Source organism: Streptomyces sp. NPDC004609 (genome assembly GCF_042873655.1).
In the GTDB taxonomy this organism is placed as follows: domain Bacteria; phylum Actinomycetota; class Actinomycetes; order Streptomycetales; family Streptomycetaceae; genus Streptomyces.
Window position 1 is genome coordinate 1 of record NZ_JBIALS010000021.1, and the last position, 57,113, is coordinate 57,113.

Here is a 57,113-nt window from a genome sequence, read left to right on the forward strand (position 1 = left end):
GCGCCCCCGGGCGGGCGTCGACGCCGCGCGCCCGCGGCCCGGGGCGGCCCACCGGGGGGGCGCGGCGGGCGGGGGGGGGGGGGCGGGGGGGGGGGGGCGGGCCGGGCCCGCGGCGTGCCGCACGTGGACGGCGGGCGTATCCGGACGTCAGCGGCGGGGTGCCGAACGCATCCGGGCACATGGGCCCGGTGGAGTCACCGCCCGGCCGGGCCGGATCCCGGCGGGCGGCGGGCACGACGGCGGTCTCGGGGCCCCGCCCGGCACGCCCCGGAGAGGGGGCGCGCCGGTTCCCGCGCTCAGAGCACGACCTCGGGCCCGGACGTACGGGTCCCCCACCCCGTCCGGGCACATGTGGCCGTGGCGTACCAGCGGGCCGGGCGCAGGACGATCCAGGACCAGGCGAGCGCCAGCGGCGTCAGCGCCCAGGTCGCGAACTGCGAGGCGAGACACTGGTCGGAGCGGCGGACCGTCAGATAGCGCAGGGTCTGGCTCGCGGCCAGCAACAGCGGTACGGCCAGCAGCAGCGGCGACGGCGGCCGGTTCTCCTGGACATGGGCCGCGGCGAGCCACGCGAGTACCACGGTGTACGCGGCCTGCTGGAGCCACCGGGCGAGCTGGGCCGCGTAGGCGGGGTGCGTGAGCGGAAGATAGCGCGCCCGCCACAGCGAACGGATCGTCGAGCCGCGCATCCAGCGCAGATACTGGCGCAGATGGTGTCCGACCCGTTCGGGCATCGCGGAGAAGACGACGGCCGAGGTCTGCTGCACCACCCGTCCCCGCGTGAGCGCGTACAGGGTGAGCAGTGAGTCGTCGGAGAAGGTGACCGGCCTGCCGAGGAAGGTCTCCCCGAGGTACGCGTCGGAGTTCTCATGCAGCACGGGCGCACGGTACGCGGCCAGTGACCCGGACGACACCAGCACACTGCCGAGCACGGAGAGGGCGGAGCGGTCGACGAGCTGCATGGTGACGTACCAGAGGTCGGTGATACGGCTCAGCAGCCCGGCGCGGTTGTTGGTGGCCAGGGCCAGCCCGGCGACAGCCTGTACCCGCCGGTCGGCGAAGGGGACGAGGAGTTCGCCGAGCGCGTCGGGGGCGAGGGTGGCGTCGGAGTCGACGGTCACCAGGATGTCGGCCTCCGGGCAGTGCGCGGCGGCGGTGACCTGGGCGTGGCGCTTGCCCCGGTTGGGGGTGCGGGTCCAGGTGGTGGTGATGCGGTGCGCGCGGGCGGCGGCGAGCCACCAGCGGCGCAGTTCCGTGTAGTCGACGCCCGACCCGTCGTCGACGACATGCACCTCGTCGGGCCGCCGGGTCTGGGCGAGCAAGCTGTCGAGTCCCGAGCGCAGATAGCCGGGGTCCTCGTCGTAGACGGGCACGAGGACGGCGGCCTTGAGCCGGTCCAGCCGCGCGCGCTGTCCGGGCGTTGCGCGGCGCGGACGGGAGCCGAGGTACAGCGCCGTCTGGCCGATCAGGAGGAACGCGATGGGCGCCCACAGCCAGGTCAGCGGTTGGGCGGCGGGCATGAGGTGCCCGGAGACCCGCAGGGCGTACACGGCCGCGATGAACGCGCAGACGAGCAGCGCGACGGACGCGGCGATGACGGCGATGCCGGGCCGGTGCCCCGCCCGGATCATGTGTCGCCCACCTCACGCCCTCTCCGGAAGGCGACCCGTGTGATCAGGGCGCCCAGCAGGACCACGGCGACGGTCAGGGCGAGCAGGTGCCAGCCGCCGAGGGCGAGCCCTCCGATGGTGATGATGCCCACTCCCGTGTGGGCGAGTTGATTTCCGTACATGCCTGCGTCCGCCTTTCACTGCGTGTGGAACCCATCCGGCTCCCCCTTTACATGCGGCATCCGTCGGACGGGGTGGGGGACGCTTCCGCGCGCCGTCGGCCGTGCCACCCGGACGGACGCGGCGGATTGACCTCCTTGGGCGCAGGCGGTAGGGGGCTGGTCCGGCGACCCCGGAGCGGCACATACGCCCGGGAGCACGCGGGCCGGGAGACCGTACCGCTCCGGACGCAGGGGCTCCGGCATCGCGGCCGACCGTCCCGGGGCTCCTCGTCCCGGCCCGCCCGTTCCGTGTCCCGCGGGGCAGAGCACGCCGGGCCTGCGGGAGTCCGGGAGCGGTGCCCCGGCCGGAGGCCGGTACGGGACGCGGGGGACGGGCCCGGTTCAAGGGGTCGCGCGGGATGCCGCTGGTCACCGGGGAACTGGTCCGGCGCGGTCTGTCCGAGGCGGATATCGTCAAGATCGTCGGCGGCCATGTGCCCCGTCTGTTCCGGGCGGAGCTGGGACGCCCGCGCTGAGGTCCCGCGCCCCGGGTGACGGGTGAGCAGTGAACTCCGGCGTGGACGGTGCGGACGGGCCCGGGCAAGTCCCGGGTCCGTCCGCCCGATCGGCGGGCCGCCTCAGCCGGTCAGGGACTTCCACAGGGTGATCGAACGGTCCTCGACCACCACCCGGTCCTGGTGCGCGTGGCCGTCCGCGATGGAGATGATGCGGTATTTCTGCTGGTGAAACACCCAGAACAGGCTCAGTCCGTTGATGCGCTGCATGTCCGGCACGGCGAGGAACTCGTCCACACGGGAGATGCCGGCCAGCGACTGCCACAGACTCGGCGAGCGGTCTCCGCGCTCGATCACGTCGTGGTGCGCGGAGCCGTCGGCGATCGAGATCAGCCGGTAGACCTGCTGCCCCTGGGAGGAGTGGAAGAGCCAGTAGTGGCTCTTCCCGTTCTGGCGCTGCATGTCCGGCACCGGCAGGAAGGCGTCCACCTGCTCGATCCCGGTGAAGGAGGCCCAGGCCGAGATCGGCCGGTCGGGCCGTTCGAGGGCGGTGGCGGCCTCGGGGGCGAGTCCGGACTCCGCTCCGTCCATGACCGAGATCACCCGGTAGACCTGGCGGCCCTCGACGGTGTGGAACAGCCAGTACAGGCTGCGGCCGTTGACGCGCTGCTCGTCGGGCACCGGCAGGATCGCGTCCACCTTCGACACGCCCTCGTAGCACGGCCAGGTGGTCAGCGGCCGGTCGGGCCGTTCGACGACGTCCCTGTGCTCGTTGCCGTCGGCGATCGAGATCGTACGGCAGACCGGTCCGCCGCTGCCGGTCCCGTACGCCCAGATCCAGCTCTTGCCCTTGTCCCGCTGGCGATCGGGCAGGGGAAGGAACGCGTCGGTGGGGCGGACGACGCTCGGGAGCCTGTCGGTGAGGCGGCCGTCGCCCAGCAGCCGCAGTGTGGTGAGCGACGGGACGAAGCCGTAGACCGATCCCTCCGTGGTGACGAACTGGTTGAAGCTCAGCTCCGTCGTCTTGTTGGGGCTCTCGAAGGCGACCGTGCCGGTCGGCCCGACCATCGGATCGGGGCCGGGGTCCGCGGGGCGGTTCGGCGGGAAGCCGACGGCGTTGATCCAGCGCTTCTGGATGAACTCGAACTGCTCGACGAGGTCGGACTGGTAGCAGACGAAGAGCAGCCCACGCGGGTGGTCGGGGCCGCCCGGGCCGTCGGAGGCCGGGTCGAAGGGCGCGCCGTAGGGGGCGCCTCGGCGGATGATCCGGCGCCGGTCCATCACCGGTTTCTCGGGGAGCGGGTCGGCGCCCGGCTTCTCCTGGAGGCCGTCCCGGGGGTTGGTCTTGCGCAGGTGCGAGAAGAGCGGGGTGGTGAATCCCTCCGGGTCGTTGCGGTAGCCGAAGTCGTTGTCCTGGCTCGCGAGGGCGTTGTCGGGCATGTCCGCGTGGGGGCACTTGGCGACGGGAGTGCCCGAGCGCCAGCGGCCGACGAGCCGGGCGGCCAGCCATTCGGCGGTCGCTTCGTCCGGTACCACCTTGGCCTTTCTGAGCACCTTCAGCTGGACGGCGACCTGGGCCCACCAGCCCGGGACGTCCTGGGCGAGCCGGCGCACGACCTGGAAGCTGCCGTTGCCGGCCCATTCCGGCATGTCGTCGTACTCGATCCCGCCGACCCGGTCGTGCCCGATGACGAACTCGCCGGGCGGGATCAGCCGGGTGCCGGGGTGGTCCTTGACGTACTCGGGGTTCTGCGGGTCGGGCTCGTCGAAGCCGATCACCCCCGGCTCGCTGACCCCGTCCTTGAAGCCGAAGTGCTCCTTGCCGCGGCGGGTGCCCGGCAGTGTGGCGGCGTCCTGCTGGAAGACGATCACGATCTTGGCCTGGGCGGCCGCCTCGCGCTGGTCGGTCAACGCCTCCTGGAGCCCCTGGGCGGTGTCGGAGGCCACCGTGATCACGGCGTGCACGGTCTGGCCCTTGCCGTCGCCGAACAGCCAGTTCTCCGGTGAACTGTCGCCGGTGTCGCCCAGGGAGCGCTTGTCCGACCCCTGTGTGAACGCCTCCAGGGTGCCGCCCTTCCTCACCGAGGGCAGGGGGTCCTTGCCGCCGACGAGGACCTTCAGTCCCTCGTAGGTGAAGCTGACGTTGGTCCAGGTGGCCTTCAGATTCTTCGGGTCGTCGCCGCCGGTGGCCTGTCTGGCCTGGCGGAAGGCCGCGTTGAAGGTGGCCACCTGCCGGGTGGTGGAGATCTGGGACGCAAGACGCTTCACCCAGGTCCGGGCCCGCGCCGGATCCTCGAACTTGAGGAAGAGGAGCGTCATACGGTCCTTCTTGAAGCCGGCGATCACATCACCCTGGATGTCGTCGCTCTCGCGTAGTTTCAGCGCGTCTGCCATGCCTTCTCCTCAGCGATCACACCTGCCGTGGATACGGACAGTAGTGATGCCATTGCTCTATGTGAATCACCGAGGAGAGTGGTGCTGTCCGCGGACCACCCCGCGCGGCCATCGGCCGGGGCGAGGGCCCGCGCCCCGCCGGGGGCCTGACCCGCGCGACCGCCGGAGGCTCACCCGCCTGCCCGACATCACGCGACAGCGACCTCCCAACACTTACAGTAGTTATTCGTTTACAATGCGTGTTCGCCGCCGGGGCCGGTGACACGGCGCTGCCGCGATGCCGCCGCCGCACCCGCCGCTCGCCCTGTCCCCCATCCCGCAAGGAGTTCCATGTCCCCCAGGAATCTGCCCGGACCGTCGTCCCGGAGGATGCTGTCCGCGGCCATCTCGGCGTGCGCCGTCTCCGCGCTGACCCTCACCATGCTGTCCGCGGGGCCGGTCACCGCCCACGAGAACGGAGGTGAGACCCCCTCATCCGACCGGGCGCAGGCCGACCGGGACGAGGCGGCCGTCATCGGCACCGAGCACGCCGAGGAACACGCCATGACCAGAAGGGCCGTCCGGGCCGTCGGCGAGTACCCGCAGTCCACCCGCACGGAACGGCTCAAGGCCCTCGCGGCCTCCCAGGCCAAGGTCAACGCGGAATTCGACGCGATGGACTCAGGCCGCTTCCGGGACTACTTCCAGTCCCCCGACTTCGCCGCCCACATCGCCATGCTCCCCACCGGCAAGGTGCTGCTGTTCTCCTTCGAGCGGATCGAGAAGAACCCGCAGAAGGAGCCCGCCCCGACCGACACCATCGGCAAGGAGAACGCCGGCCGCGCCTATCTATGGGATCCGGCCAAGGGCACCGGTCCCGGTTCGTTCACCAAGGTGACCCCGCCGGTGATCAACATGCCGGACGGGCTGAACCAGCCCCGCCCCGCACCGTTCTTCTGCGCCGGTCACTCCTTCCTGCCCAACGGAATGCTCGGTGTCTTCGGCGGCAATCTCGGCGGCAACGGCGGTACCGGTGCCAAGCTCTCCCTCGTCTTCGACCCGTGGGAGGAGAAGTGGTACCAGAACCAGGACATGGCGGTCGGCCGGTGGTACCCGTCGGTGGTGACCGGCGCCGACGGACGGCAGCTGATCATGTCCGGCCAGTCGGAACTCGGCTGGGGCACCCCCACCTCGATCGTCGAGCGCTTCCCCGCCCTGAACAAGCCCGTGCCGACGGCCAAGACGGACAAGCCGGAGGGCTGGGCGGCGGAACGGTTCAAGGCGGACGCCCCGTTCAAGCGTGACTACCCGCACCTCTTCTCGCTGCGCGACGGAAAGATCTACGGACTGGGCCGGAACCCCGACCAGCAGTGGAAGTTCGACCTCACCGCCGAGACGCGGACGGACCTGGCACCCCGCCCGGACGACATGCCGCGCAACTACGGGTCCGCCGTACCGCTCCCCGCCGGCTTCAAGGGCCCGGACTCGGTGCTCGTACTCGGCGGGGACCGGAACGACCCGAACACCTATCAGCTGGTCGGCAACCAGTGGAGCAAAGAGAAGGCGAGAGCGTTCGGCCGCACCCAGGACAACACCCTGCTCATGCCGGACGCCACCCTGATGACCGTCAACGGGGCCTTCGACATCCGCGACTACGGCAACGGCCCGTACAACCCCAACGCCGATCTGAAGTACCGCCAGATCGAACTGCGCGATCAGAACGGCAACTGGAGGCTCGGCCCGGCGCAGCGGCTGCCGCGCGGCTATCACTCCAATGCCGTGGTGCTCCCGGACGGCCGGATCATGGTGACCGGCGACGAGCTCCAGCAGCTCGCGAACGACCCCGACATCATCGACGACATGAACGGCAGCATCGAGATCTACGAGCCGGCCTACCTCCAGCAGGGCGGCCGTCCGAACCTCGGCCAGGTCTTCAACCCGTCCGTCGGCTACAACGACAAGATCACGGTGAGCAGCAGCACCGCCTCCGAGGTCACCCGCGCCGTCCTGCTGGCGCCGACCACCGCGACCCACTCGGTCAACACCAGCCAGCGCCATCTCGACCTGCGGATCAAGAGCCGCGGTGGCACCTTCATCGAACTGCAGGCACCCCCGTCGGCCAATGCCGCCCCGCCCGGCTACTACATGCTGTTCCTCCTCAACGAGGAGGGCGTCCCCAGCACCGCCGGCTGGGTCCAGCTCAAGCCGGCCTCCGGAGGCCAGACCTGAGTGCGGACGCGCATGCTCGAAGGCAGCCGCCCGCGCCGCGGGGACCTCCGTACCACGGAGGTCCCCGCGGTGTGTCTCCCGCCACTCAGCCGGATTGCGCCGCGGCCCGGGAGGGCGCCGGGTCACCGGGGCCTCGGCACCCGCCCGGCACGCGCCGGCGGCACCGTCACCGTCGTGGGACACCGCCCGGTACCCGGCCCGGGTCGCTGTGGCGGGGGGGGCCGGCGCCCCCCCCGCCCCCCCCCCCCCCCGGGGGGGGGGGCGCGCGGGGGGGGGGGGGGGGGGGGGGGGGCGCCCCCCCCCCCCCCCCCCCACAACCGCACCGGGGTTCAGCGGCGGCAAGCGCGCCCGACTGGCCTACGGGCCGATAGCCGGACGGGCCGCAGGGGCACCACGGGTATGTGATGGGGTCCCACCGTGCTGTCCGGCTGCTGCCCGCACTGCTGATCGTCGTGGGCACGCTGTTCGCGCTGTCGACGCCCCGGCAGATCACGACAGCCCCGCTGTTCGCCGCCGCGCCACTGGTCGCCGCGCCCTTCTTCTCCTTCACCGGCACGCTGCTGACCGGGGTGACGGCCACGCTGACGGTGGCCGCGCTGCATGTGGAGGACCGCACTCTGGGCCAGGCACAGGCGTACACGGAGGAGGTCACCCTGCTCACCGTCTCGGCGCTGGCGCTGGTGATCAACACGATGATCCGCCGCGGGGGTGAGCAGCTGGCCTCCGCCCGGGAGGTCGCCGAAGCCGCGCAGCGGGCGGTACTGCCCGCTCCCCCGGCACAGCTCGATGGTCTGCTGGTCGCGGCACGCTACGAGGCGGCGGCACAGGACGCGCTGATCGGGGGCGACTTCTTCGCCGTGCAGGACACTCCGCACGGAGTACGGGTGGTGGTGGGTGACGTACGGGGCAAGGGCCTGGGGGCCGTGGGAACGGTGGCGGTCATCGTGGGCACCTTCCGGGAGGCCGCCGAGCGGGAGGTGCGGCTGGAAGCGGTGGCCGACTGGCTGGACGGTACGCTCGCCCGCGAGGCCGAGCGCCGCGGCGGTGAGGACGCCGGCGAGTTGTTCGCCACCGCCGTCCTCGCCGAGATCCCGCACCACGGCGGTGTGGTGCGGCTGGTCAACCGGGGCCATCCCGCTCCGCTGCTCCTCCTCCCCGGGCGGCCGCCCCGCGCCCTGCGCCCCGAGCACCACGCGCTGCCGCTGGGCATGACCGGGCTGAACGGTGATCCGGTCCGGCCGCAGGAGTACCCGCTGCCCCGGGCGGGGACCCTGCTGCTGTTCACGGACGGCCTCACCGAGGCGCGGGACGCCCACGGTGCGTTCTACGACCCGGTGGCCGCGCTCGGGGACGGTCCGCACACCGATCCCGCGGCCCTGCTGGACTTCGTGGTCACCGATGTACGGCGGCACACCCGCGCGGGCATCACCGACGACATGGCCCTCATCGCGCTCACCCCGCGGCCCGACCCGCGGTAGTCCCCGCCGGCACACACCGGGCCCGCCGTCCTCGAACACCCGGCCCGGCACGCGGCGTACCCGGGCGGCGCGGTTCACCGAGCGGCTGCCGGACGCACCCGGTGGGGCCGGTTTCCCGTCCCGGCACGGAAGCGCCCTTGCGACCCACCGGTCGTGACGACCCGCTGCCTGGCCTACCTCCTTCATGCCGGCCCTTCCCAGGCGCCCGCGCGCCACTGCCGCTGCCTCGGACTCGCGGTGCCGGAGGGCGTCGCCGCGCTCCTTCACACCGGTGCGGGCTCCTCGTCGGCGTGCTCGGGGACTCCGGCACGGGCCGGACAGGGACGGGTCTCCGGCAGCGCGGCGAAGCAGGCCGTGCTCAGCACCGCGACACCGGTCAGCCAGGCGGCGACCCCCCACGGAGGGCCGTCGCCGTCCGACAGGGCGGTTGCCACGACCGGGGTGAGCGCCCCGCCGAGCAGGCCGGCGAGGTTGTAGCCGACCGCGGCCCCCGTACACCGGACGCGGGGCTCGTACAGCTCCGGAAGATAGGCGGCCAGCACCGAGAACACCGTGACGAAGGCGAGCAGCGCCACGACGATTCCCAGGAACATCAGCACCGGTTCGCCGGTGCACAGCAGGGTGAGGAAGGGGAACATCCACCCGGCCGCGACCGCGCTGCCCACCAGGCACAGGGGACGGCGGCCGACGCGGTCGCCGAGGAGCGCGGCAAGCGGTGTCAGCGCGCCCTTCACCGCCACCGCCGCCATCACCAGGCCCAGCATCACCGTCCGGCTGACGCCCAGCCGTTCCGTGCCGTACGCCAGCGCCCATGTGGTCACCGAGTAGAAGACGGCGTAACCGGCCGACAGGGCACCGGCGGTCAGCAGCAGAAGCCGCCAGTGGTCGCGCAGCACCTCGGCCGCCGGCGCGGCCGCGCGCAGGCCGGTCTCGGCCAGGTCGCGGAACTGCGGGGTCTCGGCCAGCGAGGTGCGCAGCAGCAGGCCGCCCGCCGCCAGCACGCCCGCGATCCAGAACGGCACCCGCCAGCCCCAGTCGAGGAACTGCGCGTCGGTGAGCGTGGCGGTCAGGGCGAGCATCATGCCGTTGGCCAGCAGAAAGCCCAGCGGCGGCCCCATCTGGGGGAAGCTGCCCCACAGGGCGCGCCGTGCGGCCGGGGCGTGTTCGGCGGTGAGCAGTACGGCTCCGCTCCACTCGCCGCCGAGTCCGATGCCCTGGAGGAAGCGGAGCGCCAGGAGCAGCACGGGGGCGGTGGCACCGATGGACGCGTACGAGGGTAAGCAGCCCACCGCGACGGTGGCGAGCCCGGTCGTCAGCAGGGATCCGAGCAGGACGGGGCGCCGCCCGTACCGGTCCCCGATGTGGCCGAAGAGGAACGAGCCGAGCGGGCGGGCGACGAACCCGGCGGCGAAGGTGCCGAAAGCGGCGAGGGTTCCGGCGAGCGGGGAGAACGAGGGGAAGAACAGCGGTCCCAGGACGAGCGCCGCGGCGGTGCCGTAGACGAAGAAGTCGTAGAACTCGATGGCGGTGCCGGCGAGGGAGGCGGACGCGAGCCGCAGCATGGACGGATCCCCGCTCCCGCCGGTTCCGGGCAGCGGAGGGCGATGTTTACGCATACCGGGCCAACTGCCGGGGCGTACGGGCGGTTACGGGCCCGTCGGCGGCGCCGTGCGGAACGTACCGCGCGACCGGTCACGGCGGTGGCCGGATCCCCTCCCCGGTCCGGGGTACGCGCGGGGGCGCGCCGGGACCCGGCGGGCGCGGGTCGCCGTCCTCCCGGTGCGACCCGGCGCCGCGTCTCGGCGGGCGGCCGAAGGGCCCGTCCGGACCACGCCGGACAGACAGGACACGACCGGGCGCCGGTACAGGGACGGTTACCGGTACGGGTGCGGCCTGGTCCTGGAGACATCCGCGGCCGGGGCGCTGCCGGGCGGACCGGAGGTCACCTGGTTCCAGGCGGGCGCGTTCACGCCGTCTTGTGCTGCTTCATGCCGTTTCGTGCCGTGTGGATCGGCGGCAGCGGGGGTGCCCGGCCCCGGGCTCCGCCGGGAAAACTCCCGGCGGAGCCCGGAGGGCGCGGACGAGACGGGGGTCAACTCACCCGGCGCCGGATCCGCCACACGGCGAACGCGGTGAGGATCCCGCTGAGCGCCAGGTAGATCGCGGTCTCCAGCCCTTGAAACGCCCAGTAGCGGCTGCTGGGGTGGTAGAGGACGTCGACGTGGAGGTCGTGCTCGGCAAGACACACGGCGGTGTCGCCGAACGTGCCGCCCGCGCCGGTCTTGGGCGGGCTGTCGAGGCAGGCGTTGAACTCGGCCCCGTCGAGGGTCTTGCCGTCCGCGGTGCGCAGCGGGCTCGTCTCGGCGATCCACGCGTCGGGCGCGCCCGGAATCCTCACCCCGCCGATGAGGGAGCCACCGCCGATGCTGCCCAGGTTCTGCGCCCCGTTGACCGCTTCGACCGTCATCGGCAGCGTGGCCTTCTCCGGCGGCATGAGGCTGGGCCGTATCACGTTCGGGAAGAAGAACTGGAAGGCGAGGAAGACGACGAGCGTCACCGCCATCGCGGGCAGGGTCCGGCGCAGCAGGAGCCCGACGACGGTGCCGAAGGTGAAGGCCAGCGCGGCGTAGCCGATCGGGGCGATGTTGCGCGCGCCGAACACGAAGGTGCTGAATTCCTCCTTGACCACCTCGTCGAAGGGGCGGGCCGCCCAGGTGAGCAGGGCCGCGGCCGCGCCGGTCACGATCACGGCGGCCAGGCCGACGAGCAGGACCTTGCCGAGGAGCCAGCGCGGGCGGGTGACGCTCTGGTTCCACACCAGCCGGTGGGTGCCGTTCTCCAGTTCCCGGGCGATCAGGGGAGCGCCCCAGAAGGTGCCGATGACCGCGGGGATCAGCGCGAGGCCGGCCGCCAGGAACAGCAGGGTGTTCTGGTAGGCGCCGCGGAACTGGCTCGTCGCCCGGGCGCAGTCGGCCAGGTCCCGGCACTGGGCCTGGTGGACGTCGTAGGCGTCGCGGATGTCCCCGCCGAGGTACACCGCATACGCGGCGATGATCACCAGTGCGCCGGCGGCGACCAGCGCCTGGACGCGGAACTGGCGCCAGGTCAGCCACATCATCGCGACGCCCCCCAGGCCCCGGCCTCGGTCCGGGCGGCGGGTACGGCGGTGGCCCGGGTCATGTAGCCGAGGACGAGCTGTTCGAGCGTGACGGGCTCGGCGCGGTACGGCAGTGACGCGGGCGGGACCTCGGTGCGGACGAGCGCGTTGCCGTACTGGCCGCCGTGCTCCATCTGGATCACCTCGACTCCGGCGGGCAGCCGGTCGAACTCGCCGTAGGGCGCGATCAGCCGGACGTGTCCGGCCAGCAGGTCCCGGGTGTCACCGGCGATCTGCACCCGCGAGTCGCACAGCACGATCAGGTGGTCGCAGACCTGCTCGATGTCGCCGAGCAGGTGGGAGGACAGGATGGCTCCGGCGTCGAGCTCGCGCACGAATTCCATCAGGTTCTGCAGGAATCCCCTGCGGGCCAGTGGGTCCAGCGCCGCGGCAGGCTCGTCGAAGACCAGCAGTTCGGGCCGCTTGGCCGCGGCGATGGTCAGCGCCAGCTGCGCTCGCTGGCCGCCCGAGAGGTGCCCCGCCTTCTGTACGGGGTTCAGCCCCACCTGGCCGATGCGCCGCTCGGCCAGGGCCTGGTCCCACCCCGGGTTCATGCGCGAGCCGAGCCTCAGGTGCTCGGCCACGGTGAACGAGCCGTACACGGGCGTGTTCTGGGCGACGAAACCCACGCGGGCCAGGTGCGACGCGTTCGCGGCCGGGCGTGACCCCAGGACGGTCAGGGAGCCGGACGTCGGCTCGATCAGCCCGCAGACCAGGTGCAGCAGGGTCGATTTGCCGGCCCCGTTCGGGCCGACCAGGCCGATGACACGGCCGGAGGGGACGGTGAGGTTCACATCGTCCAGGGCCCTCCTGCCGCGGCGGCCGTACTTTTTCGTCAAGCCCTCGGCATGGAGTACCGGAGGGGCGTCTGCGTGTGCCATGCGCTCATCCTGGGGATTCCACGTCCTTCCCGGCATCGGCCCAAAGCACGGTTGCCGGAGCCCGCGACCGTACTTTTGACCGGTTCGGCGCCGAGGTCCCACCGCCGGGCGAACCGCCCCCGGTTCAGCCCGGCGTGGAGCCCGCCGACCGATGCGCGCCCGGCCGTGGGCCTCGCGCTCCCGGGTCCGCCGGGGGCGACGGCGGGAATCCGGCGGGACGGTGGACAACCGGTGCGCGGTGACCGGTGCGGCACGTCGGGCCGGACGGCCGAGCGTCCGCCGGTCCGGACTCGGAGTCCGGGTGCGCGGTCGCCTCGTCCCGGACGACGACCGGTGGCGGGGTGAGCGGCGGGCCGCGGAGGCGGGCGGGCCGCCGTTTCTCGCGGCCGGACATCGGGCGGCCACGGTCGCCGACACGACCGGGTGGGTTCCATCGGCAGTGGGGAGACGGCCCGGCCGGATCCGCGCCGCCGGGCACGCCGCGACGAGGCGCCGGTCACGGTCCGGCTCGTCGCCGGTCGGCGGCGAGCAGGACCGTGCCTATCCGGGTTCCCCGGTGGGGACGGGCAGGGTCGCCCGCACGGACCAGCCGGCGCCCGGCCGGGGGCCGGCGCACAGCGAACCGCCGAGCGTCTCGACACGTTCGCGCATACCGATCAAGCCGTATCCGCCGCGGCGACGGGTGCGGGCGGAGCTCGGCGGGGCGTCGTCGGCGACCTCGACGGTGACGCCCTCCGGGGCCCGGCCGACGGTGACCTCGACCGTACGGGCGTGCCGGGCGTGCCGCAGGACGTTCGTCAGCGCCTCCTGGACGATGCGGTACAGGGTGCTGCTCACCTCCGCCGGCCACTCCGCGTCGTCGGGCATGCTCAGGATCACGGTCGGACCCTGCCGGCTGAAGCGCTCGACCAGCGCGCCCAGCCGTTCCGGCCCGGGTGAGGCGGGCGCCGCGTCGTCGGTGTCGCGCAGCAGGCCGACGACGCGGCGCATCGCGGTCATGGCCTCGGAGCCGGCGGCCTCGATCTCGGTCAGCGACTCCGACACCTGCTGCGGATTCCGTCGCGCGACGATCTGGGCGGCCTGGGCCTGGATCAGCATCCCCGTGATGTGGTGGGCGACGATGTCGTGCAGTTCCCGGGCGAGCTCCAGCCGTTCGGCCCGGCGTACCCGTTCGGCGGCGGCCCGTGCCCGGCCGTCCTGTCTCCGGAGCGACAGCCCGACCGCGACGGCGGCCAGCAAGCCCGCGGCGGCGATGCCCGTCACCGCCGTCGCCGGACGGGCGGCGGACTGACCCGCGATCACCAGCAGCCCGGCGCCCGCGACGGCACCGGCCCGTGCCGCCGGCAGTGCCCTCACCGCGGATCCGATGAGCACCGCCAGACCCAGGGTCGTGGCGGGTCCGGGTTCGGCGGGAAGGCGGATGGGGGCCAGCAGGCCGACCAGGACCGCCAGGGCCGCGACGCCGAGGCCCGCGACCGCCGTCCAGGTCCGCTCCCGGTGCCGCGTCAGCGCGAGCGCGCACACCACCACGGCGGCGACGGAGCCCGGGATCCAGTAGGCGGCCCCCCAGGTCTGCACGATGGCGAGTGCCTGGACGGCGATCGCCACGAGGAACACGGCGCCGAGCCCGGCGGCGGAGACGGCATTGCCCCATCGGACCGGAACGCTCACATCGATCAGGCTACCGAACCCCCGCCTGCGGGCCGATCCGTTCGGCGGGGCACCGGACGGGGCCGGGGTCGAGCCGGCGGGCCGGGCGGCGCGCGCCGCGTCCACGGCGTCTCTGCTCACCTACGGCTGCGGCGGGGTGCCCCATGACCTTGCGGGCCCGGGGCGTCGGCGTGCCGCCTGCGGTCGAGGCCGCGGAGCGCCGACCCCGTCACGAGGGCGGCGATCATCCCCGTCGTGGCCAGGAAGGTCACGCTCGCTCTGCCGTCGGCCCACGCGATGGCGGCCACCACGGCGCCGCCCGCGGCGATCCCGGCAGCCGGTCCCGGCGGCAGCGTCCTGATCGCGGAGCCGACGAGCACGGACAGGGCCAGGGCAGTGACGGGCGCGGGCTCCCGCGGCAGATCGTCCCCGGCGGCCAGGGACACCGCGAGGGCCGCCGCTGTCACGGCCAGGCCCGCGGCCGCGGTGAGCGCCTTCCGCCGCTCGCGCAGCAGCGCGAGCCCGCCCACCACCACCGACACGGCGGAGCCGAACACCCAGGAGGCGCCACCCCAGCTGTCGGCGAGCATGTACGCCGTGAAGGCGATCCCCAGGCCGAACACGGCGCCGAGACCGGTGTTGACCCTCATTCCAGCCGGTCGTGCCGGCCGTTCCGCAGTATTCATGCTGCTCAGGCTAGGAAGGGCGGGCGCGCGGGGAACCGGCCGAAAGTACGGAACAGCTCCCGGGGACCCGTGCTTTGGGCCGGTTTCCGGCACTGCCCGTTCCGCCCGCGGAGATCTCGAAGACCGCCGTGCACAGCCGTCGTGGCCCCGGCAACCCGGGCCAACGGCCCGCCCCGGGGGCACCGCGTGATCCCGCACGACCCCCGCCACCGCGGTGGTACGGTCGGGCCGGTATGCACGAGCGCGCCGAGAACCCGGCGGCAGGCCCCGGAGCGGGGACGGTCCGTGCGGCCCCTCGTGCCCGTCCCCCAGGGAGCCCGGATGACCATCGAGGTGCTGATCGCCGACGACCAGGCGATGATCCGCCGTGGCCTGCGTCTCATCCTTGAGGAACAGCCCGACATCAGCGTCGTCGGAGAGGCCGCGGACGGCTCGGAGGCGGTCTCCATGACCCGGCGGCTGCGGCCCGACGTGTGTCTGGTCGACATCAGGATGCCCAAGCTGGACGGCATCGAGGTCACCCGCCTGCTGGCCGGCCCGGGGGTGGTGGACCCCACCCGGGTCATCGTGGTCACCACCTTCGACCTGGACGAGTACGTGTACGGGGCGCTGCGGGGCGGCGCGGTGGGGTTCATTCTCAAGGACGCCGGGCCGACCCTGCTGGTGGAGGCGGTCCGCGCCGCCCACAACGGCGAAGCGCTGGTCTCGCCGTCGATCACACTCCGGCTGCTGCGCCATGTGATCTCCACCGAGGTGCCCCGCGCCGCCGGACAGTCCTCACCGCCGCTCTCGGACCGCGAGTTCGAGGTCGTGCAGTCCATCGCCCGGGGCCGCACCAACCAGGAGATCGCCTCGGAGCTGTTCATCTCGCTGAGCACGGTGAAGAGCCATGTGTCGGGCATCCAGGCCAAACTCGGGACGCGCAACCGGCTGGAGATCGCCGCATGGGCGTGGGAGAACCGCATCGTGGGAAGCACGTAGCGGCGCCCTGCCCGCGGCACGCACCCGCCTCGGTTCACGGAACGCGGCGCGGCGGCCGGTGCGCGCATGGGCGTCGACCGGCCGTCCGACGGGGTGGGGTCGACAGGCGGTTTCGTCGGTGTGGGGCGGAGGCGGAGCCCGCCGCCTTCAGCCGGCCACGCGATGAGGACGGCACGAGCGCACGGCTCCTCATGACGCAGGGCGTCATGAACGGGCTGTGGGTCGCGGAGCGACCGGACCGGGCTCCGGTCCCGGGCGGCGGAGCCGGCGAGGCGGCCGGCGTCCCGTCCTCGCCACGGGACGCGTACGGGCGGCGGCAGGGGCGGGCACCACTACCGGCCCGGAGGCCGCACCACCCAGGGAGCGAAACGCAGGCCGGGTGCCGCGTCCTCGCGCCAGTACCTCAGGACGGTCTCCCGGACGATCGTGAGCCTCTCGGCGGCGATGAGGCACGAGACGGGCTCCTGCCCGCCGGCGTCGGCCTCGAAGGCGACCACGACGGGTGGTTCTCCGCCGAGTTGACGAGTGACCCGCAGCAGCTCGTCGGGCGACGGGGCGCGGAAGGCCGGATCGTGGAAGGCCGGCGGGCAGCTGACGAACACCGGGTCTCCGAAGACCAGCTCCAGACCGTGGTGGTAGGTCAGATCATGACCGGCGGCAAGCCGCAGCTGTCCGCCGTCCCAGGCGACCACGTCCCAGTCCCACCACGACCCTTCGGGGAGCCGGATCCCGGCATGCCCTCGTTCGGCGTCCACCCTTCAGCCCTCCTCGGTTCGCACACACCGCGGGCCGCGCCCGGCCGTCCCTGTGTGCCGCTCCGGGCCGGCGCACAGGGCCGTGCTCTGCTCGGCCCGGACACCCGTCACCACACCCTCGTCACGCTGTTCACTCAAGCGCGTGACCTCCGTCCGGTTCCCCGAGCCTGCGCCGTCCGGGCCGCGGCGGCAAGGCCGTTCCGCCCGGGCCGCCCGGGCGAAAGGACCGGCCGGCGGCCGGGTACGCCCCCTCGGTGTGGCGCCCTCGGGCGTCGAGCGGCCCGGCCGCCGCGACTGACGGAGTACGCGTCACCACGGGATGGATGTACCGCCTGCGAGTGGCCCCGTGCTGCGGCGTGTCGGTTGCATCCGCCTCACCGCCGAATGATCATCCGCTGGGCAGCCGCACGGCGGAAGGAAGTATCGGGTGGATCACAACCGGCGTCGCCCCGGCCGCCCGTCCCGTGCGCCCGCGATCGCGGCGGTGCTTGCCCTGGGCGCGCTGGCGGGGCCCGCGTGCTCCCCCGCAGCGGTTCCGGGTCCGGACACGATGCCCGTGTCGTCACCCGCGTCCGCACCCGCCGGGGATCCGCCGCGGTGTCTTCGCACCCTGGTGGGTGTGGCACACCCCGATGACGATCTGTTCTTTGTGAATCCGGAGGTCAGACGGACCATTCGCGCGGGATGCCCGGTCGACACGGTGTATCTGACCGCGGGCGACGGCGGACGGACGGACCGTCTGAAGGCACTGGAGTACGTGGCCCGGAGGGAGTACGGGGTGCGTGCGGCCTATGCGGAGATGGCGGAGGCGCACAATCGCTGGGACCGGTCCGATGTGCGGGCCAACGGCGTCATGGGGCGTTCGTACCGCCTCGCGGACCGTGCGCGGAACGCCGATGTGCGGCTGACCTTTCTGGACCTGCACGACGGCCTTCCGCGCGGTGAAGAGACGAACAGCCTGCTCAGGTTGTTCAACGGGAACAGACATCGCATCCAGGGGTTCCAGAGCACCGCGAGCTACACGGAGGACGAGCTGCTCTCCACGCTGTCCGCGCTGGTCCGTCTGAGCAGGGCGCAGCGCATCCTCACCATGGACTACGACAACGCCTCGTTCGCCTTCGGCCTCGGCGGCGGCGTCGACCACAGCGACCACGGCATCGGGGCCCGGTACATCCGGAGGGTGGCTTACGAGCTGGGAATCCCCGTGACGTCGTACCTCGCTTACACCATGTCGTCGCTGAAGGCGAACCTCACCCCCGGGCAGTCGGCGGAGAAGAACGAGGTGGCGCGGTGGTACCTCGCCCACCGGCGGTGCGGCATCACCGGCACCTGTGCGAATGTCTCCCCGTACCGCGGCCCGCTCCAAAAGGACTGGAGCCTGTGGATGCACCGGCAGTACGAGCAGATCCACCGGGATCCGCGTCCCGGGGAGATCCTCGGCGACATCGGCCGGACCACCAGCCTCACCGGCAGGGACCCGTCGCAGTGCCTCGACGCCGGTGCACCGCGACGGGCCACAAAGGTCCGCATTCACGGCTGCGACGGATCCGCCGCGCAGCGATGGGACATCGGGACCGACGGCACGATCAGGCCCCGGCGCGACCGTGCCTCCTGCCTGACCGTGATCGGGGCGGCCGTCGGGCTGGAGCGGTGCGAGAGTGGGCGCGCAGACCAGAGGTGGTCGCGCGAGCCGTGGCGGAGCGCCACCTGGAAGCGCTCGGCCTGGCGGATCGCGGGCGATGGAAACCGCTGCCTGTACCAGGACGACCGCGAACTCCCGGCCCGCCCGGATTCCCGGGGCCGGCAGAGCCCGAGGCTGACCCTCGCCGACTGCGGTACGGGACCGCGGCCCGAGCTGTACTGGCGCCGGCATGGCTGACCCCGCGGCCTCCGGTTCCGGCGCACGTCGGCGGGGGACTGCCCTGTGGGCGGTGACGCTCTGTCTGCTGCCCCTCGGCCTGCTCGCCGCGGCGGCCTGGTTCGGGCAGTACGTGCGGCCCGGTGCGGACGACTGGTGCTTCCTTCCGGTCACCCGTGACGGCGGTGTGGGCGACATGGTCCGCAAGTTCTATCTCAGGGACAACGGGCGGGTGGCCAACGCTCTGCTGGTGGGGCTGTACGCGAGGTTCGGGGTCGCGGGACACCAGTGGTTCGCCCTCGTCAGCGCCCTCGTCATGCTGGGCGTCCTGTGGACGGTCACCGCCCTCGCGCTGCGCAGAGCCGCCCTGACGACCCCCCGCGGAATCCCCCTCCTGGTGGCGTCCATGCTCACCGCCGTCTTCCTCTTCGCCACACCCAACACCTACAAGACGTTCTACTGGCCCGCCTCCTCCGTCTCCCACACCCTCGCACCCGTACTCGCCTGCGCCGCCGCCATCCCCCTCCTCCTCGCCAGAACGGACCAAGGACGGACAGCGGCCCTGATCGCCGCCCTCCCGGCCGGCTGCTTCCTGGGCACCCTGTCCGAACAGGCGTCGATCGTGGGCCTCGGCGTCCTCTTCTGCGCCTTCGTCCTCAGCCCCGCGATCCTCGCCGAGCACCGGCGGGCCTACGCGCGCCGGTGGTGCCTCACCGGGATCGCGGGAATCGGCATCGGAACCCTGGTCCTGCTCGCCTCACCCGGCGCCCGACGACGTCGTACGCGGTACGGCGCGGACGCCTCGATGTTCTCCCCCGACGCCCTGACCGGCTCACTGCGCGGCTTCGCCCACATCGTTCTCACGCTTCTCACGACCTGGCAGTACCTGGGTGCGGTAGCGGCCGGGCTGCTGCTGGGCCTGCTGTGCCGGCGCGGCACAGGACGGCCGGCGTCGATCGTGCTGACGCACCGTCGGCTCCTCGCCACCGCCGGTGTCGTCACGTTCCTCGTCTCCGGCTACCTCTGCACGGTGATCGCGTACCCCTTCTTCGGCCCGGGTGTGGCGTCGGCCTCGCGGGCGTGGAACGACTACCTCCTGCTGTACACCGTCCTGCTCGTCGGCGCCGGCGCGCTCCTCGGCCGTACGCTGCGGCTGCGCGCCGGGCCCGTCGGCGCCGCGAGGGTGACGGGCGCGGCCGTCTGTGCCGTCTGCTGCCTCGCCTTCGCGGTCTCCCTCGGCCGACTGGCGCAGGACATGAGCGCACGGGCACAGGCGTGGGACCGCCAGGACCGCTGGCTCCGCGCCCAGGCGGCGCACGGCGCCCTGAGCCTTCCCTACAAGCCGGTGTCGGTCAGCGGAATGCGAGAACCCTTCAGCGAGCACGGGAGCTGGCCGGCCGCGTGTGTCGCCAACTACTACCAGGTCGACCGCATCACCCACGCGACACGTCTCCCGTGAGTCGAGGGGCTCGGGCCGCGCGACCGGGGCCGTGTCGCCGCATGCCGCGCACGGGTGCCGCCGCGCGACCCGTCCGGCGCAACTCTTCCCCGTTCCGGTGCGGTTGGCCGGTGATCGGGACATAAAGGGAGAGGTCCAGCAGACGCCCGGCGTACGGCCCGCGTCCTGTTCATCACCGGAACGAGGGGGCACACCGATGCCGAAGGCGACCGCCCCCGAGGTGTCCCGCAACCCGGGTCTCAAGCGGGACATCGGGCTGATCGGCCTCATCTGGAGCTCCGAGGGATCCATCATCGGCTCGGGGTGGCTGTTCGGTGCGCTGTACGCCGCGCAGGCGGCCGGGACGGCGGCCCTCCTCTCCTGGGCGATCGGGGCCGCCGCCATCATCGTCCTGGCCTTCGTCCACGCGGAGCTGGGAGCCGCGTACCCGGTCGCGGGCGGCACCGCGCGCTTTCCGCACTACGCCTTCGGGAGCGTCGCCGGCGCCTCCTTCGGCTGGTTCTCCTGGCTGCAGGCCGTCGCCACGGCACCGATCGAGGTCATGGCGTCACTGAACTACCTCAGCGTTCACGCCGACTGGGTGCAGTCCGGCAAGAACCACCTGACCGCCGCCGGATACGGACTGGCCGTCGCCTTCATGGCGTTCTTCGTCCTCGTCAACTTCCTCGGCATCAGGTGGCTCGCCCACACCAACAGCGCGGCGACCTGGTGGAAGGTCGCCGTCCCCGTCGTCACCATCGTCGCCTTGGCCGTGACCGCGTTCCACGGTGAGAACTTCGGCCACCAGGGCTTCGCCCCGTTCGGCGCACAGGGCGTGCTCTCCGCCGTCACCACCAGTGGCATCATCTTCGCGCTGCTCGGCTTCGAGCAGGCCGACCAGCTGGCCGGGGAGAGCCGCAATCCCGCGAGGGACATCCCGCGGGCGGTGATCGGCTCGATCCTCGTCGGTGCCCTGATCTATCTGGCGCTCCAGGTGGTGTTCATCGCGGCGCTGCCCCAGAGCGCGTTCGCCAACGGCTGGGCCAACCTGTCGTTCCCCGACAAGGCCGGCCCGTTCGCCGGCCTCGCCCTGACCGTCGGGCTCGGATGGCTCGCCACGCTGCTGTACATCGACGCGGTCATCTCGCCGACCGGGACGGGCCTGATCTACACCACCGCCGCTTCCCGGGTCTCGTACGGCCTGTCCCGCAACGGCTATGTGCCCGCCGTCTTCGAGCGTACGACGAAGCAGGGGGTCCCGTGGTTCAGCCTGCTCTTCGCCTTCTTCGTCGGGCTCATCGTGTTCCTGCCGTTCCCCACCTGGCAGAAGCTGGTCGGCTTCGTCACGTCCGCGAGCGTGCTGATGTACGCGGGAGCGCCTCTCGCCTTGGGGTGCCTGCGCAGACAGGACCCGGACCGGTACCGTCCGTACCGCCTTCCCGCCGGCCTGTTCTGGGCCCCCGTCGCCTTCGTCGTGTCCAACCTGATCATCTACTGGGCGGGCTGGGACACCCTGTGGCGGCTCGGTGTCGCGATCGTGCTCGGGTACCTGCTGCTGGGCGGCTCGGCTCTGCTCCGGCTCAACCCGAGGGTCCCCCGGATGGACTGGCGCTCGGCGCAGTGGCTGCCGGTGTATCTCGTGGGCATGGGCCTGCTCTCCTGGCAGGGCGGCTACTGCAGCGCGGGACCGGCCGCGACGGTGGCCTGCGGTGCGACCGACGCCATTCCGCTGTGGTGGGACATGGTGCTCATCGGCGTGTTCAGCCTGCTGATCTACTACTGGGCGCAGTCCGTGCGGCTTCCCGCCGAGGAGACCCAGGAGTACATCGGCTCCACCGCCCTGACGCCCGGTCACTGAATCCGGGACGGCGGCCGGGCCCGGTGGTGCCCGCCGGCGGACGGCCCGCGCCCCGGGCCGTCGTCATCGGTCCCGCCGGATCCAGTGGGCGCGGCGCTGGTAGCGGGCGACCGCGGGTGTCCCCGCAGGAGGCGCGGCGGGCCGGTCGGTGTCCTCGGTGGCGGCCCGGGCTGTGTCCTCGGCGGCGGGCGGCGCGGCGGTCGGTGCCGGCGCGTCCGCCGGCGGGTGGAGCCCTTCCGCCGAGTAGATCGTGGTCGCGATGGTGTCCACGAGCTGTTGCTCGGTGAAGTTCTCGGAGCCGGGGACGTGGGGGACGAAGCCGATGAGGACACCCTCACCGACGATCTCGGCGTCGAGCCCGGCCGCTCCGTCCACGTCCCAGAGCGCCTCGATCCCCTGGTCGAGAACCACACGGATGCCGACCTCGTAGACACCCGCCTCCACGACGTGGGCCATCACCCCGCGGGCGCGCAATGCCGACACCATACGGCCGGCACGTTCCGCATCCATCTCCGGTCCACCTCCAGTCCGCGCGCCCGCCTCCTCGGGGCGAGGCATCCGAACGCCGAAGCGTCCGAGCGGTCGACGTGTCGGAAGACGGAAAGCCGCATGGCCTTCCCGCCTCCCGACGGTACTCCGCCACGTCCGGACGCGTGCGCCGTGCCCGCGCGGGCACGGCGGGGCAGTGGGCCCCGCGTGGGGTACGCGGCCGACTGGTCCGGGCGCCGGGGGCCGCTCTCACCGGGTGCTCCCGCCCGCGGCCCCGCTTCCGGCGCGGACGGTTCCCCGGGGGTGTCAGGCCCCGCAGACAGCGGCTGTGCGTACGGAGCCGCCGGCGTTCTCGTCGTCGGTGCCCAGCACTCCGGGGACACCGTCGTCGCAGGTCAGGGCTTCGATCTTGTGGCCGGGGAAGGCCAGGTAGGGCGTCGGCAGGATGGGGGCCACCACCTGCGGGCCATACGGGTTGACGCGGCCGATGTGGTGGACGGCCGAGTCGAAGGGGCCGTCGTCTCCGGGGTCGGACGCCGAGGTGACGAGGACCCTGCCGGAGGGGGAGACCTCCAGGTCGCTGATGTGCCGTACATCCTCGCGGGGGTAGGGGACACGGACCGCCGTGGTGTGCCGCGGACCGAACGAGAGACTCTGCCAGTCGAGGAACGCGGTGTGCAGCAGGGCGGGGTCCTCGTCCTGGCCGCGGTGCGCCCACAGCGCGACCAGCCGTCCGGTGCGACCGGTGAGGGTGAAGCCCTCGTAGTTGTCGCCCGCGGCGACGCCGGGGACGGTGAACTCCCGCACCACCCGGGCGGAGGTGCCGTCCTCCAGACGGAGGTGGTAGCCGTGGCCCGAACTCTCCAGGGCGACGAACTCCCCGCGCCGGCCGGGGACCTCGCTGAGGGCCTCCAGGTCGACGGGGAGCCGATCACCGTCCCAGCGCAGCTCCGTGGTGCGGGGGGCGGATCCGGGGGTGAGAAGGATCCGGGAGAGGCGGCGCTCCCCGGCGCGCTTGTTGTCGTGCACCACCAGCACGTCGGTGCCGTCGCCTCCGTGCGCCAGCACGGCCGTACCGCTGATGCCCGCGGTGATCCCCTCGCCCGTGCGCAGCCAGCCGTCCGGAGCCCGGGAGGTGACGGGAGTCGCGGCGGTGACGGGAGTCGCGGAAGCGGCCACGGCGAGGGCCAGGCCCGCCAGCACCGCGGCGGCCGGCCGGCCGCGCCTGCACAGAGTCCTCATGGACCGCACGCTAGGACGCCGCCGGCCCCGGCCCGGTCTCCGGCGCGGCCCGCTCCCCCGGACGGCCCCCGCGCCCCGCTCCTTCCGGAGTCACGCGGCCGCCCCGTCCGGCCGCGCGGTCCGCATCGCCGTGGTTCCCCGGGCATCCGGCCACCGGAGCGCGCAACGGCCCGGGCCCGATGCCGAGGAGTGCCGCCACGGACGCCGGGAGAGGCCGGGGCGGGGCCGCTGGACAGTGGGGCTAGGCTGTCTTACGGGTCGGCGTGACGCTGGGCAACGGGCCTCGGGCCGTTGGCTCGCGCCTCCTCACCGTGTGGGACGGGACAACTCCGGCGCAGAGCCGTTCGAGGCCGTCCGCTCTCCCGCACAGCTCTCCCCTCTTCGCACGGCGTTCCCCTCTTCCAGGACACCACCGCCTCGGACCCGTGCGCCCGCGCACAGGGCGCCTCCGGGGCAGGAGCGGGACTGCCCCACCACCGACGAAAGGTTTCCGATCATGCGGAGGTACATCCTCACCGGCACGCCGGGCGCGGGCAAGACGTCGATCCTGCGCGGCCTGGCCCGACTCGGCTACGGAGTCGTCGAGGAGGCGGCGACCGCGCTCATCACGCAGGCGCAGGCTCGGGGCGAGGACGAGCCGTGGACACGGGAGTCCTTCGTCGACGAAGTCGTCGCCCTGCAGAGGCAACGGCAGTCGCAGGCTCCGGCGACCGGCCCGGTCCAGGTGTTCGACCGGTCGCCCGTCTGCACCCACGCCCTCGCCACCTATCTGGGGCGGCCGGTGTCCCGCGCGCTGAGCGCGGAGATCGAGCGGATCACCGCCGAGGGGATCTACGAGTGCCAGGTGCTTTTCGTACGCAACCTGGGGTTCTGTGAGCCGACCCGTGCCCGCCGTATCGGATTCAGGGAGTCGCTGGAGTTCGAGAGGATCCACGAGCAGAGCTACCGGGCCTTCGGCTACGAACTGATCGACATTCCCGCGGGAGACCGGGAACAGCGGGTCGCCGCGGTCGATTCGTTCCTTTCAGGGCACGCTCCCTGAGCGAGCCTTGCGCCCCGCGTCCGTCTCTTCGGCTCCCCCGCACACGCCACCGCGCTTGCCCGCGATCGTGTGTGGTCCACGGCGGGCTACCGGACCCGTGGGAACGCGACCGGCGGCCCTGTCCGGTCAACCGGGTGACACACCGTGAACCCACCTTGGGCGTACGGCACTTGACGGTGCGACAGTACGGAAAGCGGCCTCAGCGCACTGCCGCCCGGGCCGGGTGAGGCGGATCCTGGCAGCGGAGGATCGCCCGGCATCCCGGCGGTCGTCGCAGGTCACGGGCCCGCCGGGGCGTGGCGGCCCCTTCCGCTTCCCCGTGCGTCGCGTGGTCCGGGCGGCGGTGGGAGCGCCCAGGCACCCGGCCGGGCGACCGGAGACGGCGGTCGCAGCGCGTGACGTCCGCCGGGGCGGTTACGGCATAGTGATCTCGCTGTGCGCCCGCTTCCGCACTGTGAGTGACGGAAGGTGTGGGCCCTCAAGATCCATCCAACTGGAGGTTCGTCTTGCGTACCCGACGTACTGTCGCCGCCCTGTTCAGCGCCCTCGCCCTGGGCGCGAGCGGGCTCGTCGCGGCTTCCGGACCGGCCACTGCCGCGCCTGCGGTGACGGCCGATCCGTGCACCTACGTCTTCCTGTCGAACGGCGGCAGCGAAGGGCTGGCCATCACCTGTGAAGGCCACCCGTTCCGCGCGTTCGTCAGCTGCCAGAGGGGTGACATCGAGACCTACCGGAACTTCGGCGCCCTCGTCCCCTCCGGCGGGACGTCGACCGCTTGGTGCGAGCTGGGCGACATCCTGATCGGCGGAGGTGGCGCCCAGACCTGACGCCGTGTCTGCGCCGGCGGCCGGCACGCCGTCGGCGCAGGCCGAACAGGCGCGCCCCGCGGCCGCGGACCGCGGTCGTGGCTGCCGAAGGACCGGCCTTCCGGGGTTCCGTACCCTCCGGATCACGTGCTCCGGTTGCTGTGTCCCCTTGCGCCGCGGGGAGTTCCCGTGATCGGACGACCTCTCCGGGCCGCGCCCGCACGGGCGGAGGGCGGTCCCCGGGCGGGCGCAGAGTACGAGCGGGGCGCCGCGAGTGCCGGGACGGGGTGGTCGCAGATGGCCGGACCGGTGTGCCGCAGAGGGTGGTCACTCGCCCCGCCGGGCGTCCTGGCCTATCGTAAGGCCGCAGGGTGCCCTGCTGGGCAAGAGGTCTGGTTTTCATCTGGGGGTGGGTGGCGTGGTCGCCGGTCGTGTGGTGCGGTTCGACAGTACGCGGGGTTATGGATTCATCGCTCCGGAGCACGAGGGCGAGGACGTGTTCCTCCATGTGAACGATCTGCGGTTCCCCGAGCAGTACGTACGCACCGGCCTCGCCGTGGAGTTCGAGATCGAGGAGGGCGACCGCGGGTTGAAGGCGTCGTCCGTGCGGATCGCCGAGGGCGCCGAGGGCGGGCCCCTGACACCTGTGACGGCGTCCCTCCCGGGCCCGGCCGGAGTGACCGACGGCGACGACTCCCTGTGTGATGTCCTCAGCGCGCACGAGTACATCCAGGAGGTGACCGAGGTCCTGCTCTCGGCGGCGCCCTCACTGACGGGGGAGCAGATCCTGCAGATCCGCGTCGGCCTGTTGCAGTTCAGCAAGAACCACGGGTGGACCGAGGGCTGACCGGCCGCACACGGACCGGCCCTTCCGTCGGGGTGGTCCGACGGTCCGTTGTCCGGTGTGCTCCGGCCGATGGACGTGGTGAGGTACGGCGGGGTGCCGGTGCCCGGCCGTACAGCACCGCTGCCGGCCGGGGGCGGTCACGTCGGAGCGATCCCGTCGGGGCGCTCAGGTGCACCGGCCGTGGTCCTGCTTCTTGATATGAGCGGTGTAGTCGTTCGAGACCTTCACCCACACCGCCGACGCACTTGTCCGGTTGTAGGTTCTGGTGAAGTCGGTCCACCAGAAGTACCCGTCGAACTCGACGGTGTAGCACCAGCCCGCGTCCACCCGGAAGGTGTCCCAGTCCTCGCTCTGCGGAGTGCGGTGACTGCCGCCGATCCACCGCTGTTCCTGCGCCACCCCGCCCGAGGAACAGACGGGTGTCGTGGTCGTCGTGTCTCCGGTGGACGTCCCGCCCACGCACCAGTTGCGCGCGACCAGGACGGGTTGTGCGGTGTCGTTGGCGGTCCCCGAGCACAGGGAGCCCGTGCAGCCTCCGGCGTACGCCGCCGGGGCCGGTCCGAGTACGGTCACCAGCGCCGTACAGGCGCCGATCACCGCCAGACTCCTCACCCTGTTCCGTAGACGTGCGGTCACCGCGGGCCTCCTTGTCGGTCGCATCGGCTGCACAGCAGAGCCGCGGCAAGTATGGCTGCCAGAGGGCCTCGGCACAGCGGGGCACGGCGGGAACACGCCAGGGAACGCGTCACCCGCGGAGGGACACATACCGGGAATTCGCATGTCCCCCAGGGGGCGGCGCGCCGCGCTCCGGCCGTGCTATCCCCAGGTGAGGGGGTCGAGATGGAGGTAGAACCGCTCCCGGTCCCGGTCGACGGCGATCCCGTACCGCCGGGCGAAGGCGTCCTCGGCAGCGTCCGATCGAGCGCCGTCGGCCCAGGTCTCGCGGGCGGTGGCGAAGAGGAGAGCGAGATCGGCGTGGGGATCGGCGCGTCCGAGGCGTCCGAGGTCGATGAAACCGCGCACCGCCGACGTCTCCGGGTCGAGGATGATGTTGGGCAGGGTGAGGTCTCCGTGGCAGACGACGGTCTCGGCGGCTTCCTGTTCGAGACGCCGTTCGAGCTGTAGGGCAAGGCGGGCGAGCAACACGCCGGGAGGTGTCGTCTGCTGTTCGACGGGCAGGAACTCCGGATTGACCGCACCCCGCGCGACAACATCGCGCGCGGCGGCGAACATCCGGGTGAGATCGCGGCTGAAGGGACACCGCCGAACGGGCAGATCGTGCAGCCGCCGCACGGCGTCCGCGATCGGCCCCCACGCCGCGTCGAGCGACCGGGCCGGGACGCGGTCGGCGGGAATGCCCTCCACGGCGCCGGTCACCAGGCACGCGGCGTCGGCGCTGACGCGCCAGTCCAGCACAGGCGGGCCCGGGACACCCCGGCCGTGGAGCCAGTCGGTCCGGTCCCGCTCCTCCTCCAGCGAGGTCGTCCCCGGGGCGGATACGCACTTGGCGTAGCGCGACCCGTCGGCGGAACGGAACACACGGGCACCGGACTCACCCGAAGTGACGGGCTCCCAGGAAACGCCGTCCCGGCCGTCCCGCAGAAGTGTCCGGATGACGGAGGTCGAGTCGATCACGTCTCCCACCCTAACCAGCAGGCCCTTCACGGGCACACGGTTTCCGCGTGGAGGAGGCACGGTGGCCGCTCCCCGTCCCGGCGGGCCGGGCCGATGCCCGCAGAGCCTTCCCGTACACGGGCGATGCCGGCCGCTGGTGTGCGGGTGCCGAGCCGGTGGGCCCGGTCCGCGGATGCCGACCCCGCCCCGCCGCACCCGTGGTGCAAGGGCCGGACGTCCCGTACGGCGCGCGGACGGTCTCGTACGACCGCCGTGGGGCGCCTGCGTCACCCGCGGCGAGGAGTGCCGCCCTGGGTGTCGGGACGTCGGCGGCGACAGTCCGCTCACCACACGGCCGCCGGCTTCCCCGGGGTACGGGCCGCCGCTCAGCGGCCGGACAGCAGCCAGGTGCCCAGTCCGGACGTCACCGCTGCCGCCAGCGCGGTGAGGAGCCGTACCGGCAGCCGTTCGGCCGTGATCCGGAGCCCGCCGACGCGGATCTCTGCATAGGGGCGGGGTCGGGAACGGGGCATGGGAATCTCCCTCGGAGGGTACAACGGAGCTTGGTGTCGCGCCGGTCCGGATCGGCACCGCCAGTCTGGGCCGACCGACCCCCAGCCCGGAACGGCATCTGCGGGCCACGTCGGTCATAGGACGAACGGCTTGTCCTCGGCAGGGGCGTCCGCCACAGAGCGCGGCACGGCCCACCACACAGGCCGCGCGGACGGACGAGCCCGGCGCACCACGCCTTCCGTCAACGCGTCTCAGGGCCGAACCGGCGCCGGTACGCCGACGGCGTGACACCCGTCGCACGGCGCATCACCGTGCGCGGATGGGCGGCGGTGCCGAGCCCGCTGCGCCGTGGGACCGCCTCAAAGCGCGTCCCACCCCGTTCGATCAGCCGGCAGGCGAGGGCGATCCGTTCTCCCATGAGCCAGGTCGGCGGAGTGGTGCCCAGTTGCGCATGGAGGTGCAGCGTCTCGCCGGGTCGGCCGTCGGCGCGGGCGTCGAGGTCCGGCACCGTGAGGGGTGTGTCGAGCCGTTCGCGGGCCCAGGCCGGGCCGGGTGCCGGGGACTCGTCCGGCGGGTCGGGCACGGGGCGCTCCACGAACTGCCGCTGCCCGCCGTCCCGGTGTGCCGCGAACACCAGCCGCCGGCTCACCGAGTCGGCGGTCTCCGCGCCGTGGTCACGGCGGACGACATGCAGCCCCGGGTCGGGCGCGGGCCGCGCTCCCTGCGGCGGTGAGGAGGTCACCGTCGTCCACGAACAGCACGTCCGGTTTCGAGCCGGACGGAGGGGAAGCGGGCCCGGAAGGCGTCCGCCCGCTGCCAGTGCGCGGTGGCCCGGCGCCCGTCGAGGACCCCGGCCTCGGCCCGTGCGGCCGGACGCGTATCCGGACGGGCGCCTCCCCGGCCGGGACAGCCCCGGGCAACGACGGCGAACGCCCCGCGAACACGCCGCCGACCGGGGAAGGGCAGTGGCGGCGCATCGTGTTGTCACCTGCCGAAGACCCTGCGAACGATCGCCCTGCGCCGAAGGGTCAGGCAAGCCGACGGCCGGCGGCCTCGCTCCCGGGCCGGCCGCACACGCGGGTGCGGCGTCGACATCCACGCTCCCCACCTTCCGGCACCCCGCCGCGGCAGGCACGCGGCGAGGGACCGGGTGGGGTACACCCCCGGCGCCCCGGGTCGACGCCACCCGGCCCCGCTCTCGCCGCGTGGGCGGTGTCCGGGTCCGGTGAACGCGGACTCGCCCGTACGCCGCCGGGCCCCGCGCCCCGCGGAAGAAAGCATGCCCCCGGCGAACGCGCGTTCCGCGGGGAGGAGTCGGGCTGTCCGGGGCCAAGGTCCCGGCGGTCCGGCCCGGCGGGCGCCCGCTGTCCGGATGGCCGACCGCGTGTGCGATGGCCGGGTGAAGAAGCGCACGGGACAGGTGACCGAAGCGCGCCGACCCCGATCGCCGGTTGTGATGCCGACATGCCCCCTCACCACGGCAGCGATGCCGCTTCACAGTGTGCGACGGCACCGGTTCGTGGGGGCGCCGCGATCGTGCGAGACACACCGGCGGACGGCTGCGCTCCCTCGCCGTGGCCACCGGCGCGGGCCTCGCGGCCCTGGCGCTGGCCGCACCGCCCGCGGCCGCCCTGCACCCCTCCGATCCGGCCACCCCCGTCAAGGGGGCGGTCAGTGTCCTCAAGACCGATGGCGGTACGGGAGCGCCGCTCGCGGGCGCGGTGTTCCAGCTGTGGCGGGAGTCCAACGGCGTCCCCGGCCTCCAGACCACCGCGTCCGGCAGCACCCCCGCCGACACCTTCCTCTTCGCGTGCACCACGCCCGCGAACGGCGTCTGCGGCCGCTTCGTACCCGTCGACACGTACTACTGGCGGGAGACCACACCCCCCGACGGATACCGCCTGCCCGCCAACCCGGTCTACGGCCCCTTCACCCCGACCGTCCCGAACGGGATCACCGTCACCGCGCCCGACGACCTCGTCAAGGGCAGGATCAAGGTCCGTAAGACCGACGCGAAGAACGGCAAGAAGCTCGCGGGCGCGGTGTTCCGGCTGTGGCGCGAGACCAACGGCGTTCCCGGCCTCCAGACGAAGGCGTCCAACGGCACTCCCACGGACACCGCCGTCGGCACCGGTTGCTCCACCGACCACGCGGGCGTCTGCCTCTTCGCACCGCTCGGCCCCGGTACCTACTACCTCCAGGAGACCGACGTCCCCGAGGGCTACGTCCTCCCCGACAACCCCGTGACCGGCCCCTACACCATCACCGCCGACAACGCCGACGAGCCGATCGTCGTCGACATCGAGAACAAGCGCGGTGAACCCGGCAAGGGCAAGGCCGGTACCGCCTGAACCACTCCCGCAGGGGGATGAGAGGAGGGCCCCGCCCGACAGGGCCGCGGGCCCTCCTCGGCGTGCCGTGGCGCCGGCTGCACGGCAGCGGGGTGTCCCGGCGGCCGGGTCGGTGTGCCGGCGCCCGCCGAGGGGCCGTCACCCGATGCCGGGCAGGCCCTGCAGAGGCGGGCAACGATAGCCTGGAGCGCATGGATCAGCTCGACGGAGTGGACATCATCGCCTTCCCGGACGCCCGCGCGTTCGAGGACTGGCTTGCCGAGCACTACACCCGGCACGAGGGTGTGTGGATCAAGATGGCCAAGAAGAAGTCCGGCATCGCGTCGGTCACCGAGGACGAAGTCGTCGACATCGGGCTGTGCTTCGGCTGGATCTCGGGGCAGCGGAAGTCCCTGGACGAGCAGTACTACCTGCAGAAGTACGTGCCGCGCAGGCCCCGCAGCCTGTGGTCGCGGGTCAATGTCGACAAGGTCGCGTCGCTCACGGCCGCGGGACGCATGCGCGAACCCGGGCTGGCCGAGGTGCGCAAGGCCCAGGAGGACGGGCGCTGGGCCAGGGCGTACGCGTCGCAGAAGGAGGCGACCGTGCCCCCCGTTCTCGCGGCGGCGCTCGACGCGGACCCCGAGGCCCGAAAGGCGTTCGACGCGCTGGACAGGTCCGGCCGGTACACGGTGATCCTGCCGTTGCTCCAGGCCCTCACCCCACAGGCCCTCCAGGACCGGCTCGGCAGGGCCCTGCGCACGCTCAAGCAGGGTGACGGGCCGGAGTAGCCGGCTACCCCGAGGCGGCCCGCCGGGGCGCGTGCCGGGCGATACCGGGCGTGGTGACGGGACATCCGTCATAGCGGGCCCGCGGTGGCCGCCTGACGCTCGGCGGTGGTGGACGGTCCGGCGGCGGCCCTGCCGAGCCGCACGGCCCAGCCCGTGGCCGCCTGCCGGTGGTTGCCGGTCAGCGCCTCGACGAGCCGCTGGACGCCGTACTCGCCACAGGGCCCTGGGCGCGCATCCGCCCGACGGCCGGTTCGTGACGGCGCCGAGGTGCGGTCGCCACGAGGCCCTGCGGGAGGCGCCGTCGGGGAGCGGAGGCAGCGGTGGCACGGCGGGCGCGGGTGGGCGCGCCGCGGGGATCACCACCCGTCAGGTGAGGGCGACTTCCGCCTCGATCTCCACCGGTACGCGGAAGGGTAGTTCCGCCAGGCCGACCGCCGAGCGGGCGTGGCCGCCCGCCTCCGGCCCCCACAGATCGAGGATCAGATCGGAGAACCCGTTGATCACCGCGGGTGCCCGGGTGAAGCCGGGCGCGGCGTTGACCATGCCGAAGACCCGGAGCCAGGCGGTGACCCTGTCCAGATCTCCGAGTGCCCGCCGCAGGCTCGCGAGGACCGCCAGGGCCGTGGATGCGGCCGCCTCGTACGCCTCCTCCTCCGTGACCTCGGCACCGACCTTGCCCAGCAGCGGGGGGAGTGACCCGTCCGGCATCAGGGGGCCATGGCCGGAGACATGGGCGCGGCCGTCGCGGATCCGCACCCAGGGAAAGGGCAGGGTCACGCCCGGGGGCAGCTTCATCCGTTCAGGGAGCACCAGTCCCCTCTCGGCGAGTCGTTGCTCGATGCGCATGCCTCTCCTCGCGGTTCAGGGACACAGCGGGCCCCGGCGGGCCTGAGTGGAGGGTCTCCGGCACGCGGTGGTGGCCGCGCCCCGCCTCCGTAGCCCCGCGTGCGTACCGCCGACAACCGGGCGCGGCCGGGGGCCGGGAGTCCAGGCTGATCCCTCTCCGGAACACAGGCAAGGGACAGCGTGCCCAACGGGCGGCGGGCGACTGGGCGCACTGCCCACCGGGGAACCGTGACCCGCGGGCGCGGAACACCGTCCGTACCGCCTGTCCCGCCTCCTGATGCGGGACCTCCCCGGGGGTACGGGGGTGCGCCGGCCGGCTCGGTGTCCCCGGGTCACGCCGGGGTCCGGTTCCCGGCGCTCCACGGCGAGGCCGGTGTGTCCTTGCCCTCGCCCGTGGGAAAGCGCCCGCCGGGAGCGGACGCGGCGGCGCGGGAGTGGGAGCGCCGTCGTCCGCGAGCGGGGCCCGCCGGTGGTGCCGGAGAATCGGCGCGGGTCCGGCGGGACGCACGCGTGCCCCAGGGCCGGGCCCCACACCGTCGTACGCGGCGCGGCCGTCGGAACGCCTGGGGCGTGCGGGCAGGGCGCCCGCCCACGTACACATGAAACGGAAGCCGCACGGAGCCCACGTGTGCGGCGGGGGATCAGGCGGGCTGGATGATCAGGCGGGCTGGGGTGCCGGCGTGATGACGGCGAACGGCGCGCCGGAGGGGTCCGCCAGCCAGGCGATCCGGCCGACTTCCGGAACGTCGGCGGCGGGCATCAGGACGGATCCGCCGTGCTGCTGCGCCTTGGTGACGACGACGTCGGCGTCGGCCGCGTCGAAGTAGGGGATCCAGAGCGGTTCCATGCCTTCCTGGAGTGCGGCGAGACCGCCGAAGGAGGCGTCCTCCTGATCGCCGTCGGCGGTGGACAGCACGGTGTAGGTCATGCCGGGCATCTCCATGTCCTGCGAACGCCAGCCGAACAGGGAGCGGTAGAAGGCGCGCGCGGCGGCCGGGTCCGGGGCGTGGAGTTCGACCCAGCACAGCGTGTCGTGTTCGGAAGCCGTCTCCAGGCCCTTGACCGCGGCGGGCTGCCATACGGCGAAGTCGGCACCGCCCGGGTCGGTGAAGAGGGACATCCGCCCCGCGTCCATGACGTCGAACGGCTCGACCCGGACGGTCCCGCCGCTCTGCCCGACCGCCTTGGCGGTGGCGTCCGCGTCGGGGGTGCGGAAGTAGACCGTCCAGGCCGGGCTCGCGCCTTCCTCTGTGAGCGGTCCGAGCGCGGCGACCGTACGGCCGTCCTTCTGGAAGAAGCCGTAGCCGCCGGCGTCGGGCCCGGCGGACCGGTAGTCCCAGCCGAAGACGGCGCCGTAGAACTCGGCGGAGGCCGCCGTGTCGGGGCTGCCGAGGTCGAGCCAGTTGGGGGAGCCCGTGACGAAGTCGGTGCTGAGCATCGTGAGGTGTCTGCCTTTCGGAGTTCCGGTCAACGCGGGTTCGCGAGAAACGCCCGCCCCCTGGGCCTGACTGCTCCCAGCAGCGATCCATCACGGATAGTAGCTATATCAGGACAAAATGCCAGAACCATTGACACGCCGGACCGAGCCTCCGACCGGGCGGACGGGCCTCTCGGCCGTAGGGCCGCGCGCGGGAGACGGGCTCCCGGACGGGAGGTCTCCCGGTGGACGAGTGCCTCGGGAGCGGACGCGTCGGGGCACCCGGGTCGCCTCACGCGATGGTGAGGGCCGCCGCCACGATGAATACGGCCTGGAGGGCCGTACGGGGACCGAGCGGATCACCCTGCGCCACCCCTCTCCGGGCGGCGGAGACATTGGCCGGAAACATGGCGATCAAGAGCAGGATCAGCCCGCCCGCGGCCCAGGGCGCCGTCACCGGGATCAGCAGGCCGATCGCGCCCGCCAGTTCGAGGACGCCGGTGAGCGACACCAGCAGGTCCGGCCGGGGCAGATTCGGCGGGACCATGCCGATGAGGTCCACGCGGAACTTCGGGTGGAAGTGGGCGAAGCCGGTGAACAGGAACATCAGCGCGAGTCCGACGCGCAGTGCGGGCTGCCAGGCGTCCAGTGCCTCCACACCGGCCAGCCCCGTCAGCCGGGCCGCCAGGAATCCGACGACCAGGGCGATGAGTGGCTCCATCCGAACCTCCAGAGTGCGTTCCGGGGCGTCCAGGGTGGAGTCGTGTCGGCGCCCGGGGTCCTGTGCGGCCTTCGGCCACTGGACCACCCGGCCCGGATCCGTATCCCGTCACGGTGCGGACGTGGGGCCGACCGGGCGGCCGTTCGCACCCGGTTGGCCCAGGGCCGCCGCGGGGCGACTCCGGCGGTCCGCTGAAGGCGACCGCCGCGCAGGACCCCGCGCAGCTGGGCAGGCTCGCGGTGCGGTCGGCGGCCCGGGTGGACGATTCAGCCGACCGGCCCGGCGCCGGGCACGCGGGCGCATCCGGGAGTGCTGTACGGCCGTGTCCGGCCCGGACGCGATGCCGCCCTACCTGAAACCGCCGCGCGCAGAGGTGAGGGACGGAGGATTCCTCGCCGCCGTCGGACACCCGCGGCACCGTACGGCGTCCGCCGCCCGTCCGCCGTTCAGCCGTTGTTGTGTCAGGCGTTGTTGGGTCAGCCGTTGTTGTGGAAGACGAGAAGGTAGCGCCAGAACAGCAGCCTGCGGACACGGCAGCCGGGCAGCAGCAGCGCGGCCTCCCTGCGAATCCGGGGCAGGGGCATCGTCGGCTGCTTCACCGGTGCCTTGACCCGCCCGCGCCCGGTCGCGGGTACGGAGGCGGACGACGGGCGGAGCCGGTCGGATGCGGCGGCGCCCAGCCGGGCGGCGACGTTGACCGGGACGGCGGCCACGCTCCACGCGAGGTCGAGCGCGCTCTTCTCCGGGTAGCACCCCAGGATCACGAGCACACCGCCGGGCGCGAGCGCGTCGCGGAGCGTGGTGACGGTGTCGAACGGCATGTGGTGGAGGCTCGCCAGGCAGGAGACGAAGTCGTAGTGCCCCGAGGGGAGTTCGGTCTCGGTGACGTCCGCGTGCCGGAACCGGGGGCTCCTGGTGTCCGGCGTGCGGTCGAGGTGTGCGGACCGGGCACGGGCCTCCGCGATGACCGCCTCGGACGGGTCGATCGCATCGACGTCCATGCCCAGGCGGGCGAGCCTGCGGGCGAACCGGCCCGTCCCGCAGCCGACATCCAGCGCCGTACCACGGCGCGGCGGCACCTGGCGCAGCAGCAGCGGATGGTAGTGGTCGTTGTGATCGAAGGGCATGACAGCACCCTGCCACGGCGATCTGTCGGGCTCCGGCCCCTCCCCCGTGCCACGGACGGTGTGGGTGCGTGATCCCGCCCCGGTGGAACCGGTGGTCATCCCGAGGTGTGGTGCAGGTCCACCCGTGCCCGGAGGGTGTCCCCCTCCCGCGCCAGAGCGATGCCGCGTTCCGCGAGGATCCGCCGGACGGCGGTGTTCCCGGGTGATGTGCACACCAGGAGCGAGTCGAATCCCTCGGCCCTGGCGGCGCCCAGCAGCAGGGTGAAGACCGTACGGCCGATGCCCCCGCCGCGGTGGGAGCGCCCGATCCACATCCCCGCCTCGGCCGTGTGCCGCTCGTCGTCCAGCGGGAACAGCCGGGCGACCCCCGCGACGGCCGGGCCCGACATGACGGCGTAACTGCTCTCGACCGGCACCGCCGCCAGCGCTCGCGACCGGTGGAACCTCAGAAAGGCGGCTCGGCGCGCATCCGTCCATCCGCCGGGTCCGTCGACCGGGGGCATCACCTCCAGGGGGTCCGCGTCCGACACGGCGGTGTCCAGGACCTGTTGGAGCAGATCGTCGTCGAGTGGGCGGAGAGTGACATCGCTGCGCATGGGTCGTATCGTCCCAGCGGCACGCGCCGGTCTCCACCGGCGCGGCGACCCGTGAGCCGGTCACGGCGAGGAGCCTCCGGCCGGCGAGCCGGGTCCGGGCGATCCGGTGGCGCGGAGGCCGACCCAACGCTGGTTCGGGAGGTGCGTCCGTACGAGGTCTTGCCCGTCTCCGGGCCGCGGCCGGGATGCGGCGCCCCGTCGTGCCGGGGCAGTCGGCGCGGACCGGATCCGTACCACCGCCCAGCCCCTGGGGGCGATCACAGCTCCTCCCGCCTGTTCGGCAAGGGGCGCCGGGCGCCCGGCCGTGCACCGGCACCGTGGTGCTGCCGGCCGACGTGCCCGGTGACAACCCGGGCTCCGTTGACCCAGGATGGGGGGAGTCGGTGGCGTCGTACGTCATGGGGGAAGGCGGTCGTGGTGGGCGGAGGCGGTGGGTGGCGGGGCTGGAGCCGGGGGTGGATGCGGGGTACCGGGTCCTCGGGGCGCCGCGGGCGGTTCGGCACGGGCGCCTTCGGCGAACGTCCGGCGGCGGGCGGTGCCCCGCCCCGCCCCGGCACCACTCCCCCGGCAGGGAACGTCCCCGCATCCGGCCCGCCCTCCGGCGGTGCGGGCCCGGGAGGCACCGGCGGGCAGGGTGGCGGAGACGGCCGTCCGGCCGGCTCCGGTACGCCACCCGGCGGGCGCGACGGGATGCCCGCCGGGGACACCGACGCGACCGCGGACCCCGGCGACCCGGCGCCCCCGGGCACTACCCAACCGCCTCACGACGCCGGGGCGGCCGCCCCCGACGGCGGTTCGGGACATCAGCAGCCCGCCTCCGCGGGCGCGCAGGGCACCGGAACGCCCGCGGGGCACCGGGACGCCGGGCCGGTGGGGCGGCCCGCGACGGAACCCGGACCGGTGGACCGTCATGCGGCCGACTGGACCGGGAAGGGCGCCGCGCCGATGGGGACGTTTCCCGGCAAGGAGCTGGCGGGGACCCCGCATCCAGGAGGCCATGTCGGCTCCGGAGCCCCCTCCCACCCCGGGACGGACGGCGGCTTCCCGCCGCAGATCGCGCACCCGCACCCCCTGGACCCCGGCAAGGCCCCGATGAGCCCGCACCCGCCCCACCACACCGGCCCGTCTCCGTACGGAGACGGGCCACGGCCTTCGGGAGCCGGGCCCGGCGGCGGGGACCGGGCGGACCAGGGCATGGGCTCGGACGACGTACCGATGGAGCCCACGGGCGGCTCCGGCGAGTTCGCGGGACCCCCGCCCCCGCCCCAGGGCACGACTGTGGCACAGGAGTTGGAGGGCACGGGGAACCTCGGCGGGACGGCGGTAGACGACGGGGAGCCAGGCGCCGGGACGGCGGACGGGCCCCTTCCACCCAACGCGCCGCCCACCGCGCCCGTGCGGAGTGCCGAGGAGTCGCAGACGCAGGTGCCGTCCGCGTCCGGTGACACGGCGGCTCCGGGACACCCCCTGGCGGGAGAGGGGTTCGGGGCTACCGCGTTCGACTTCGACGGCGGCTGCCCCGACTCCGGTCCCGCGCCGGACCTCGCACCCGCGTCCCCGGACACCGGCACCGTGGCGACGGAGTTCGACGGCTTCGCCTTCCCGGGCCCGTCCGAGCCGATGGCATGACCCGCTCACCCGCCGAGCGACGGAACACCCGTGCGGGGCCGGTTGGTGCCCCTTCCCGTCGTACGGCCGTTCCCGCGGCGGCCGTTACGGCGTACGGGCTCGTCCATGGACGGGTGTCCCTGCCGCGACCGTGCCCGTCGGAGACCTCCCGGCGGCGGTGTGCGGGCGGCCGGGGTCCGGCCGGCGCGGACGCACCCCGTCCCCTGCTTCCGAGCAGAGCACGGGACGGCCTCACGCGGTTGAGGGAACGGACCCGCGTCGGACGCCACCGCCTCACCGCGCGTCGGCACCGGCTCGGGCGACGCAGTCTCGGCGAGCGCGCTGTCCGGCGATCTATGTTGTCCGGCGCCGGGCGACGGACAACGGGCTCAGGTCCACGGGCCCCTGACGACGTGGCGTTCGGGGAAGGTCCTGGACTCCACGTACCGCCCGATCTCCTGGACCTGTTTCGGTGTGCCGATCCCCGTCAGCTCGACGGTCCGCGTGGAGGAGGCCCCCGCCTCGTTGTAACGCAGCGTGAGCGAGGCCGTATTGGTGAGGTAGGTCCCCAGCGTCCGCGCGTAGCCCGGCGATTCGACGATCTGGTAGTACCAGATGAACTGGACCCTGCGCCGGACGAATCCGGACTTCACGTCGACCCCGTACTCGTAGAAGTCGGCGCCGTCGGTCCGCGGCCTCACGAGCAGCAGGACGAGGGAGGAGAGGAAGAAGACCCACGCCACCAGAGCACCGAGAACGAGGAACGCGGAAGGCCCCATCAGGCTGCCCCTGCCGAGGAGCGGCACGGCCAGGGTCAGAACGGCGGCGACCAGGAACCGTTTCCCGATCACGATCAGAAGATGGCGGGCCTTGAGCCTCACCGACATGCCCGGCCGCCCGCGGTCCGCCACCCGGTGGGCCTCGGACTGCGACCGGAGCGTCGGCGGCCCCGGGGTGAGCGCCCTGCCGACGACGGGCGGACCGCCGGGCGGAGGAGGAGCCACGTGTGTGGTGGCACCCGCGGGATCCTGACAGGCTCTCAGCCTGGCGGCCGTGTCACGGAAGTCGGGGGCCACCGCGAGGACCTTCCGGTACGCCTCGGCCGCGCCCGCCGGATCCGCGTCGGCCTGGAGGAGCCGGCCCAGGCGGTACGCGGCCTGATAGTGCCGTGGATCATGGTCCAGCACCCGGCGGAACTGGACCTGCGCCTCGGCGGTCCGCCCCGTGTCGGTCAGACAGATACCGAACGCGTAGCGCCCGGCGACATCGTCGGGCTCCTCCCGGAGCAGCTCCTCCAGCAGGGGTAACGCCTCCTCGGGCCGCCCCCGCCGGTGCAGGTCGCTCGCCCGCTCGTACAACGAACTGTCCGCCCCGTCGGCCGACGACGCCGCCATGCTGCCCCCTGTGTAGCCGCGCGGTCACGCAAGCAGAAGCATTGTGCCGCTCCCGCGCCCCGCCGTCAGCCCCGACGGCAGGACCGCCCCGGCGGAAACCCGGCTCCCACGGGGTGGTCGGCCCCCTCCCTGGACGTACCGTCGTGGCCGCCGCCCCAGGGGCACGCCCCCGGGGCGGCGGCCCGGTCCGGTGCGGCGTGGTGTCAGGCGCAGTCGCGGGCCCGACGCCGCGCCTCCCGGGTGAAGGACTCCACATTCTCCGCGAGCCATGCCTCGAACGCCGGCTGATCGGTCATCGCGAGGTTCACGTGCGCGAGGAGGTCGGCCCTGGCCCGGCTCAGGAACTCGTCCCGGCCGAAGGCCTCGTCCTTCTCGGCGAGTTCCATGAGGCGGCTCGCCGCGTCGACCATGCGGAAGGCCCCGAGGACCGGTGTCTCCTCAAGGCTCACGGGGGCGCTGCACACCAGATGGGTGATGATCTCGAACAGCTTCTGGTCCAGGTTCCCGGACATCAGCGATCCCCCCTCGGGAACTCGGATCCGAAGCGGTTGTGGTGCACCGAGGTCGTGAAACCGCGCGCCCCGGGCGCGGGTGTGGCCGGGACGTACCCCACGGCGATCGTCACATCTGGCCGGATGTGGGGCGGCAGGTCCAGGAGCGCGGAGACCGCGGCCCCGGACCAGCTGGTGATGGTGCAGATGCCGAGTCCCAGGGTCTGGGCCATCAGGGCCAGGTGCGCGCAGGCCGCGCCGGCGTCGAGCCGGGACGCCAGACGGGCGCCGCGCCGGCCCATCACCCGCTCGGCGCGTTCGAGGTCCGTGCAGTGGACGAGCATCGCGGGCGCGTTGTTGAGGAATCCGGGCAGCACCTGCCGCGCGGTGGCCATCAGCCGGGGATCGTCGACGACCACGAGGTTGCGTACACCGGACCGGGCCTGCTGGGCACGGGTCGCCGCCCACACCATGCGTTCGAGGAGTTCCCGGGGTACCGGCCGCTCCTCGAACTCACGGTACATACGGCGGCGGCGCATGCCGTCCGCGACGTCGAGCGGCCGAGGGGTGTCCGCCCCCGTGTCCGGGCCGGTGGCCGGCGGCCCGGTCCGGGTGGGCATCGCCTCACCGGTGGCCATGGTCCCGCCTCCGTCCGCCGGTGACGGCCGGGACGCCGCGCCGGTTCTCGTACGCGGGCCCCGGTTCCCGTGCGTGCCCGTACCCGTGCCGGTACGCGGCCGGGGCGGTCGGCCCGGCCTCGCGGGCGACCGGGCGGACGACGGTGCCGCGACCGGACGTCACCCGGTCGGCGGCCCCCTCGCGCGGAGGTCCCGGAGGTCCAGGCCGCCTGTCGCGGGTGATCTGGATGGAGACGGTGGGATTCATGCGGCCTCCTACTGGGCACGCGGCGGGGTCAGGTCTTCAGGCTGGGCTCACGGCCGAAGACTGACAAGGTGCACGATGCCCAACAGACGGCACGGCCATGGGCGTTCCGCCCACCGGTGAAGCACCGCCCCCGGGCCCGCGATGAGAGGAACCGGTCGGGCCGGGCGGGCACGGGCCGCCGCCCGGGCCGCCCCCGCGCGCCGGACCGGCCGGACCGCGACGGCACCTGCCGGGGCGAAACGCCCAAGGAAGCCGCCCGGACTGGGCACACTGCCCGATGACATCCCCCCGGACAGCTGGTTCGCTCTCCACCTATCGGAGGTGAGTCGATGACCTACATCACACTGGACGACGTAGAGGACCTGGCCCTGGGCGCGGTGGTGCTCGGCACGGGCGGCGGCGGGGACCCGTACATCGCCAAACTCATGCTGAGCGAGGCCATCAGCAGGCACGGCCCGGTCGAAGTGGTCGACGCGGCCGACCTCGACCCGGACGGCCTGTTGCTGCCGGTCGCCATGGTGGGCGCGCCCACCGTCATCGTGGAGAAGTTCCCGAACGGCGGCGAGGCCGCGAAGGGGCTGCGCGCGCTGGAGGGCCATCTCGGCCGTACGGGCGTGGCGGTCCTGCCGATCGAGAACGGCGGGATGAACTCCCTCTTCCCCCTCGTGGTGGCCGCGGAGCTGGGCCTGCCCTGTGTGGACGCGGACTCGATGCGCCGCGCGTTCCCGCAGATCGAGCTGACCCTGTTCACGCTGGCCGGTCTGCCGTCGTCGCCGATGACACTGGCCGACGTCAAGGGCAACTACGTGCTCTTCGAGAGCGTCGACAACGCCATGGGCGAGAAGCTCGTCCGGGCCTGTGTCGCCCAGATGGGCATGGTCGCCGTGATGAGCGCCTACTCCATCACCGCCGAGCAGTGCGTCCGGCACGGGGCGAACGGCTCCCTGACCTACTGCCTGGAGATCGGCCGCCGGATCCGCGCCGTCCAGGAGGGGCAAGCCGGGGCGTACGAGGAGTTCCTGAGGTTCTGCGAGGCGGAGATCCTCTTCACCGGCAAGGTCGCCGACATCGAGCGGCGGACGACCGGCGGCTGGGCGCGGGGCACGGTCACCCTCCAGCACCTGGAGTCCGAGGACCGCGTCATGCGGGTCGAGATCCAGAACGAGAACCTGGTGGCCTTCGACGACGGCGAGGCGAAGGTGACCGTGCCGGACCTCATCACCCTCATCGACGTCGAAACGGGGGTGCCGCTGACCACCGAGGCGCTCGCCTACGGACAGCGGCTGCACCTCATCGCGATGCCCGCTCTCGACCGCTGGCGCACACCCGAGGGCATCGCCCTCGCCGGTCCCCGTGCCTTCGGGTACGACATCGACTACGTCCCCCTCGGAGGCGCGAAGTGAGTTCCCTGCGCATCGGCATCGACGTCGGCGGCACCCACACGGACGCGGTGGCCGTCGACCCGCTCGGCCGGGTCGTCAGCAGTCACAAGGCCGCCACCACTCCGGAGGTCTTCGACGGTATCCGCGCGGCGCTGGCGGGTGTGCTCGCCGAGGTCGGCCCGGACGAGGTCGGCCGGGTGATGCTGGGCACGACCCACCCCGTGAACGCCATCATCCGGCGCAAGGACCTCGCGCGGGTGGGGATCCTGCGCATCGCGGCGCCCGCGACACTGTCCATCGCGCCGCTGGCCGCCTGGCCGGCCGAACTGGCGGACGCCGTGCGCGGCCGGGTGGCGATCGTCCGCGGTGGCCATGAGTACGACGGCACCGAGATCAACCCGCTGGACACCGACGCGGTCCGCCGCTTCGCGGAGGAGTGCCGGAACCGGGTCGACGCCATCGCCCTGACCGGGGTGACCTCGCCGGCGAACCCCGAGCACGAGATCCACGCCGCCCGGATCGTCGCCGAGATCCTCGGCGAGGGCTTCCCGGTCACGATGGGGCACGAGGTCGGCGGTCTGGGGCTGCTCGAACGGGAGAACTCCGCGATCCTCAACGGCGCGCTGACGTTCGTCGGCAGGAGCATCGTCGCGGGGCTCGAACAGGCCCTGGACAGTCACCGGCTGCACGCGGAGATCTATGTGACGCAGAACGACGGCACGCTGCTGTCGGCCGCGGAGGCGATGCGGCGCCCGATCCTCACCATCGGGTCGGGACCCACGAACTCCATGCGCGGCGCGGCCTACCTCTCGGGCCTGTCCGACGCGATCGTGATGGACGTCGGCGGCACCTCGGCGGACGTCGGCCTGCTCGTGGACGGTTTCCCGCGCGCGTCCGCGCTCGCGGTCGAGATCGGCGGGGTACGCACCAACTACCGGATGCCCGACCTGATCTCGATCGGGCTGGGCGGCGGCACGATCGTGCGGACGGAACCGGAGCTCGCGGTCGGCCCCGACAGCGTGGGGTACCGGCTGACCGAGGAAGCCCGGATCTTCGGCGGCGACACGCTCACCCTCTCCGATGTCTCGGTACTGGCGGACCGGGCCCGCTTCGGTGACCCGGCACGGGCCGCCGATGTCCCCCTCAAGGTCGTGGACGGCGCGCTCGGCTGGGTCGACGGACGGATCCAGGTGCTCACCGACCGGATCAAGGCCGCCCGCGTCGACATGCCCCTGATCGCCGTCGGCGGGGCCGCCCATCTCATCCCCGACGCGATCCCCGGGGTCAGCGAGGTGCACCGGCACGAGCACGCCTCCGTCGCGAACGCCATCGGCGCGGCCATCGCGGAGGCGTCGGGCACGATCGACCGGGCCTACCGGTTCGACGACAGCAGCCGGGAGGAGTGCCTCGACGAGGCCAGGCGTGCCGCCACCGAGGCCGCGGTGCGGGCGGGCGCCGATCCGGCCCGCGTGCGGATCACCACCGTGAACGAGATTCCCATGGCCTACGTCCCCGGGGACTGCGCCCGGGTGCAGGTGAAGGCCGCCGGGCCCCTGCTGGACCGGTGGGCGCCGACGACAGCACTCCCCCCTTCGGAGACCTCATGAAGCCTTCCCCGCGTCACGTGCGTTCCCCGCAACCGTGGTGCCCAGGGCATCCCCCGCGATCCCCGGACTCCTCCCGTCCCTCGCGCACTTCGCGTCCGGTGCCCTCACGACGCCCGCCCCGCGCCGCCGGGCCGGCGGTCCGTTCCGCGGGCGCCGGCCCTGCCCGGCGGGACGGCGGGCGGGCACGGTGGCGCGCATGACCCGGACCCTCATCCACTCCGGCACGGTCTTCGACGGCACCGGCGCCGGCCCGCGCCCCGCCGATGTGGTCCTGGAGGACGACCGGATCCTCGACATCGGCACCGGCCTGGACGGTGACCTCGCGGTCGACGCCACCGGGCTCACGGTGCTGCCGGGCCTCATCGACTGCCATGTGCACACCGTGCTCTCGGGAGCGGACCGGCTCGGCATGATGGAGGAGCCGTTCTCCTATCAGTTCTTCGCCGCGGCCCGGAATCTGCGCCGCACCCTGGACTGCGGCATCACCACGGTCCGCGACGCGGGCGGGGCCGACCTCGGGGTGAAGGCGGCGCTCGCGGACGGCCTGATCGAGGGGCCGGATGTGGTGGCCGCGATCACCGTCCTCGGACAGACCGGCGGGCACACCGACGGGTGGCTGGCCAACGGAGAGTGTCTGCGGCTCCTGACGCCGCACCCCGGACGGCCGGACATGATCGTCGACGGCCCCGCGGAGATGCGCGTCCGGGTACGGGAGCTGGTGCGCGCGGGCGCCGATGTCATCAAGGTGTGCACCAGCGGTGGCGTGCTCTCGCCCCGCGACGATCCCCGCCACGCCCACTTCGACGACGAGGAACTCGCCGTCTGTGTCGCGGAGGCGGCCAGGGCGGGCCTCGCGGTCATGGCCCACGCCCAGGGTGCCGAGGGCGTCAGGAACGCCGTCCGGGCCGGGGCCCGCAGCATCGAGCACGGCATCCACCTCGACGACACAGCCATCGGCATGATGGCGGACGCCGGGGTCTGGCTAGTGCCGACCCTGCTCGCGCCGATCGCGCTCACCGAGCGGATGGACGCCGGGGCCGCCTTCCCGGAGGCCGTGGTACGCAAGGCACGTGACGTCGTCGAGGTTCACCGGGCGTCGGTACGGCGGGCCGCCGAGGCGGGCGTGCGGATCGCGATGGGGACGGACAGCGGGGTGTTCCCGCACGGCTCCAACCTGCGGGAGCTGGAGCTGCTGCACGCGGCGGGCCTGGACGGACCCGCGGTGCTGCGCGCGGCGACGTCGTCCGCCGCCGAACTCCTCGGCCTCGGGGACCGGACGGGAACCCTCGCACCGGGCCGCCGCGCAGACCTGCTGCTCCTCGCGGGTGACCCCTTCGACTTCGCGGAGTACCGCTCCCGCGTCCGCGTGGTGTTCCAGCGCGGCAGGCAGGTGCGCCGCTACGGCACCGGCGCGGACGGGGAACCCCCGGGTGAGGCGTCCGCCGGCGCCGGAGCGGAGGGCTCCCGGATCGGGCCGGCCGGCCGAGGCGCTCCGGCCGGCGGCGCTCATGGGGGACAATGACGCTGTGCCGGACCGGTCGGGGTACGTGAGCCTCGGACAGCTGCTCGCCCTCGGGCTGCTGCCCGGGCACGAGGTGGTGGGCGGCGCGGCCGGGCTGGGCCGTCGGCTCATCGCCGTACTGCCGGGGACGTCACCGCGCCGGATCGGCGATCTGCGCGCCGGGACGGCCGCCGTCTTCGAACCGGGCCGGCTCGACGCGGCCGATGTCCTCACGGACTACGCGATCCGCCTCGGCCACAGCGTCGGCATCGCCGGGCTGATCCTCCAGCGGCCCGCCACCGCCGTCCCGCTCGCGGCCCGGCGGCTCGCGGACAAGTTCGAGGTGCCGCTGGTCCTGCTGGACCATGTGGACACCGCCGCGGTCGTCTCGGCCCTCGATCCCCACGTCCGCGGGCCCGAGGTGGTCGGCGCCAAGATGGTGGCGCAGACCGCGCACCGGCTCAGGACCGCGTCGCAGACCCCGGAGGCACTCGTCGCCGTCCTGTGCGCGACGCTCGGCAATCCGGTCGCGCTGGTCGACAGCGAGGGCCGCCTGGTCGCCGGTGACGCACTCGCGCGCGAATCGCTCGTCGCCGCCGGTCTCGTGGTTCACCTCCAGCGCGGCGGGCCCGCCGCCTCGTCGGCGGAGACCGACGGGGACCACCGGGTGGTGCTGCAGCCGCTCACGCTTGAGCCGGGCGGGCCGGCCAATCTCTGGCTGACGGCCCGGCTGCCCAGGGCGGGCTCGTCGCTGACGGAGCCGGCCCAGCAGGCACTGGGCGTCGGGGCCTGGGCGTTCACCGCGTATCTGGCCACCCGGTCGCTCGCGGCGGAACGCCAGAGCCGCCGGCGCGCGCTGCTGCTGACGGAGATCCTGGAGCACGCGGAGGCACCGCCGGGCCGGACGGTGGAACGCGCGACCGCCGCGGGATGGCGGCTCTCCGGCTGGCACACGGCGATCCACGTCGTCGTCAGCTGGCAGTCGGGCCGTTCGCGCCCGACGGACCTCGCCGAGCGGATCGAGGACGCCCTCACCCACCACGGGATCACGGCGAGCCTCGTCGAGCGTCCGGACGGCTGGGTGTTCTGGACGACGTCGGACACGGAGCCCGACGCGCTGCGCGGTGCCGAACTGGCCCGGAGCGTCCGGCGGGCCCTGCTCCGGGAGGAACGGGACTGGCTGCGTCTGCGGCTCTGCGCCGGAATCGGCCGGCCCCACGCCGGTACCGCCGGTCTCAAGCAGTCGCTGCACGAGGCCGGGCAGGCGTGTCTCCTCGCGCGGACCCAGGACGTCGCCGGCGCCGTCGAGCACATCGACGCCATGAGCCTGAAGCGCCTGCTGGTGGGGTGGTACGGCTCCGGGCCCCTGCGCGAGGTCGCCGCCGATCTGCTGGAGCCGCTGTGGGCCGCCGACCCCGCGGGGAACTGGTCCACACCCTCGGCTGCTATCTCGACCACGAGTCGTCCGCGACGACGACCGCAGGCGTGCTGGGCGTCCATCGCAACACCGTGCTGCACCGGCTCGAACGCGTCCGGGCGCTGCTCCCCGTCGACCTCTCCCGCCCCGACGAACGGCTCGTGGTCCATCTGGCGACCCGCGTCGCCGGAATCGGCCGGCAGGAGGAGTAGTGCGCCGCCCGCCGGGTGCCCGGGAGCACGGACACCGAACGCGCCGGAGGCGGCCCGAGGGGGAACCGGCCCCGCGCCGGGACATGACCGGTCGTCACGGACCGCGTCGGCCGGGGCGGGGACGGGAATCCCCGCGGGAGAGGAAGTGGGGTGCCGATGGGGACGTATGACGGGCAGAGACATCCTCGGGTCGTGATCGTCACGGGTGGCAGCCGGGGCATCGGGCGCAGTGTCGTCGAGCGGCTCACCGCCGACGGATTCGCGGTCCTCTTCACGCACTCCGGCTCCGACGCCGAGGCCGGGGCCCTGGAGTCCGGGCTCCTCGACACCGGCCGTCTCGTCCGGGGGATCAGGCTGGACGTCACCGGGGACGACGCTCCGGTGCGGGCGTTCGAGGCCGCCGAGAACCTGGGGACGGTGGTCGGCCTGGTGAACAACGCCGGGGTCACCGGCAGGATCGGTCCGGTCGTGGACCTCACCGACGCCGATCTCCGGCGGGTCGTCGAGGTGAACGTGGTGGGGCCGGTCCGGCTCTGCCGGGAGGCGGCACGGCGGTGGACCGGGCGGACGGAGGGCGCGTCCATCGTGAACGTCTCCTCGGTCGCGGCGCGTACCGGATCCCCGTACGAGTACGTGGCCTACGCCGCGACGAAGGCGGCCGTGGAGACCCTGGCCGTGGGGCTCGCCAAGGAGTTGGCCGCCGGCGGTGTCCGGGTCAACGCCGTGTCCCCGGGGACCGTCGACACCACCATCCACGCCCGTGCCGGCGAGCCGGGGCGGGCACAGCGGGTCGCGTCCCGGATCCCGCTGGGGCGTCCCGGCAGGCCGGGGGAGATCGCCGACGCGATCTCCTGGCTGATGTCCGACGGCGCCTCCTACGTCACCGGGGCCGTTGTCGAGGTATCGGGCGGCCTCTGAGGAGTGTCGTCGAAGTGGCGTCGTCCGCCCGGCGGGCGGGCCACCGCCCTGATCCCGGCGCGCACGCCCGGTGGCGGCATCGCCGTACGCCGGTGCCACGGACGTCCGCCGCCCGCGCCCGCGCGAACCGCCGCCGACGGACAACACCCGTGCCCCAGCGGAACAACCGGGCTCGCGCAGGCGGCGGCCGCCACCGTTTGCGAGGGCCGGAGCGGTGTGTTCCCTTGGGATGGAACACCCGCATGGCCGACAGCCCCCGGATTCCCGCCGGGGCCAGGACGCTCCGGCCGCCCGGCGTGAGGGGTGTCCCGGGCACAGAGGTGTCCCGGGCAGCTGCCCATTCTCCGCCGGCACGGCCATGCCGCTCCCGTGACGTGATCACGGAGTAATCGCGTGTGCCATCGGCCGGTCGAGGAGGTCCACCATGACGCCGGAATACGATCGCGGGCCGACGGATCGGTTCGCCGAGCTGCTCGCGAAGGTGCCCGACCCGCCCGTCCTGTCGGCGTTCTGGTACGACTGGGGGCCGATCTTCTACCGGGGCCGGCTCGACGGCTCGGCCCGTGTGCTGATCGTGGCCTCGGACCCCGGGCCGACCGAGCGGATCGCCGGGCGCAGCCTCGTGGGCAACGCCGGGCAGCGGGTGCAGGGCTTCCTCGGAAAGCTCGGTCTGACCCGCTCCTACGTCTGCCTCAACGCGTGGGCGTACGCGGTCCATCCGGGCCAGGCCTTCGCGATGAAGGACAGACTCGACGAACCGGCGCAGACGCAGTGGCGCAACGCGGTCTTCGACCGGGCGACCGACGGGACACTGCAGGCCGTCGTCGCGATGGGGTTCATGGCCCAGGAGGCGGTACGCCTGTGGACCACCCGGCCCCAGACGACGCTGGTCGAGGTCCCCCACCCGTCCAGCCACGACGAGACGGCGCTGCTGGACGCGTGGCGCGGCGGCGTCACGCAGCTGCGCCGGATCGTGACGCCGGACGACGACGGCGACAACACCGGCCCCAACTACGGCGCCGTCTTCAAGGAGTCCGACTACAGCGCGATCCCCCGCCGCGACCTGCCCTTCGGCGCACCGGCGTTCCTGGGTGACGACGCCTGGGTGCGCGCGAAGCCGGGCGAGGCGCAGAACTCCGTCGGCCGCCCGTCACCCGACGACGGGCACACCCTGATCTGGAAGGCGCCGGGCTGATGGCGCTCGTACTCCGTGGCACGGTCGTCACCTTCGACGGCGAGCACCGGGTACTCGACCCCGGCGCCGTGTACGTCGGCGACGACGGCCGTCTGGCCGCGGTGCGGCCCGCCGGGCAGGACCCGCCCGCGGGCTTCTCGGGCGCGCCGCGGATCGACACGGGCGCGCTGATCCTCCCGGGTCTGATCGACCTCCACAACCACCTCACGTACAACACACTCCCCCTGTGGGAGGCGGTCGGCGTCCCCTACCAGCACCACGACCGATGGGTCAAGGAGGACGAACCGCCCGGCTACTCCACGTCGGTCACCTGGCCGGCCAAGGTGCTCGGTCAGGCGGCGCCCGAGGCGCTGGCCAAGTACGCCGAGGTCAAGGCGCTGATCGGCGGGACCACGGCCATCCAGGGCGCGCCCATCTCGACGCGCCCCGTGGACGGCTGGCTGCTGCGGATCATCGACACCGAGAAACTGCCGGCGGGCACCGACATGGTGATGACGGCGGCGCTCCAGCTCGACGCCGACGTCCTCCGTGACGACCGGGCGCCGAAGCTCGACGGCACGCGCCTGCTGATCTACCACGTCGCGGAGGGCAGGCCCGGCTCCCTCGTGCGACGCGAGTTCGAGGAACTCGAACCGTGCCTGAAGCCGGGCCTGATCGGCGTGCACGGCACCGCGCTCGGGGCCCCCGACTTCCAGCACTGGCAGAACGCGGTCGCGGAGATCGACGCCGCGGAGCGGGGGACCCTCGTGTGGTCGCCGTTCTCCAACTACTGGCTCTACCACGACACGACGAACGTCATCGAGGCGGACAGGAAGGGGCTGCGGATCGCGCTCGGCTCCGACTGGTCGCCGTCGGGGACCAAGCACGTGCTCGGCGAGCTCAAGGTCGCCGACGCCGTCAACGGCCACGCGCTCGGCGGGCGCTTCAGCGACCGCGACCTGTGCGACATGGTCACCGCGAACCCCGGCGACGCGCTGGCGACCGCCTGGGGGCCACAGGTGGGCCGGCTGCGGCGCGGCGGCGCAGCGGACCTGCTCGTCCTCGAACGGCACACCCCCGGTCAGGACGTGTACCGCACCGTCATCGAGGCGACCGAGCGCCACGTGCGGCTGGTCGTGGTGCGCGGCCGCCCGTTCTACGGAACGCCGTCGCTGATGACCGCCGCCGGCGCGACGGACACCGACACGATCACGGTGGCCGGGCTCAAGCGCCGCGTGGCGGTGCGTCAGCCGGACCGGACCGACGCCAGGCTCGACTGGCCCGGCGTCAGGCGCGCGCTCGAAAAGGTCCGCAAGGACCCGGTCGCCGCCTGGCACGACTCGCAGGACGCGCTCGCGGGGTGGGGCGGGCCGCTCGACGACCCCGATGCCCCGCTGGTCCTGTTCGGCGACATGCCCGAAGGCGACCTGGGCGCGTTCGCCGCCGGCGGCGAGGTCCCGCCGGGTCTGGAGATCCCGCACCTGGACCCGCTGACCCACGACGCGGCCTACTTCGCCGCCGTGACACGCAGCGGCGTGCCCCAGCTCCAGCACCTCGCGGGGTACTACCCATGAGCCCGGAGGCCGCCCGGCGGGTCCGGGCCCTGCCGGATTCGACCGGTCTGGACGAGTTCCTGGAACGGAGCGCCGCCGACCCGCTGCCGCTCGCGGCCCGCTACCAGCTCGTGGCCGCCGCGCGCGCACTGCTGGAGGAGCTCTACGTCCACCTCCCGCTCAAGCGGGCGATGTACGCCACCGACCCGGTCCAGGGCCTGCGCCTGCTGGAGCGCCGCCTCGCCCCGCTCAGCGAGCTGCAGTTCCACGCCGAACTCGCGGGCGTCTTCCGGGGGCTGTGCGACCTGCACACCGTGTATCAGCTGCCCGAACCGTACCGCGGTCATGTGGCGACACTGGGTTTTCTCGTCGAGCGCTACTTCGACGCCGACGGGACGCCTCACCACATCGTCTCCAGGATCGACCGCTCCCTCGCGCACAACGGCTTCGACGCCGGCGCCGAACTGGAGGCCGGGAACGGCGTGCCGATCGAGCGGGCGATCGAGCGCAACGCGGCCGCGCAGGCGGGCGCCAACCTCGACGCGCGCCTGGCGCGCGCGCTCGACTCGCTGGCGCTGCGCCCCCTTCGGACCTGTCCCCCGCCCGACGAGCGCTGGGTCACGCTGTCCTACCGCACACCGGCCGGCCGCCGCCGCGAGACGCGCGTCCCGTGGCGCGTGCGCGCCGCCGGGCGGCACGCGGGACGCGCGCAGGATCCCGTCCCGACGCTCGCGACCAGCCTCGGCATCGACGCGGGAAACGAAGCCACCCGCCAACTGAAGCGGGCGCTGTTCGCGCCGGCCCGGGCACGGGGTCCGGCGGCGGCCCTCCGCGGCGTCATGGACCACCGGACACTGCGGTTCCGCGGCCGCTCCTTCGGGTACCTGCGCGTCTTCTCGTTCAACGTCCCGAGCGCGCGGCTGTTCGCCGAGCAGGTGGCGCGGATCGCGGCGCGCGCTCCGGCGAGAGCGCTGATCGTGGACATCCGCGGCAACCCGGGGGGCCACGTCCCGGCCGCGGAGTGCGCCCTGCAGGTCCTGAGCGAGGCCCCCGTCGTCCCCGTGTGCTTCTCGCTGCCGACCACCCGCGCCGCGCTGGCGCTGACGCGGTCCAACCCGGGATTCCGCGTCTGGTCGAGCTCGATCCGCGCCGCCGTGGAGACCGGCGAGCCGTACTCCCAGGGATTCCCGCTGACCGACCCCGAGGCGATCACCGCCGGACTGCCCCGCCACGCCGGCCCGAAAGTCCTGATCACCGACGCGCTGTCCTACTCTGCCGCCGACATCTTCGCGGCGGGATTCCAGGACAACGGCCTCGGGCCCGTCCTCGGGACCGCGCGGCGCACGGGCGCCGGCGGCGCCAACGTATGGACCCACGAGTTGCTGCGGGTCTGGCTGCCCGAGCTGCTCGGCGGGCTGCCCCGCGGCGCCGGGTTCCGTGTCGCGCTCCGGCGAGCCACGCGGGCACGCGGCAACGTCGACGTCCCGCTGGAGGACCTCGGCGTCCAGGCGGACGAACTGCACCTGCTGACCGAGCGCGACGTCACCGGGCGCAACCAGGACCTGCTGGCGGCCGCCGCAGCCCTGCTCGCCTGAATCCGCGCCTTGTCCTCCCGAACGATTCGGCCCTGCGCCACGGTTCGGTTCGGCTCCCTCTTCAGCCGCTCCACCGCGGGCGGACCGACCCGGTGGAGGAACAAGGGGAGCCGTCGGCGGAAGCCGCCCCCGGCGTCCGGCACAGCCACCTCGTACGCGAGGGTGCCCGCGCGGTCCGGGAACACGGAAGGGCGCCCGGCGAACGGCCCGTTCCGGTCGGCGCCCCCGTACCACCGAGGTCACGGCCCGGTCAGGTCCGACGGCGGTGGTACGGGGGCGCCGGGGCGGGGCGCCGCGGGCTGCGGGACGGCGGCGTCGGCGATCCGGCGGCGCATCGGGCGCCTGCGCAAGGCGTCCAGCGCCTCGTCGACCAAGGCGCTCAGGGGGAAGGAGAGTTCGGCCTCCAGCGCGGTGGCGGCGGCCGTGGTGGCGGCGGACTCGGCGTCCAGGACCGGCAGGAGTCGCTCGGCGCGAGCGGTCAGACGGACGACACGCTGCCGCGCGTCCTCTCCGGGGGCGAGGACGACAAGCTCCTGAGCGGCCATGTGGGCGACGGTCTGACTGGCCGCGGAATGAGTCACTCCGATGGCGCGGGCGAGGTCCCGGATGGCACTGGGCCCGGAGGCGGCCAGGGCCCGGACGACGGGGGCGAATCGGGGGCGGAAGTCACGCAGGCCGAGGTCCTCGTAGACGGCCGCGACATCGCCGTCCAGGAGATCGAGGAGTTGGCGCAGCCGCGTACCGAGCAGTTCGGGACCGGGCGAGTGAGGCACACCGTATTGTAACAGCACTGTTGTATCTTGGCCGAGGAGGTCCCCGCATGCGTGAGCTGTATCCGCCGATCGAGCCGTACGAGCACGGGATGCTCGACGTCGGCGACGGCAACCTCGTGTACTGGGAGGTCTGCGGCAATCCGGAGGGCAGACCCGCGCTCTTCGTCCACGGCGGGCCGGGGTCGGGCTGCCACCCCCGGCTGCGCCGGTACTTCGACCCGGAGCGGTACCGGATCGTCCTGTTCGACCAGCGCGGCTGCGGACGCAGCACCCCCCACGCGGCCGACCCGGCCACGGACATGCGGCACAACACGACCGCGCATCTGATCGCCGACATGGAACTGCTGCGGGAGCGGCTGGGAATCGACCGGTGGCTGCTGTTCGGCGGATCGTGGGGCTCCACCCTGATGCTGGCCTACGCCCGACAGCACACGGCGCGGGTGTCCGCGATGGTCGTCTCCGGAGTCACCACCACACGCCGCTCGGAGATCGACTGGCTCTACCGGGGTCTGGGCCGGATCTTCCCCGAGGAGTGGGAACGCTTCCTCGCCGGCGCCCCCGGCACGCCCCGTGACGGCGACGTCGTCGCGGCCTACGCCCGGCTGACCGGGCATCCGGACGCGGCGGTGCGGGAGAAGGCCACGGCCGACTGGTGCGCATGGGAGGACACGGCCGTCTCCGGTGAGCCGAACGGCTCCTCCCGGCCCTACGGCACCCGCCCCACGGCGGCCCGGCTGGCCCTGGCCCGGATCTGCTCCCACTACTTCTCCCACGGCGCGTGGCTGGAGGAGGGCGCCCTGATCCGCGACGCCGGACGGCTCGCCCCGGTCCCCGGCGTACTGATCCACGGCCGGCTCGACCTGAGCACTCCCCTGGACACCGCGTGGCATCTCGCCCGCGCCTGGCCCGGTGCCGAACTCCACGTCGTCGAAACCGAGGGGCATCTCGGCGGAGACACCACACGCGACCTCGAACTCCGGGCCCTCGACCGCTTCGCACGCGCCTGATCCCCCGCCGGGCGCGGTCCGCCGGCCCCAAGGCGCTGGACCGCGCCACCGGTCGGCGCCTCAGCGCGTGTACGCCATCGGTGCCCACCGCGGTGCGATCACCGCCCCGCTCCGCCCGCGCCTCTGCGGTGCTGCGCCACGATGACCCCGGCGCACCGACCGAGGAGGCAGCAGTGGCAGGGACCATGAGAGCCGTCGTACTGGACGCACCCGGAGGCGTGGAAGCGCTCCGGCTGCGCAGCCTCCCCGTTCCCGAGCCCGGGCCGGGCCGGGTGCGGATCAGGGTCGAGGCGTTCGGGCTGAACCGGTCCGAGCTGCACGCACGGCTCGGGCTCGCCGAGGGCGTCACCTTCCCCCGCGTGCCGGGGATCGAGGCGGTCGGCACCGTGGACGCCGACCCCGGGGGAGTGCTGGAGGCGGGTCGGCAGGTGGCCGCCATGATGGGCGGAATGGGGCGTACGTACGACGGCGGATACGCCGAGTACACCGTCGTACCGCGTTCGCAGATCATCCCGTTCGACTCCGCGCTGCCCTGGGTGACCCTCGGCGCGGTGCCCGAAACACTCCAGACCGCGTACGGCTCCCTCACCACCGGACTGGACCTCCGGGCGGGCCAGACCCTGCTGATCCGCGGCGGGACCTCCGCCCTGGGGCTCGCCACCGCCACCCTGGCCAAGGACCTCGGCGCGACCGTGCTGTCCACGACCCGCAACCCCGACCGCACCACGGCGCTCGCCGCGCACGGGGTCGATCATCCGCTGGTCGACGACGGCGCGATCGCCGCACGGGTTCGGGACCTCCTTCCCGAAGGCGTGGACGCGGCGCTCGAACTGGTCGGCACCCCCACCCTTCCCGACACCCTGGCCGCCACCCGGATCCACGGGACCGTCTGCTTCACCGGGATGCTGTCGAACCAGTGGATCGTCCATGACTTCTCCCCCATCGCCTATCTGCCCCGGGGCGTGCGCCTGACCGCGTACGGCGGCGAAGCGGGCGACCTGCCCGCCGAGGTGCTCCAGCGCTGGCTCGACCGGATCGCCACGGGCGGGATCTCCCTGGGACCCGTGCACGTGTACGCCCTCGACGACATCAGGACCGCCCATCAGGACATGGAGCAGGGCCGCCGCGTGGGAAAGCTGGTCGTCGTCACCCGGTGACACCGGGCGCCGGACGTCGGTACCCCCTGGCGTCCACCGTACGACCACGCTCCGCGCCGGTGCCTCCGGATGTACGCACATCACCCGGTCCACCCGTCGGGCGGCCGGACCACCCCACATCCGAACCAGAGCGCCGTACCACATCTCTGACCCATGGAGAGGGAAACCGTCTCAGGAAGTCCGAATCCCATGAGGATCACGGGTTTCCGGCCAACGATTCCCGCATCCCGGATGCACAGACAACCCACAGCCGGGCCCCTCCCTCTCAACGGGCAGCCGCGGATCCCGCCGCCGGACGCGTACGGCAGGGGCTGACCATCCGTGAGCAGACCGTTCGACCCTCCATGTTCAGTGGCACTCGTCAACGAGGAACAATGAGCAGAAATCACCGCAACCGTCTGTGGCGTTCGGGCCTCGCCGTCTCGGCCGCGCTCGCCGTGACCGCGGGCGTCGCCGGCGCCGCACCCGACGCCAAGTCCGCCGCCACGGCCCCGAAGCTCAGTCTGATAGCCGCCTCGGGCTCCGTGACCCTCCAGCGGTACGAGGGGGAGCCCGGGGAGCCGTCCGGCGTCTACCTGGATCTCGGTACGTATGTGAGCGCCGAGGGCGGCCCCCTCGAATTCAAGGTCACCCGCACGTCCTACAACGACCCGGTCGTCGCCCGGCAGATCATCCGCACGGGCAAGAAGGTGAGCACCAAGACCCTCCCGGCGGGCATGGTGAAGGACTTCTCGGGTCTGCAGTCCTTCCTCCAGATCACCCTCACCGACTCCGCCGGGAAGGCCGTCGTGAACCGGAAGGAGGCGTTCTGTCCGAACAACGCCTCCGGGCGCATCCGCCCCGACGCCCCGGCGACGTCGAAGTATCCGCAGAGCTGTCCCACGAACCCCTTCACGCTCGGCTCGGTGTGGGGCTTGGAGAAGGGCTGGGCCGCCAACACCTACCAGGGCTACTACTCGACCCCCGTGGATGTGCCGGCGGGCGTGTACACGGCCAAGGTGTCCGTGGCCAAGCCCTACCGCGATCTGCTCGGGATGCCGAACGAGAGCCGGACGCTCAAGGTGACCGTGCTCCCGGGGGAGGCGCCTCCCCCGGAGGTGCCGGGCCCGCCGGCCGCGGGCACCCGCGGCGCGCACTCCGGTCACTCCGGTCACTCCGGTCACGGCCGTCACGGCGGCCCGGCGCGGCCCGTGGACGGTCTCGGGCACGCCAACCTCCGGGGTCACGGCATCGACACTCCCGCGCCCCCGGCCCTGCCGTACGCGCTCAAGAAGGCGGGGCTCGCGGCCGCGGCCGCGGGGGACGGACCGGGACGTACGGACGGATCGCGCAGCAGGCCCGCGCTGAAGCCGGCCGCACAGCGCCCGGCCGACCGGGCGGGCGTGCCGGCGAACGTGCCCAAGCCCGATCTCCGCGCCCTGCCCGCCTGGGACATCTTCATCTCCGGCGGCGCGGTGGGGGAGGTCCCGGGCCGGGACCACCTCGCCTTCGGCAGCACCACCTGGAACGCGGGCCCCGCACCGCTGGTCGTGGACGGGTTCCGCAAGCCCGGCAAGGACCTGATGGACGCCTACCAGTACTTCCACGACGCGTCGGGGAAGCAGGTCGGCTACGCGCCCACCGGCACCATGGAGTGGGACCCGCGCGAGGGCCATATGCACTGGCATTTCACCGACTTCGCCGCCTACCGGCTACTCAAGGCCGACAAGAAGGAGGTCGTGCGCAGCGACAAGGAGGCGTTCTGCCTGGTCAACACCGATGCCGTCGACTACACGGTGAAGAACGCCAACTGGCATCCGTTCAGCACCGATCTGGGCTCCGCCTGCGGCGAGCAGAACGCCCTGTCGGTACGGCAGGCGCTGGACGTCGGCTCCGGTGACACCTACTCGGGATACCTTCCGGGCCAGTCCTTCGACATCACCGGCGTGCCGAACGGGACCTACTACATCCAGGTGGTCGCCAACCCGGACAAGAAGCTGCACGAGTCGGACCTCACCAACAACGTGTCGCTCCGCAAGGTCGTCCTGGGCGGCAAGCCCGGCGCCCGGACCGTGACGGCGCCCCCGCACGGTCTGGTCGACTCCCGCTGACAGCCGGGAATCCGCGGCACTCGGGGCCCGGTCACGCACCAGCGCGTGGCCGGGCTCCGGCGCGTTCGGACGGCTGCGCCCATCACCTGCGCGGCCCGGCGTGTCCGGGGTGCGCGGTGCGTACGATGGGGCGTGTGCGTGTGCGAGGAAAGGTTACGCCGCGTCGGGCCGGTGGGGCGGGAGGGGCAGCGCCGCCCAGACGGTCTTCCCGCGCGGAGGCGTCAGCTCCCACGACCAGGTGTCGCTCAGGGCGCTGATCAGCGCGAGGCCCCGGCCGCCCAGGGCGTCCTCGTCGGCCTCGCGCGGCCGCGGCGGGCTGGAGCTGGGGTCGGTCACCG

The 57,113-nt window shown here is 73.2% G+C and carries 47 protein-coding genes and 2 pseudogenes (1 of these 49 running past the window's edge); 24 read left to right on the forward strand and 25 right to left on the reverse strand.

What is annotated here, in order from left to right:
• Positions 1 to 296: 296 nt before the first annotated feature.
• From ACFYT4_RS21080 to ACFYT4_RS21090, 3 genes are all read right to left on the reverse strand, one after another.
• Positions 297 to 1,631 carry a glycosyltransferase family 2 protein gene (locus tag ACFYT4_RS21080; protein ID WP_389270924.1) on the reverse strand — a complete coding sequence of 445 codons (1,335 nt, stop codon included), beginning with the start codon at positions 1,629 to 1,631 and terminating at the stop codon, positions 297 to 299.
• Positions 1,628 to 1,792, reverse strand: coding sequence for a hypothetical protein (locus ACFYT4_RS21085; protein WP_389270927.1), 165 nt, complete (start codon positions 1,790 to 1,792; stop codon positions 1,628 to 1,630). Before ACFYT4_RS21085 ends, ACFYT4_RS21080 begins: the two co-directional genes overlap by 4 nt.
• Before the next feature lie 617 nt (positions 1,793 to 2,409).
• Positions 2,410 to 4,680 carry a Dyp-type peroxidase gene (locus ACFYT4_RS21090; protein WP_389270930.1) on the reverse strand — a complete coding sequence of 757 codons (2,271 nt, stop codon included), beginning with the start codon at positions 4,678 to 4,680 and terminating at the stop codon, positions 2,410 to 2,412.
• A 330-nt stretch (positions 4,681 to 5,010) separates the two neighbouring features.
• On the opposite strand from ACFYT4_RS21090, the gene ACFYT4_RS21095 reads away from it, so the two are divergent.
• Together ACFYT4_RS21095 and ACFYT4_RS21100 are read left to right on the forward strand one after the other, a co-directional pair.
• On the forward strand, positions 5,011 to 6,888 hold the full coding sequence (locus ACFYT4_RS21095; protein ID WP_389270933.1) for a galactose oxidase-like domain-containing protein: 1,878 nt from the start codon (positions 5,011 to 5,013) through the stop codon (positions 6,886 to 6,888).
• 404 nt (positions 6,889 to 7,292) lie between these two features.
• Positions 7,293 to 8,366, forward strand: a complete 1,074-nt coding sequence (locus ACFYT4_RS21100) for a PP2C family protein-serine/threonine phosphatase (protein WP_389270936.1) — start codon at positions 7,293 to 7,295, stop codon at positions 8,364 to 8,366.
• A 263-nt stretch (positions 8,367 to 8,629) separates the two neighbouring features.
• On the opposite strand, the gene ACFYT4_RS21105 is transcribed toward ACFYT4_RS21100, so the two are convergent.
• From ACFYT4_RS21105 to ACFYT4_RS21125, 5 genes are all read right to left on the reverse strand, one after another.
• Entirely contained in the window at positions 8,630 to 9,928 is a 1,299-nt protein-coding gene (locus ACFYT4_RS21105; protein ID WP_389270939.1) for an MFS transporter, read from the reverse strand.
• A 530-nt stretch (positions 9,929 to 10,458) separates the two neighbouring features.
• The gene (locus ACFYT4_RS21110) at positions 10,459 to 11,484 is read right to left on the reverse strand and encodes an ABC transporter permease subunit (RefSeq protein WP_389270942.1); all 1,026 of its coding nucleotides are present in this window, start codon (positions 11,482 to 11,484) and stop codon (positions 10,459 to 10,461) included.
• Entirely contained in the window at positions 11,481 to 12,404 is a 924-nt protein-coding gene (locus ACFYT4_RS21115; protein ID WP_389270945.1) for an ABC transporter ATP-binding protein, read from the reverse strand. Before ACFYT4_RS21115 ends, ACFYT4_RS21110 begins: the two co-directional genes overlap by 4 nt.
• Positions 12,405 to 12,944: 540 nt before the next feature.
• Positions 12,945 to 14,075 carry a sensor histidine kinase gene (locus ACFYT4_RS21120; RefSeq protein WP_389270948.1) on the reverse strand — a complete coding sequence of 377 codons (1,131 nt, stop codon included), beginning with the start codon at positions 14,073 to 14,075 and terminating at the stop codon, positions 12,945 to 12,947.
• Between the two features lie 116 nt (positions 14,076 to 14,191).
• Entirely contained in the window at positions 14,192 to 14,740 is a 549-nt protein-coding gene (locus ACFYT4_RS21125; protein ID WP_389270951.1) for a metal transporter, read from the reverse strand.
• Between the two features lie 321 nt (positions 14,741 to 15,061).
• Here ACFYT4_RS21125 and ACFYT4_RS21130 point away from each other — a divergent pair, with 321 nt between their 5' ends.
• The gene (locus ACFYT4_RS21130) at positions 15,062 to 15,721 is read left to right on the forward strand and encodes a response regulator (protein WP_389270954.1); all 660 of its coding nucleotides are present in this window, start codon (positions 15,062 to 15,064) and stop codon (positions 15,719 to 15,721) included.
• Between the two features lie 332 nt (positions 15,722 to 16,053).
• Here ACFYT4_RS21130 and ACFYT4_RS21135 read toward each other — a convergent pair whose 3' ends face one another.
• Complete coding sequence (locus ACFYT4_RS21135; protein WP_389270957.1) at positions 16,054 to 16,476, reverse strand: hypothetical protein; 423 nt, start codon at positions 16,474 to 16,476, stop codon at positions 16,054 to 16,056.
• Positions 16,477 to 17,095: 619 nt separating this feature from the next.
• On the opposite strand from ACFYT4_RS21135, the gene ACFYT4_RS21140 reads away from it, so the two are divergent.
• From ACFYT4_RS21140 to ACFYT4_RS21150, 3 genes are all read left to right on the forward strand, one after another.
• Positions 17,096 to 18,355 (forward strand): ricin-type beta-trefoil lectin domain protein, encoded by a 1,260-nt coding sequence (locus tag ACFYT4_RS21140; protein ID WP_389270961.1) that lies wholly within the window; start codon positions 17,096 to 17,098, stop codon positions 18,353 to 18,355.
• Entirely contained in the window at positions 18,348 to 19,793 is a 1,446-nt protein-coding gene (locus tag ACFYT4_RS21145; RefSeq protein ID WP_389270964.1) for a DUF6056 family protein, read from the forward strand. Before ACFYT4_RS21140 ends, ACFYT4_RS21145 begins: the two co-directional genes overlap by 8 nt.
• A 196-nt stretch (positions 19,794 to 19,989) precedes the next feature.
• The gene (locus tag ACFYT4_RS21150; RefSeq protein ID WP_389270967.1) at positions 19,990 to 21,630 is read left to right on the forward strand and encodes an APC family permease; all 1,641 of its coding nucleotides are present in this window, start codon (positions 19,990 to 19,992) and stop codon (positions 21,628 to 21,630) included.
• A 63-nt stretch (positions 21,631 to 21,693) separates the two neighbouring features.
• Here the strand turns inward: ACFYT4_RS21150 and ACFYT4_RS21155 are convergent, their stop codons facing one another.
• Both ACFYT4_RS21155 and ACFYT4_RS21160 read right to left on the reverse strand, forming a co-directional pair.
• A complete protein-coding gene (locus ACFYT4_RS21155) occupies positions 21,694 to 22,140 on the reverse strand; it encodes a hypothetical protein (protein ID WP_389270970.1) in 447 nt (148 codons plus the stop codon).
• 285 nt (positions 22,141 to 22,425) lie between these two features.
• Positions 22,426 to 23,361 (reverse strand): hypothetical protein, encoded by a 936-nt coding sequence (locus tag ACFYT4_RS21160; protein ID WP_389270973.1) that lies wholly within the window; start codon positions 23,359 to 23,361, stop codon positions 22,426 to 22,428.
• Between the two features lie 496 nt (positions 23,362 to 23,857).
• Between ACFYT4_RS21160 and ACFYT4_RS21165 the strand changes: the two genes are divergently transcribed.
• The 3 genes from ACFYT4_RS21165 to ACFYT4_RS21175 all read left to right on the forward strand — a co-directional run bounded on the left by ACFYT4_RS21165 (position 23,858) and on the right by ACFYT4_RS21175 (position 26,056).
• The gene (locus tag ACFYT4_RS21165) at positions 23,858 to 24,403 is read left to right on the forward strand and encodes an ATP-binding protein (RefSeq protein WP_389270976.1); all 546 of its coding nucleotides are present in this window, start codon (positions 23,858 to 23,860) and stop codon (positions 24,401 to 24,403) included.
• Between the two features lie 506 nt (positions 24,404 to 24,909).
• A complete protein-coding gene (locus ACFYT4_RS21170) occupies positions 24,910 to 25,230 on the forward strand; it encodes a hypothetical protein (RefSeq protein WP_389270979.1) in 321 nt (106 codons plus the stop codon).
• Positions 25,231 to 25,627: 397 nt separating this feature from the next.
• A complete protein-coding gene (locus ACFYT4_RS21175) occupies positions 25,628 to 26,056 on the forward strand; it encodes a cold-shock protein (protein WP_389270982.1) in 429 nt (142 codons plus the stop codon).
• A 165-nt stretch (positions 26,057 to 26,221) separates the two neighbouring features.
• On the opposite strand, the gene ACFYT4_RS21180 is transcribed toward ACFYT4_RS21175, so the two are convergent.
• The 4 genes and pseudogenes from ACFYT4_RS21180 to ACFYT4_RS21195 all read right to left on the reverse strand — a co-directional run.
• Positions 26,222 to 26,692: a hypothetical protein gene (locus tag ACFYT4_RS21180; RefSeq protein ID WP_389270985.1), complete on the reverse strand. Its 471-nt coding sequence runs from the start codon at positions 26,690 to 26,692 to the stop codon at positions 26,222 to 26,224.
• A 180-nt stretch (positions 26,693 to 26,872) separates the two neighbouring features.
• Entirely contained in the window at positions 26,873 to 27,691 is an 819-nt protein-coding gene (locus tag ACFYT4_RS21185; protein ID WP_389270988.1) for an APH(3'') family aminoglycoside O-phosphotransferase, read from the reverse strand.
• Positions 27,692 to 28,056: 365 nt separating this feature from the next.
• On the reverse strand, positions 28,057 to 28,203 hold the full coding sequence (locus ACFYT4_RS21190) for a hypothetical protein (RefSeq protein WP_389270991.1): 147 nt from the start codon (positions 28,201 to 28,203) through the stop codon (positions 28,057 to 28,059).
• Between the two features lie 221 nt (positions 28,204 to 28,424).
• A pseudogene (locus tag ACFYT4_RS21195) lies at positions 28,425 to 29,044 on the reverse strand (helix-turn-helix domain-containing protein); the annotation flags it as partial.
• 713 nt (positions 29,045 to 29,757) lie between these two features.
• Between ACFYT4_RS21195 and ACFYT4_RS21200 the strand changes: the two are divergent.
• The gene (locus tag ACFYT4_RS21200; RefSeq protein ID WP_389270994.1) at positions 29,758 to 30,534 is read left to right on the forward strand and encodes a collagen binding domain-containing protein; all 777 of its coding nucleotides are present in this window, start codon (positions 29,758 to 29,760) and stop codon (positions 30,532 to 30,534) included.
• Positions 30,535 to 30,725: 191 nt separating this feature from the next.
• A complete protein-coding gene (locus ACFYT4_RS21205; RefSeq protein WP_389270997.1) occupies positions 30,726 to 31,304 on the forward strand; it encodes a YdeI family protein in 579 nt (192 codons plus the stop codon).
• A 366-nt stretch (positions 31,305 to 31,670) separates the two neighbouring features.
• Here ACFYT4_RS21205 and ACFYT4_RS21210 read toward each other — a convergent pair whose 3' ends face one another.
• From ACFYT4_RS21210 to ACFYT4_RS21230, 5 genes are all read right to left on the reverse strand, one after another.
• Positions 31,671 to 32,150, reverse strand: coding sequence for a RidA family protein (locus ACFYT4_RS21210; protein WP_389271000.1), 480 nt, complete (start codon positions 32,148 to 32,150; stop codon positions 31,671 to 31,673).
• A gap of 658 nt (positions 32,151 to 32,808) precedes the next feature.
• Positions 32,809 to 33,588, reverse strand: a complete 780-nt coding sequence (locus tag ACFYT4_RS21215) for a VOC family protein (protein WP_389271003.1) — start codon at positions 33,586 to 33,588, stop codon at positions 32,809 to 32,811.
• A 271-nt stretch (positions 33,589 to 33,859) separates the two neighbouring features.
• Positions 33,860 to 34,288, reverse strand: a complete 429-nt coding sequence (locus ACFYT4_RS21220) for a DoxX family protein (protein WP_389271006.1) — start codon at positions 34,286 to 34,288, stop codon at positions 33,860 to 33,862.
• 476 nt (positions 34,289 to 34,764) lie between these two features.
• Positions 34,765 to 35,415, reverse strand: a complete 651-nt coding sequence (locus ACFYT4_RS21225) for a class I SAM-dependent methyltransferase (protein ID WP_389271009.1) — start codon at positions 35,413 to 35,415, stop codon at positions 34,765 to 34,767.
• Positions 35,416 to 35,510: 95 nt separating this feature from the next.
• A complete protein-coding gene (locus tag ACFYT4_RS21230) occupies positions 35,511 to 36,011 on the reverse strand; it encodes a GNAT family N-acetyltransferase (RefSeq protein WP_389271012.1) in 501 nt (166 codons plus the stop codon).
• Between the two features lie 900 nt (positions 36,012 to 36,911).
• Here ACFYT4_RS21230 and ACFYT4_RS21235 point away from each other — a divergent pair.
• Positions 36,912 to 37,640: a hypothetical protein gene (locus tag ACFYT4_RS21235; protein WP_389271015.1), complete on the forward strand. Its 729-nt coding sequence runs from the start codon at positions 36,912 to 36,914 to the stop codon at positions 37,638 to 37,640.
• Positions 37,641 to 38,008: 368 nt separating this feature from the next.
• Here ACFYT4_RS21235 and ACFYT4_RS21240 read toward each other — a convergent pair whose 3' ends face one another.
• The 3 genes from ACFYT4_RS21240 to ACFYT4_RS21250 all read right to left on the reverse strand — a co-directional run bounded on the left by ACFYT4_RS21240 (position 38,009) and on the right by ACFYT4_RS21250 (position 40,142).
• Entirely contained in the window at positions 38,009 to 39,013 is a 1,005-nt protein-coding gene (locus tag ACFYT4_RS21240; protein WP_389271018.1) for a tetratricopeptide repeat protein, read from the reverse strand.
• A 203-nt stretch (positions 39,014 to 39,216) separates the two neighbouring features.
• Complete coding sequence (locus ACFYT4_RS21245; RefSeq protein ID WP_389271021.1) at positions 39,217 to 39,525, reverse strand: DUF6092 family protein; 309 nt, start codon at positions 39,523 to 39,525, stop codon at positions 39,217 to 39,219.
• Positions 39,525 to 40,142, reverse strand: coding sequence for a nitroreductase family protein (locus ACFYT4_RS21250; RefSeq protein WP_389271024.1), 618 nt, complete (start codon positions 40,140 to 40,142; stop codon positions 39,525 to 39,527). The genes ACFYT4_RS21245 and ACFYT4_RS21250 overlap by 1 nt, the downstream gene beginning before the upstream one ends.
• Before the next feature lie 576 nt (positions 40,143 to 40,718).
• Here ACFYT4_RS21250 and ACFYT4_RS21255 point away from each other — a divergent pair.
• The 9 genes and pseudogenes from ACFYT4_RS21255 (at position 40,719) to ACFYT4_RS21295 (ending at position 51,748) form a co-directional block, all read left to right on the forward strand.
• Positions 40,719 to 41,792: a DUF917 domain-containing protein gene (locus ACFYT4_RS21255; protein ID WP_389271027.1), complete on the forward strand. Its 1,074-nt coding sequence runs from the start codon at positions 40,719 to 40,721 to the stop codon at positions 41,790 to 41,792.
• Positions 41,789 to 43,378 (forward strand): hydantoinase/oxoprolinase N-terminal domain-containing protein, encoded by a 1,590-nt coding sequence (locus ACFYT4_RS21260; RefSeq protein ID WP_389271030.1) that lies wholly within the window; start codon positions 41,789 to 41,791, stop codon positions 43,376 to 43,378. Before ACFYT4_RS21255 ends, ACFYT4_RS21260 begins: the two co-directional genes overlap by 4 nt.
• A 196-nt stretch (positions 43,379 to 43,574) precedes the next feature.
• Complete coding sequence (locus ACFYT4_RS21265; protein WP_389271033.1) at positions 43,575 to 44,900, forward strand: amidohydrolase family protein; 1,326 nt, start codon at positions 43,575 to 43,577, stop codon at positions 44,898 to 44,900.
• A 415-nt stretch (positions 44,901 to 45,315) separates the two neighbouring features.
• Positions 45,316 to 46,134: pseudogene (locus ACFYT4_RS21270) on the forward strand (hypothetical protein); the annotation flags it as partial.
• Positions 46,135 to 46,364: 230 nt separating this feature from the next.
• Positions 46,365 to 46,508 carry a helix-turn-helix domain-containing protein gene (locus ACFYT4_RS21275; protein WP_389271235.1) on the forward strand — a complete coding sequence of 48 codons (144 nt, stop codon included), beginning with the start codon at positions 46,365 to 46,367 and terminating at the stop codon, positions 46,506 to 46,508.
• A gap of 156 nt (positions 46,509 to 46,664) precedes the next feature.
• Positions 46,665 to 47,426 (forward strand): SDR family NAD(P)-dependent oxidoreductase, encoded by a 762-nt coding sequence (locus ACFYT4_RS21280; protein ID WP_389271036.1) that lies wholly within the window; start codon positions 46,665 to 46,667, stop codon positions 47,424 to 47,426.
• A 424-nt stretch (positions 47,427 to 47,850) separates the two neighbouring features.
• Positions 47,851 to 48,621 (forward strand): uracil-DNA glycosylase family protein, encoded by a 771-nt coding sequence (locus ACFYT4_RS21285; protein WP_389271039.1) that lies wholly within the window; start codon positions 47,851 to 47,853, stop codon positions 48,619 to 48,621.
• Positions 48,621 to 50,174, forward strand: a complete 1,554-nt coding sequence (locus ACFYT4_RS21290) for a hypothetical protein (RefSeq protein WP_389271041.1) — start codon at positions 48,621 to 48,623, stop codon at positions 50,172 to 50,174. The genes ACFYT4_RS21285 and ACFYT4_RS21290 overlap by 1 nt, the downstream gene beginning before the upstream one ends.
• Positions 50,171 to 51,748, forward strand: coding sequence for a S41 family peptidase (locus ACFYT4_RS21295; protein ID WP_389271044.1), 1,578 nt, complete (start codon positions 50,171 to 50,173; stop codon positions 51,746 to 51,748). Before ACFYT4_RS21290 ends, ACFYT4_RS21295 begins: the two co-directional genes overlap by 4 nt.
• Positions 51,749 to 51,987: 239 nt before the next feature.
• On the opposite strand, the gene ACFYT4_RS21300 is transcribed toward ACFYT4_RS21295, so the two are convergent.
• Complete coding sequence (locus ACFYT4_RS21300) at positions 51,988 to 52,521, reverse strand: MarR family transcriptional regulator (protein ID WP_389271046.1); 534 nt, start codon at positions 52,519 to 52,521, stop codon at positions 51,988 to 51,990.
• Positions 52,522 to 52,568: 47 nt separating this feature from the next.
• On the opposite strand from ACFYT4_RS21300, the gene pip reads away from it, so the two are divergent.
• The 3 genes from pip to ACFYT4_RS21315 all read left to right on the forward strand — a co-directional run bounded on the left by pip (position 52,569) and on the right by ACFYT4_RS21315 (position 56,775).
• Complete coding sequence (gene pip, locus ACFYT4_RS21305) at positions 52,569 to 53,528, forward strand: prolyl aminopeptidase (RefSeq protein WP_389271049.1); 960 nt, start codon at positions 52,569 to 52,571, stop codon at positions 53,526 to 53,528.
• Between the two features lie 185 nt (positions 53,529 to 53,713).
• Positions 53,714 to 54,685: a zinc-binding alcohol dehydrogenase family protein gene (locus tag ACFYT4_RS21310; RefSeq protein ID WP_389271237.1), complete on the forward strand. Its 972-nt coding sequence runs from the start codon at positions 53,714 to 53,716 to the stop codon at positions 54,683 to 54,685.
• A gap of 374 nt (positions 54,686 to 55,059) precedes the next feature.
• Positions 55,060 to 56,775: a lysyl oxidase family protein gene (locus ACFYT4_RS21315; RefSeq protein ID WP_389271052.1), complete on the forward strand. Its 1,716-nt coding sequence runs from the start codon at positions 55,060 to 55,062 to the stop codon at positions 56,773 to 56,775.
• Between the two features lie 153 nt (positions 56,776 to 56,928).
• On the opposite strand, the gene ACFYT4_RS21320 is transcribed toward ACFYT4_RS21315, so the two are convergent.
• Positions 56,929 to 57,113 carry the 3' portion of an ATP-binding protein gene (locus ACFYT4_RS21320; RefSeq protein ID WP_389271055.1) on the reverse strand. 364 nt of this gene lie beyond the right edge of the window, so the window shows 185 of its 549 coding nt (coding positions 365-549); the start codon falls outside the window, past its right edge — the gene reads right to left on this strand; its stop codon occupies positions 56,929 to 56,931.

Excerpts from the sequence above, each read along its gene's own strand:
- ACFYT4_RS21160 (WP_389270973.1), bottom strand. The coding sequence starts at position 23,361 with ATGAGGACTCTGTGCAGGCGCGGCCGGCCGGCCGCCGCGGTGCTGGCG.
- ACFYT4_RS21115 (WP_389270945.1), bottom strand. The coding sequence starts at position 12,404 with ATGGCACACGCAGACGCCCCTCCGGTACTCCATGCCGAGGGCTTGACG.
- ACFYT4_RS21225 (WP_389271009.1), bottom strand. The coding sequence starts at position 35,415 with ATGCCCTTCGATCACAACGACCACTACCATCCGCTGCTGCTGCGCCAG.
- pip (WP_389271049.1), top strand. The coding sequence starts at position 52,569 with ATGCGTGAGCTGTATCCGCCGATCGAGCCGTACGAGCACGGGATGCTC.
- ACFYT4_RS21130 (WP_389270954.1), top strand. The coding sequence starts at position 15,062 with ATGACCATCGAGGTGCTGATCGCCGACGACCAGGCGATGATCCGCCGT.
- ACFYT4_RS21090 (WP_389270930.1), bottom strand. The coding sequence starts at position 4,680 with ATGGCAGACGCGCTGAAACTACGCGAGAGCGACGACATCCAGGGTGAT.
- ACFYT4_RS21285 (WP_389271039.1), top strand. The coding sequence starts at position 47,851 with ATGACGCCGGAATACGATCGCGGGCCGACGGATCGGTTCGCCGAGCTG.
- ACFYT4_RS21190 (WP_389270991.1), bottom strand. The coding sequence starts at position 28,203 with ATGCCCCGTTCCCGACCCCGCCCCTATGCAGAGATCCGCGTCGGCGGG.
- ACFYT4_RS21105 (WP_389270939.1), bottom strand. The coding sequence starts at position 9,928 with ATGCTGCGGCTCGCGTCCGCCTCCCTCGCCGGCACCGCCATCGAGTTC.
- ACFYT4_RS21250 (WP_389271024.1), bottom strand. The coding sequence starts at position 40,142 with ATGGCCACCGGTGAGGCGATGCCCACCCGGACCGGGCCGCCGGCCACC.
- ACFYT4_RS21280 (WP_389271036.1), top strand. The coding sequence starts at position 46,665 with ATGGGGACGTATGACGGGCAGAGACATCCTCGGGTCGTGATCGTCACG.
- ACFYT4_RS21210 (WP_389271000.1), bottom strand. The coding sequence starts at position 32,150 with ATGCGCATCGAGCAACGACTCGCCGAGAGGGGACTGGTGCTCCCTGAA.
- ACFYT4_RS21310 (WP_389271237.1), top strand. The coding sequence starts at position 53,714 with ATGAGAGCCGTCGTACTGGACGCACCCGGAGGCGTGGAAGCGCTCCGG.
- ACFYT4_RS21125 (WP_389270951.1), bottom strand. The coding sequence starts at position 14,740 with ATGAATACTGCGGAACGGCCGGCACGACCGGCTGGAATGAGGGTCAAC.
- ACFYT4_RS21165 (WP_389270976.1), top strand. The coding sequence starts at position 23,858 with ATGCGGAGGTACATCCTCACCGGCACGCCGGGCGCGGGCAAGACGTCG.
- ACFYT4_RS21240 (WP_389271018.1), bottom strand. The coding sequence starts at position 39,013 with ATGGCGGCGTCGTCGGCCGACGGGGCGGACAGTTCGTTGTACGAGCGG.
- ACFYT4_RS21230 (WP_389271012.1), bottom strand. The coding sequence starts at position 36,011 with ATGCGCAGCGATGTCACTCTCCGCCCACTCGACGACGATCTGCTCCAA.
- ACFYT4_RS21295 (WP_389271044.1), top strand. The coding sequence starts at position 50,171 with ATGAGCCCGGAGGCCGCCCGGCGGGTCCGGGCCCTGCCGGATTCGACC.
- ACFYT4_RS21265 (WP_389271033.1), top strand. The coding sequence starts at position 43,575 with ATGACCCGGACCCTCATCCACTCCGGCACGGTCTTCGACGGCACCGGC.
- ACFYT4_RS21155 (WP_389270970.1), bottom strand. The coding sequence starts at position 22,140 with ATGGATGCGGAACGTGCCGGCCGTATGGTGTCGGCATTGCGCGCCCGC.
- ACFYT4_RS21145 (WP_389270964.1), top strand. The coding sequence starts at position 18,348 with ATGGCTGACCCCGCGGCCTCCGGTTCCGGCGCACGTCGGCGGGGGACT.
- ACFYT4_RS21220 (WP_389271006.1), bottom strand. The coding sequence starts at position 34,288 with ATGGAGCCACTCATCGCCCTGGTCGTCGGATTCCTGGCGGCCCGGCTG.
- ACFYT4_RS21100 (WP_389270936.1), top strand. The coding sequence starts at position 7,293 with ATGGGGTCCCACCGTGCTGTCCGGCTGCTGCCCGCACTGCTGATCGTC.
- ACFYT4_RS21255 (WP_389271027.1), top strand. The coding sequence starts at position 40,719 with ATGACCTACATCACACTGGACGACGTAGAGGACCTGGCCCTGGGCGCG.
- ACFYT4_RS21080 (WP_389270924.1), bottom strand. The coding sequence starts at position 1,631 with ATGATCCGGGCGGGGCACCGGCCCGGCATCGCCGTCATCGCCGCGTCC.
- ACFYT4_RS21215 (WP_389271003.1), bottom strand. The coding sequence starts at position 33,588 with ATGCTCAGCACCGACTTCGTCACGGGCTCCCCCAACTGGCTCGACCTC.
- ACFYT4_RS21245 (WP_389271021.1), bottom strand. The coding sequence starts at position 39,525 with ATGTCCGGGAACCTGGACCAGAAGCTGTTCGAGATCATCACCCATCTG.
- ACFYT4_RS21150 (WP_389270967.1), top strand. The coding sequence starts at position 19,990 with ATGCCGAAGGCGACCGCCCCCGAGGTGTCCCGCAACCCGGGTCTCAAG.
- ACFYT4_RS21315 (WP_389271052.1), top strand. The coding sequence starts at position 55,060 with ATGAGCAGAAATCACCGCAACCGTCTGTGGCGTTCGGGCCTCGCCGTC.
- ACFYT4_RS21095 (WP_389270933.1), top strand. The coding sequence starts at position 5,011 with ATGTCCCCCAGGAATCTGCCCGGACCGTCGTCCCGGAGGATGCTGTCC.
- ACFYT4_RS21205 (WP_389270997.1), top strand. The coding sequence starts at position 30,726 with ATGGATCAGCTCGACGGAGTGGACATCATCGCCTTCCCGGACGCCCGC.
- ACFYT4_RS21110 (WP_389270942.1), bottom strand. The coding sequence starts at position 11,484 with ATGATGTGGCTGACCTGGCGCCAGTTCCGCGTCCAGGCGCTGGTCGCC.
- ACFYT4_RS21290 (WP_389271041.1), top strand. The coding sequence starts at position 48,621 with ATGGCGCTCGTACTCCGTGGCACGGTCGTCACCTTCGACGGCGAGCAC.
- ACFYT4_RS21085 (WP_389270927.1), bottom strand. The coding sequence starts at position 1,792 with ATGTACGGAAATCAACTCGCCCACACGGGAGTGGGCATCATCACCATC.